The organism is Natronosalvus caseinilyticus (assembly GCF_017357105.1).
In the GTDB taxonomy this organism is placed as follows: Archaea; Halobacteriota; Halobacteria; order Halobacteriales; family Natrialbaceae; genus Natronosalvus; species Natronosalvus caseinilyticus.
In genome coordinates this window covers 2,322,064-2,379,734 of the sequence record NZ_CP071596.1, presented here as the reverse complement: position 1 = coordinate 2,379,734, position 57,671 = coordinate 2,322,064, and the positions used below count along the sequence as shown (strand labels likewise).

Sequence of the window (57,671 nt, the reverse complement as noted above, 5' to 3'; positions counted from 1 at the left end):
CTTTTCATGGGATATAAACGCATTATCCTGGTCCAAGGAGCTAAGTAGATTGAGTAGAAATTCAATTATAATGTCGCATAAATCTGCCACACGATCGGTATCCGACGATTCCAAAACTGTTTCTCGTGCAAGTAGTACCACTCGTCGCCAGCGTGAAGGGACGAAATTCACCGGTGCATTCGGCAAAAGAACCGGTGAATCTGATCTCCTCTTCCTTGAAGGGCAGTTACCAGAGAAAGATGGCGAAATTCAACAGCATCTCTCTCCAGCGGAGCAGATGGAACTGTGCTTGAACAACCTCGAAGTGAAACTGACCGACCAGGGACGAAGCCCTGATGACGTGCTTCAGATCACGATATACGTAGCCGATATGGATGCGTATGACGAGATGAACGCGGTGTACGAGCAACACTTTCAAGACGTCTATCCAGCACGAACGACGGTCGGTGTTTGTGACCTTCTCGGAGGCGCATCGGTGACGCTCGAAGCGGTAGTTGCAGTCGAATAGGATGATCATTGCCGATTACAGCGGTGAGTAGAACCGATACTCTGCGTCTTGCTACGCCTACGGGTCGGAACGAGGCTGTTGTCTGTATCTCACTTCTGTATCTTGCATGCCGTTTTTGACAACAGTTCGGTAGTTAGTCGAGGCTCTGCAAAATACAGAGCGCGAATGTGGCACGTGGTCTGGCCCGATTTGCTAAGTGGTGAACGATCAGTCCAGGAGGGACAACGAGTGGTTCAGCGTGAAGGTATAGCTATCCTGTGACAACGCTATTTAGCCGTCGGAACTGAGTGGTAGAGTGATGACAGAGAGTGGCACCCATTTGCGGAATCCAACGCTCGAGTGTATCGCGTCCCGTCACCGACGCGAGTGCCTTCTCGCCCTAAACAGGTGGGGGTCGACGCTCTCCGTGAAGCAACTCACCGCCTACCTTGCTGCCACGGAGCAGGGGAGGTCGTCGCTCGATACACCAGAGCTCGAGGCGATGCAGGTGCAACTCACCCACGTTCATCTGCCAGCACTGGAGGATGCAGGCTTCATTTCGTGGAAAGAAGATGATGACGTCGTCCAAATTGCGACGCACCCGGCGCTCGATGACCCACGGTTCGAACGGTTGCTCAAGATCAACGCCGGCGATGTGGATGCGATACTTTCAGCGCTTTCCCACGAATATCGTCGGATTACGCTGACCGTTCTCGAAGCCGAACAGACGAAGTCGCGAACCGAACTGGCACACGAAATCCGCCACCGTCTGCCAGTAACGGTTGATCATGAGTTACCGTCAGCCGAGGAGATCGGCCTCTTGTTGCACCACGTGCATCTTCCGACCCTCGACGAGGTCGACGTCATCGATTTTGACCCCGCGACTGGTGACGTCTCTTACAACGATCATCCCGTGCTCGAGCGGATCTTCGCGATCGTCTTCGAACGTGACGACTCCGCTGTTGAGAAACTGGACGGATTCTTAAATGGGCTGGCTGACTCCTACCAGCAGGCGAGTCGGGGAACGAATAGCAAGGCAGACTGGCCTCACTTCTGGAACAATCCATACTATGGATAGCACGCTGGAATTGTGGGCGTACGTCTTCAGCAACATCGGGGCAGTCGCAGTCGGGAGTCTCTTGACCGCGCTGAGTTTCCTCGCGTATCGACGAAACAGCGATCAGGCGTCGTATCGGTTTGCCACCCTGGGATTCGGCCTGATCGTCCTGGGGACGCTCGTTGACCCGGTCTACTTACTCTGGATGTCAGTCGAGTATCGCTTGACGTTCACCGAAATCTTACTCCTTCAGGTCAGTGAAGACCTCTTGTTCGCGGCTGGACTCGGGCTGCTCTTCTATGCAATTCTCCGGTTCGACACTTCGGCTGATTCGACGGCGGATAACCCTGCTCCATCCGAGGACGAGTTACTTTGGAACCAGCAGTCCCAGAACGATAACTAAGCAGCTGTATGTGCCGGTTGGTTCGGTCCTGATTGTGTGAAAAACGAAGGTACCGTGCTGCATCCATCCTCTATATCTTGCACGCCATTCCTATCAAATTTTGAGGGATCCAACAGAGCCTGACCGCACATCACCGTCAGACCACTGTCTCCGCGCTTCCGGCTCGAGTCGCCGACTTCAGGGTATAATCTGCGTGAGAATCTTCGCCTCAATCTTTCGAAGGTGGCCGCCAACCGTTCCCCCAGCACAGTCGAGTTCCTCGCCGATCGCCTCGTGGGTCGCGTTCCGCGGGACGTCGTAGTACCCCATGTCGACCGCCGTCTGAAGAATCTCCTGTTGTCGCTCCGTGAGCTGTGAGAACAGGCGGTCGGTGTTCGGTTCGTAGGTGCCCGTCTTGAGGAGTTTGAGCCGAATCCCGTCGGGAATGTCCGGAAGCGCCTTCTGAAAGCTCCCGACGTCGCCGATCACCGTCACGCGAAGGCCGCCCCGCCGCGTGTACTCGAGCGGCGTATCGAAGATGAACTCGAACGTTCGAATCACGGTCAACAGTTGCACGAGTCGCTCGTCGGCATCGACGTGGATGTACGCGTGAATCTCGTCGCCGGCGCCCGAGAGCTGGTAGTTCAGGACCTTCGACGATTCGTCCAGGATCGACTCGAGGGCGTCCCGATTACCCGAGAGTTCGTAGAGGGTCACGATGGTATCGTCGGCGAGCAGGTTGACGTTGTGCAGGAGTTCTCGTGTGACGTCGGGGTGGTCGGCGATCCGTTGATCGACCGGATGTAACCCCTCGTCGTCGGAGATAATGATGCATTTTGCGTATCTCATCTCACGAAGGTCCCCTCATTGTGGGGGTACTTCTTGATAACGATTCTCACAGTAATCGTCCGGTATCACGGTTGAAGAACCGATTACAGTCGAGTGAAACGATCGCTGCGACCGTCGTCTCGCTCACTGCTGGTGCTCCGGATATGCCACACGAATACCCGCATTATGAAGGGAGTTCGGCGGTGAAATCGCCGTGGACGGCGATTCCGCGCTCGATAATCTCGCGCTGGTGGTAGAGCGTTATCCCCTGGTCGACCGAGGACTCGTTTTTGATCCCGAGCGCCGAGGCGACTTTGAGAAGGGGCGTAACGCCGAGCGAGAGCCACCACTGGCGACGGGACGAGGGGATGATCCGGTCGTAGTGGTCGTCGAACGTGACGTCCGTGAACCCCAGTTCCTCAAGTCGCTCTCGAAACTCGCTGATGTGAGCGAGTTCCGGAACGGCCCACCCGTCGAGAACCGTTCGTAACGTCTCCACTTCGGGAGGCGTCAGTTCGGTTCGGCTCATGTATCCGTCGGCGATCATGAGCCGGCCGCCCGGTTTGAGGACGCGACGGATCTCCTCGAGAACACGGTGTTTTTGCCCGGAGTGACACACCGTTTCGATCCCCGAGACGGCATCGAAGGTGTCGTCGGGGTACGGAATCTCGTGGTAGTCGCCGACGCTGAACGTGGCGCGCTCCGAGACGCCGCGTTCGCGCGCGTTTTCTCTGGCCTCCGAGACGTGGAGCGGGCTGAGGTCGATTCCGTGGACCTCGGCGCCGTACTCGTCGGCGACGTGTACCGGGAACCCGCCGCGCCCGGTGCCGACGTCCAGGACCGTGTCCGTCTCATCGACCTCGAGTTTGTCGGCGTAGACGCTATTCGAGTTGGTCATGGCTTCCGAGTGAGTCGTGTGCTCGTCGTCGTAGAAGCCGTAGTGGAGGTTGACGTCGCTCCAGAAAAACCGGTACTCCCACGCGGTATCGTTGTAAAAGTCGACGATTTCGCCGTCGAACGAGTTCAGATGCATGCTCCCATACGCACGGTTCGATCCGATAGTCGTTCTCCCGCGTTTGCGAGCGTATTTATATTGCGTCGGGCGCTCAGTTCTATGCCGCATCTACATCTTGTGCGGTGATTCATCGGCATCAATCCATGTAAGAAAAAGTGAATATTATCGATCCGTATAAAAATATCCCGGGATACAAGGAGGAAAGATCATATGTGATAGTGTGAAGCGTGGTCTTGTGTCATGATTGATGACGCAGTCCACCAACCGAGCCAGAACCGAGGTCGTACAGCCACTCCTGCGGCAGTCGACGTGGGCGGGGAACGCATTCAGTGACGAAGAAGACGATGTACAATAAAAAACGACTACTGACGGGAACCGGAGCATCGTTTTTCGTCGTCGCGCTGGTCGGCCTCATCGTGCTTTCGTCGGGGACGGCCTACGCCGCACCGCTCGCCGGTGCCGGCGGATTCACCGTCGAAGCCGACGAGATCAGATCCGAGGAGTTCCTCCTCTATCCAGGCGTCGGCGAGAGTGACGAGGGGACAACGCCGGTCGTCGTCGTCGAGCAGCGAGGCGTCGAGATCGACGGGCTCGTGTTGACGAGAGAACAGCCGCTCGATGCGCTTCCCGGAGTCGACGGTTCGATGATGATCGAGTTCACTACCGACGATACCGTCACGGCGAACGAACAGTATCTCAAGATGACCGGACAGAGCGCGGAGTCGGCGACCTTCAACGGGCAGGTCATCAACGCCCAACAGAGCGACGATCCGAACCAGCAGTTCCAGCAGACAGCTGGTGACAACTCCGATCCCGAAGAGGGACTGCTGACCAACGTCGAAGGTGAAGGTCCCGGCATGGTCCAGGAAGACGCGGAGATCGACATGGTGTACCTGGCCTCCGATGAGATTACGCTCCCCGGACTCGACGTGAACGTCTACTACGAAGGGTAAGCATCCATGACCACCGAAACCGACTCCAGGAGCCGATGGACACGGTTCAACGAGTGGCGGGTCCAGCGTCCGTTCCTGGGCGCGATCCTGCTGTGTCTGGCCGGCATCATCATCACCTGGGTTCCGATGCAGATCCTCCCCGACATCATCTTCATCGGCGGGGAGATGGCAGGCTTTCTCTCCATCGGCGCGATGTTCGGCGTGTTCGTCTTCGTGACGGGCGTGTTCGCGCTGTATCGACCCGGGAGCTCCGACGTCATCGGCGTCGTCGGAATCGTCCTGTCGATCTTCTCGCTGTTCGGTGCGCTCGGCGGGTTGCTCGTCGGAATGTTCCTCGGAATCCTCGGCGGAAACCTCTGTCTCGCGTGGCAACCCAGGGATGAAGAGGCGCCGTCGGAGCCGAGCACCGTCGACAGAGCGGTCGGCCGATTGCGCAAGCGCACCCGTCGAGTCGTCGGCACGACGACTGCACGACTGCGCAATCACACCGACCTCCGTTCCCAGCGAGGTGTCGACGAGTGAACCGATCTGATCACGAACGACGAGCGGACCGGACCGACGTATGAGCCGAACGCGCACAGTCGTCATCGCAGCGCTGGTCGTCCTCGGCAGCGTCGCTGCCGGAGTGGGGACGATGCCAGCACTCGCTCAGGAGTCTGAGCGCGACGTCGTCACTGTCGAGTTCGGTTCGATTGAGGGCGGCACCGTCTGTGCCCAGCAGCTCACGTCCGATACCAACCAGGTGCTCGTCCAGAAGGCGAACTACGACGACATCACCATCTACCTCGACGACAACAGACGAGTCGAACTCGAGCAGACCCAACCAGACGCCTCACTGGTGTTGCACACTGACCGTCAGAACGAGGGACTCAACCGCCTCGCGGAGATGGGCGAGTGTTTCGACACCAACCAGACGAACGTCGTCGTCAACGCTGACGGCATCACGATGGAAGGACTCTCGGTTAGCGGCTACCAGGTGGAAGTCGGCCCGAATAGCGAGGTCCCCGGTGCTGGCGGCTTCGACGTCGACGAAGAGGACAGTAACGAGAGTACGACCGACGACGTCACGGACGGGGTCAACGAGACCTCCACTGATGCCGGTAACGTGACGGACAACGTCACTGAGGAGGTAGGCGACGACGAATCAGTGGACGAAACCACCGATCAAACCGAGGACACGGTCGACGAGACTACCGACAACACCGAGGACACTATCAACGAAACCACTGATCAAACTGAGGACACGGTCGACGAAACCACTGATCAAACCGAAGACACGGTCGACGAGACTACCGATCACACCGAGGACACTATCAACGACACTGTCGACCACACCGAGGACACGGTCAACGACACCGTCGACCATCTCGAGGAAACGACCGAGGAAACGGTAGAGCATACGGAAGACACCGTCGACGAAACGACAAACCACACTGAGGAGACGGTCAAAGACACTGTCGACCACACCGAAGACACCACCAGCGATCTGACCGAAACGGTGGCCGAGGAACCAGAAAACACCGACGAGCAGGTAATCGAATCCACCGAGGAAACGGTCAATCACACCGAAGAGACGGTGGACGACACCATCAACCACACCGAAGAGACGCTCGAGGAAACTGCAACCCATACCGAAGAAACCGTTGAAGAGACGAGCAACCAGACCGAAGAAACCGTCGAGGAAACCGAGGATCACGTCGCGAAAACGGCTGACGAAACTATCAACCAGACTGAAACGACCACCAACGAAACCGTCGAAAATACGACTGACGGGCTCGACGAGACTACGGAAACCCTGAACGAAACTGCTGACGACGACGGGACGAACGATACCGACGACAACGAGACGGACGATAGCGACGACACCGTCGATTTGGGCCTGTAGCACAACCTCGAACGATCGAGACGAACTTTGTTCGACCAACCAGAGACGACATGCACGAATACGAGTCACACGATTTCACCAAGACCGGGTTCTCGAGCGAGGCGCTCGAAAAGTGGATCATCATCGCGGCCGTCATTGTCGGGGCCCTCGTCAACCTCAACGCGTTGATGGTGCCGCTGCTCGGCCGGATCGGCGGCGGTACCGTCGCCGGATTCGTCGCAGCGTACGCCGTCGATCGAATCGCCTCGGGTCTCCTTCACGCGGTGCTCGCCAGCGCAATCGTGGGTGCCATCGCCGGAACGATTACGGGGCTGATGGGGGCGATGATGGGACTGTACAACGAACCGCCGCTGCTGCTGCTCAGTTCGCTCGGTCCCATCAGCCCAATGCTCACGGGCTATGGACTGCCCAGTACCATACTGATCATCCTCGCGTTCTCGCTGCTGACTGCCGTCGACGGCATCGTCGGCGGTATGATGGGGAGCGGGCTGCGATCGCTGCTTCCCTGGTGACGAGTGGAGACCCCTTCTCGGCGTTCCCTCGACCCTTGTCTCGGCGTCTCAGTTCGAATCGGTACCCACAGTGAGCCCCTCGAGCATCTCTCGTGTACCGTCGCTGCCGTTCGCGAGGTCTGGCCGACTGGGAATCGAGACCGTATCGATGAGACAGACACTCCGTGTGATGATGGGCGGCCGGGCTATCCGTCGAACCCTTTTCGTATCGACCGTCGCAGAAAGAGCGGGCTTACGGCGAGTTCGCCGGAGGCGAGCCGGATGAGGTGCGACTCGTACCGTCACGACGGGAGACGAAAACTGCGGCCAGCACCGCCACGAAAATTCCGACGGGAAGCTCGAGTATCATCGCAGTTGCGAGGCCGACAGCCTGCGTCCAGAGGACCACCGCCGCGAGTCCACCGCCAACGACGAACCCGACGATTCCCGCTACCGTCGCCCGGAGGCGGCCCACCGTCCGTGCAGTGGCTCGGCCAGTGTCGGCGACTTCTTCCCGGTACGTGACGCCCTGATACGTGAGCACGGCCAGGGCAATCCCGGCCACGAGGCCGGCAGGAAGCCCTAGCATGATGGACGGCCAGACGTAGGGACCGAGAGCCTCAGTTACGCCGATCCCGACCACGAAAAGGCCGAGAATGCCGACGAACAAACTCACCGAGACCTTGAGGAGACGGTTCATGGCTCTTATACGTCAGCTGAGAACATATCCCTCGCTGCTGACTCTCGAGCGGAGAGAACTGACTGCTACGTCCCAGCGCGTAGCCCGGAATCAGCCGTTCCCGACAGACGCTGTCGAGTCGGCATACCGAATCAGATGTCAGTCTGCCTCGCTAATCGTGTCACTAGGGCCGATGGACCTCCCTCGCCAGCGCATCCAACATGTGCGACACCGTTCAAACGCCCTGAGTCCAGGTACGCGAAACTCGAGAGTGGTGCTCCGATAGTCGTTTGATCGGCGTATCTGAAACCATTTTCAAGCTGAGAGATTAGTCGTCCTAACTTTTTGAATATATGTTTGATAGCGATAATTTCGTGGAACTTGTCTTCCAATCGGAGCGCGTGGTAGAGGGAAGGAAGACATGGAGTCACGGTCCGAGATAGACGAGAATGTCGGTATCAGAGTGGTCGTGGTTCTCGAGGAGTTCGAGTAGAAAACTCGAGATAGCAGTGTTTTTGCGTTAATCCAGTTAAAACTAAACGATTCGTCGGGTTCGAGATCGACGACTGTGTACTGCCAGGAGCGCAGATCGATGAGTAGGAACACCGTTTGATCGGGATCGACGTGTCGCCTTCGGGTCGAAGGGGCTGTCTTTTTCACCTGGGTGTAGACCGTAGATTGAACTTGCTTACTCAATTTATATCGGATCTAGAGATAGTATGTGAAATAGATACTAGCATGAGTAGAGCTGGATACTGAAGCGAAACACCTCGAGCGATGCCACCTCCTGCTCAGCAAACCCTGACGTACTATCGTGTCCGGTTCGTCGAGCAGACCGAGTTCGGCCTCCCAAAGTACGAACGCTACCGTTCGCTCCTCCCATCTTTACCTACCGCCAACTTGCGGTGGTCTCGAGACGGCCGAAGCGACGAGTTACGCGCACGGTCGCCGACGGAGCGCGGCGGCGGACAGCGTTGGTGGGTTGCGGTGACGAGTACAATTACGGGACTACGGATGTAATCGGGCGGTTCCATTACAGACATATGCGTGTAATTCACGGATCAGGGAACGCGATCCCTTCGACAGTGATGATTTCGGCTTCGACGTCCTCAAAGACGGCGCCCCAGCCACCGATCGTGTACTGTCGGCTCCCGGAATCGACGACGAGCGTCGCGTAGCCGGCGAGTTCGGTGACGGTCGGATTGCGGCGCGGGACGGTTCCGCCATCGACGGTGATAGAGGAGAGTTTACCTCTGACTTCGGTGTACTCGCCTGATTCCGGCTGCTGGCCGAGCACCCGCACATCGATCGTCGCACCGTCGTGCCACAACGGCGCGACGTCGAGAATGAATCCCTCGATACTCGCATACGTCGGGAGCCGATTCGGATCGACGTACAGCCGGTTGCTCGGCAGCCAGATGAGCGTCAAGTAGAACCAGTGGAGGACCAGCGTGAGGATGTCGTCGTTGATGACGATTCCGTAGGGTTCGCCGTGGTGGACTGCCGGCGCGAAGAACGCCCGCCGTCGGTCGACGATGGCGATGAACGGCCCAGGAAGGGCCCGCCAGCGAACCTGTAACACGCCCGCGTCCCGCGGGTCGATCGACGGCTCCTCCCCGCAGAGTGTAACCCAGGTGTTGACGCCGCGATCGTCCGCGTCCCGCAACGCTGGCTGGAGCTGTTCGAGTTGCGCTGGCGTGGCAGCCACTTCTACCGACACGGACGCGTCCTCGATCGCTTCTCGAGCGTTGTTGACGAGACTCTCGCGACGCTTGAGAACGTTCACCCGAAAGTCCTGTGCGTCGGGGCGCTCCCACCGATCCTCGACCTCGTCTGCGGCGTCGGCCAGCATCTGGCTCTTCTCGCGAAGCTGGTCGATGATCTCGACGGGTTCGCGGGCTCGAGCGTGGAGTTTGTCCCGGTCGATCGTCTCTACGAAGCCGTGGTCCTCCAGGCTGCGGATCGTCTCGTAGATCTGCGGTGCCGGAACGGACGACCGTTCCGCGATGCCGACGACGGACGACGACCCCACCTCGAGGAGCGTCAGGTAGGCGTCGACCTCGTACTCGGTGAGCCCACCTTCCTCGAGCGCCCGTCGCAGCGTGTCGGTATCCATAGGGTATCTCCCACGGCAGTTTCGGTAAAATCTTCCTATTTCGGGCAGAGCGACCACTCAGTGACGTACCACTAATAATCGAGACATGTTCAATAACGATTGTTATTCTCGAAAACCGGCAGAAGGGACCTCTCCGAGCAGACGCCAAAAAATAGTAACCGAACTACAAAAAAGACGGGTGACAGGAATCAAACGGTCGAACGGCAGGCCCGCCTGAATTCGCTGCGTCACCACATCATCACAAAACGTATCGCGGCAAAACGCCGCGAGCGTAGCGCTGCCGATCAGTACGCCGAGTCGACGTCGACAGTCGTAGACTGGTCGCCACAGAAGAGGGTGAAGGTTCCGGGTTCGACCGTCTTCCGTCCGTCGGAATCGATGACCGCGAGTGCGTCGTTTGGAATCGTCACGTCGACGGTCGTTGATTCGTCGACGTCGAGGTCGACCTTCTCGAAGGCAACGTGCTCTCGGACGGGTCGAACACGGGAAGAGACCTCGTCGCGCAGGAACACGTCGAGCGCTCGAGAACCGGCGCGGTCGCCGACGTTCTCGACGGTGACCGAGACGGAGACCGATTCGCCCGGACCGATCGACGAATCAGCCGCCTCGAGGTCGCGAATCTCGAAGTCGGTGTAGCTTAGTCCGTGGCCGAACGGGAACAGCGGGTCGTACGAATCGGGATGTTCGTCGTCGCCGATCGGCGTCGGATGGGCGAGCTGGTCGAAATGCGACGGGAGGTGGCCCGTCGACCTCGGGACCGAGATCGGGAGTCGTCCCGACGGATTGTGCTCGCCGAACAACGTTTCCGCGATCGCCGTCCCCCCTTCGCTGCCGGGGTAGTAGGACATGAGGATCGACGGAACCTCCGCGGCTGCCCACTCGACCGCGAGCGGCCGGCCGGTGATCAAGACGAGCACCGTCGGCGTTCCCGTCCCGTGGATTCGCTCGAGGAGGTCGCGCTGGACGTCCGGGAGTTCGAGTTGCGTTCGGGTGGGGAACGAGCCGGTTTCGCCGGCGACCTGCTGGGGACCGAACTCGTGGTAGTACCAGTTCTCACCGAGAGCCACGACGGCGACGTCCGCGTCGGCAGCGGCGTCGACGGCGGTGTCGATATCGTCTGGCTCGTCGATCCCCGCGCCGCGCTCGTGTCGAACGGTGGTCCGCTCGTCGACCGCGGCTTCGACGCCCTCGAGCAGGGTCGTCCCCGCGTCGGCCACCGGCTGCTGGACGCTCCAGCCGCCCAACTGGTTGCGTAGCGAATCAGCGTTCGGGCCGGTAACGAGCACCTCGTCGAGCTCGGAATCGAGCGGGAGGACGCCGTCGTTTTTGAGCAGGGTCTGGGACTCACGGGCGGCCTCGAGCGCCGCGGCGCGGTGCTCGGGTGCACCGACGGTGGCCGTCGCGGCCCCGGGCTCGACGTAGGGGTCGTCGAACAGCCCGAGGTCGACCTTGAGTTGGAGAATGCGGCGAACGGCGTTGTCGACGCGGGATTCGGGGAGTTCGCCGCTCTCGACGAGGTCGCGGACGTGCGCCGCGTACTCGGCACGTCCGATCGAGATGCTGTCGAGGCCGGCGGTAATCGCCCGCCGCGCGGAGTCGCGTCGGTCGCGTGTGACACGATGGTCCTCGTGTAAGTGATCGACGCCGCCCCAGTCGGAGACGACGGCGCCGTCGAATCCGAGGCGTTCTCGCAGGAGTTCGGTCAATATGTGGGCAGAGCCGTGAGCAGGCTCGCCGTTGACGGCGTTGTAACACGGCATCACCAGCGAAGCCCCGGCGTCGATCGCGGCTTCGAACGGCGGCAGAAACGTACGGTGGAGCGTCGCTGGATCGCACTCGACGGCGCCGGTATCCTCGCCGCCGGTCGGATCGCCGTACGCCGGGAAGTGCTTGATCGTCGCGGCCACGCGGTGGTCGCCATCTGACTCGAGGCCGCGGACGGTCGCGGCGGCGAACGCGCCACAGAGCAGCGGACTCTCTCCGAACGTCTCGAAGGTTCGCCCCCACCTGGGATCCCGGGCGACGTCGCCCGTCGGAGCGTAGTTGACGTTCGCGCCGGTCGCGCGCATCTCTTTCGCGGTGATCTGCCCCCCGGTTCGTGCGAGCGGTGTCCGGCGAGTCGCGGCCAGGCCGAGCCCGTGGGGGAAGACCGCCGCGTGATCGACGTAGGCGTGACCGTGAACCGCGTCGACGGGAATGAAGAGCGGAATCCCGTGGTCGGTCTCCTCAACGGCGGTGCGTTGCACCTCGTTTGCCACCTCAGCGACGCGTTCGGGGTCGTGAAACCACGAGACGCCGATACCGAAGGCTGCGACGGTACCGAGGTGGTGGTCTCGGATCATCGCTTTGGCGTCGTCGACCGTCACGTCCTCGCCGCCCATCGATCCGACCCACGTCCCGACGAGCTGGCCGACTTTCTCCTCCAGGGAGAGTTCGTCCAGAATTGCGTCCGGATCGGGGACTCTAGTCCCTAAGCTATCGACTCGTTGTTGAGCCATACGCCATGCAGAACCACGGAGGAAATAAAGACTGCGGTCGTCCCCGCTTCGAGCGTGCGCGGGCGTATGAAGTACTACTGCAGCCGTTCCCGAACTCGGTTTAGCAGCAGTCTTCGTGCCCGAGGCCGTCGTGAGTAGGGCGGTCGGAGGAGGTGACGAGCGAACGTTGCCACCCTTCCCGTCATCATAGTAGTAACATTTATTACGACAGCCTATGAGCAGGGTAGTGTATGTCACGCAGAGGTGACTCCAGCATCTCGCGACGCGAACTCGTGGGTGTGATGGGAGCAAGTGCGACGGCAGCGGCGCTCGCAGGGTGTGTTGGACTCGGAGACAACCCCGGCGAACAGGACGCAAGTGGCGTTCCGACCGACGCGGAGCTGTCCGACAGCCTGCAGATATGGAGCCTGGGGACGCAACCCGACGGTCTCGAGGTGGTCGCCGAACAGTACGTAGAAGAGACCGGCGACGACGTCGACATCCAGGTCGAGGAGCTCGGCTACGGCGAACTCCACGATTCTCAGCAGGCGGCGGTCGCGGCCGGCGACGGCGGTCCCGACGCCGGCGCCTACGAGGGTCGGTGGACGAACCAGCTCATCGGCACGGGCGGGCTGATCGATCTCGAGGACGAACTCGACGAAGAGACCGTAGACGGCATGGTCGACTGGACGTGGGACATGCTCTCGGACGACACCGGCGACGGTCGGTACGGCGTTCCGATCGACATCGCGCCCGTCGTTACCTTCTACAATCGGGAACTCTACGACCAGATCGGTATCTCGCCGGAGGACATCGAGACGTACGACGACGTCATCGAGTACGCAGCCGAACTGCCTGATGACGTGTCCTGGATGGGGATGGGAAGTGGCGTCCTCGAGTGGCGCTGGGAGATGCTGTTACGCCAGCAGGGCGGCGAGGTCTACAACGAGGAGGGAAATCTCATGATCAACACCGAGGAGACTCGCCGGGCAGCCGAACTCATCAAGGAGCTGTACGAGACGGACACGGCGATCGACGAGGAGGAGTTCACCGAACCGTGGGTCACGGGCCTCTCCGGGAACCAGATCGCGACAGTCACCAGTGGCGCGTGGATGGCCGGCGCGCTCATCGGTACGGTTCCCGACATGGAGGGGCAGTGGGGAATCCACCTCCCGCCTGCCGTCACCGAGGGCGGCGGCCGGGCGACGAATCACGGCGGCTCGAACATGGTCATTCCCAACCACAAGGAACCGGAGACCATCGCCCGCGCCTGGGACTTCCTCGACTTCGCGCTGACGAACGAAGAGCAGGTGATGACCATCGCCAAGGAAGCGGGCATCTTCCCGCCGCTCGAGTCCACCTACGACGACGACTGGTGGGAACAGGGACAGGAGTTCTTCGGCGGGGATACGTACGAACCGATCGTCGACGTCGCCACCGACATCCCGACGATGCGGCTGACCGCCGATCACCGCGAGGTGTACGATCGGATGGGCGACTTCCTCGCGGATTACGTCGTCGACAACTACGACTCTGCCGAAGCGATGGCCGAAGACGCCGAACAAACGCTGGCCAACGACCTCGGTCGGGAGATTGCCTGATACATGTCGCTACGGGACAAACGGCGGGTGCAGTCGGTAAAAACGAGGCTCCGTACCACGCGCAACGGCGTCCGCGACTCGCTCCCGAGCTTTCCGGGCGTTCCGTACCTGTACATCCTCCCGTTTTACGTGCTCTTCGCGCTGTTCATGGCGTTTCCGGTCGCGTACACGTTCTACCTGTCGTTCTTCCGGTATCACGGGCGCGGATCGGGATACATCCTTGAGATCGATCTGTTCGTCGTCGAAGCAGGCGTGCCCCGACTGTCGAACCTCGAGTTCGTCGGACTGGCCAACTACCAGCGGCTGTTTGGCGACGCGCTGTTCCTTCAATCGGTGGAGAACACGATCGTCGTCATGCTGTTGCAGATGCCGTTGATGGTGCTGGTATCGCTGCTCGTCGCGTTGATGCTGAACGCGAAATTCATGCAGTACTCGGGGTACTTCCGAACGGCGATTGCGCTGCCGGTCACCGCGAACTACGTCGCGTACTCGGCGATCTTCCTCGTGATGTTCGCCGAAAACTTCGGGTTCATCAACTACATGCTCGGCGCTGCGGGGTTGCCGACCGTTCCGTGGCGCTCCGACGGGTTCTGGGCCAAAGCCTCGCTGGCGGTCGCGCTGGACTGGCGATGGATGGGCTACAATATGCTTATCCTCTTCGCCGGTCTGCAGGGAATCGACCGGCGGCTCTACGAGGCTGCGGAAATCGACGGCGCGAACCGATGGGAAAAGTTTCGGTACGTCACGCTCCCCCAACTCAGACCGATCATGTTGTTCGTGATTATCCTCTCGACCATCGGTTCGCTGCAGTTGTTCGCGGAACCGATGGTCATCACCGACGGTGGCCCAGCCAATCAGTCGATAACGGTCGTGATGTACATGTACCAGGAGGCGTTCAGCCGGTTCAATCTGGGGTACGCGAGCGCGATTACCTACGCGCTCGTCGTATTCGTCACTATCCTGGCGTACGTCCAGCTGAAGATCGGAGGTGAGTGATCATGTCGACAACTCAATCGAAGGATCCGCTTCCCGTCCGATTCGCCGTCTACATCGGACTGCTCGTCATCGTCGCGATCACGTTCGTTCCGCTCTACTGGATGATCGTCGCCGCGTCGCTTCCCCAGGAGGAGTTCTTCACCCTCCCGCCGCGGCTCCTCCCGGGAACGCACTTCGTCGAGAACGTGCAGGCTCTCGAAGCGCGGTTCCCCTACCTGCGCAGCGTCTGGAACAGCGTCTTCGTCGCGACAGTTTACACGATCATCTCGCTGTTTCTGTGTGCGCTCGCGGGCTTCGCGTTCGCGAAGTACGAGTTTGCGTACCGGGAGCCGCTGTTTTATTTCATCCTGGCGACGCTCGTGTTGCCGGTTCAGATCATGGTCATTCCGATGTACCTGCTCATGGCCCAGCTCGGGTTACTCGACACCCACCTCGCGTTGATACTGCCGTTCCTCGCGAATCCCGTCGGGATCTTCCTCATGCGCCAGAGCATGCTCTCGATCCCCGACTCGTGGCTCGACGCCGCGCGAATCGACGGCGCTTCGGAGTTCCAGATCTTCTATCGCATCGCACTGCCGGCGATGAAGCCGATGTTAGCCGCCCTCGCGGTTATACTCTTCATCTCCCAGTGGAACATGTTCCTCTACCCGCTGGTGATCTTAGAGAGCGAGGAACTGTTCACGATCCCGCTGGCGATCGAACGGCTGACTGGTCACCACCGAATCTACTTCGACCAGATCATGGCCGCGGCGACGATCGCGATCATCCCGATGATCGTCCTGTTCCTGTGGCTACAGGATCACTTCGTCCGCGGGTTCACGAACTCGATGTAATCGGTTCGTGCCTCTCACCGTTCTCGGTTCACCCGTTGCCCATACCCGGCACATTAATACTGATGGAGTGATAGCATACACGCGAATGACGTCGATCGAATTAGCGAGCGTTGACAAAATTTACGACCCCGACGGACAGGCCGTCCAGGCGGTCGACGATCTGAACATCTCGATCCGAGACGGCGAATTCCTCGTCTTCGTCGGCCCCAGTGGCTGTGGCAAGACGACGACGCTGCGAATGATAGCCGGCCTCGAGTCGGTTACGTCGGGATCGATCGTCTTCGGCGACGAGAACGTTACCGACGTACGGCCGCGCGAGCGGGGCGTGGCGATGGTGTTCCAGGACTACGCGCTGTATCCACACATGACCGTCCGGAAGAACATCGGGTTCGGGCTGCGGCTGTCATCGGATCACTCGGAGCGAGAGATCGAACAGCACGTCGAGGAGACGGCCGAGATGCTCGGCATCGAGGAGCTCCTCGAGGATCAACCTGGCGAGCTCTCGGGCGGCCAGCAACAGCGCGTGGCCCTCGGGCGAGCGATCGTCCGCGATCCGACCGTCTTCCTGCTCGACGAACCGCTGTCGAACCTCGACGCGAAGCTTCGCGACGTCATGCGCAAGGAAATCCTGCGACTCCAGCGAGAACTCGAGGTGACGGCGGTCTACGTCACGCACGACCAGACCGAGGCGATGGCGATGGGTGACCGTGTCGCCGTGATGAACGAGGGTGAACTGCAACAGGTCGGGCCGCCGGAAGAGGTCTACCTGAGTCCGGCAAACGAGTTCGTCGCGGGATTCCTGGGCAGCCCGAGCATGAACTTCGTGACAGCGACGGTCGACGCGGTCGACGGGAGGGTGCAGTTCGACGGTCCGGGGACGTTCACCTATACGGTTTCGGACGATTCGCTCGCCTCGAGTATCGAGAGGTACGATCGGCTGACCGTCGGCGTCCGACCGGAAGACCTCTCGATCGTCGACGATGGCGGCTTCTCCGCCGAGGTCACTGTCGTCGAGGCGATGGGCGACGAAAACGTCGTCTACCTCGAGGTCGGCGACGTGGAGCTAACCGCCCGTATCGACTCGCACATCCGATTCTCGCGGGGCGATCAGGTCAGACTCGACTTCTCCGACGACGACCTGTACCTGTTCGATCCCGACACCGGCGAGGCACTCGAGACGAAGAAAGCGCGGACGGTTGACTACGCCGATATGCAGCAGGCGGATGCGACCCACCTCGGATAATGGACACCAAGCAGACGCGGACGAGAGCACTGCAGTACCACGTACGGGACGACGTACGACGGTGACACTGTCGGCCGATCAAACGAGATTGTGATCGGCGTAGACCAGTCCTCGAGCGCCTCGAGACTGCGTCGCGAGTGCTGCGAGCCTCGCCCGACATTGGTTAGATGTACCTGCCGCCCAATGGTCAGTGTTCAGATGCGGAGGATCGAGTAAGATATGTAGATCTATATCTGTTTTCCAACAGTTGTTGAACCAGTGTAATCGAAACAGTTCCTAAACGAGTGAATCTGTATTTTTATCCATCTATTTATACATTCGGCGGCGTTTCGAGCTCGTGGCGGTCGTATTGAACTCGAAGCCCACGGCAGGAAAGTGCTGCGTGTACACAATGTGAAGAATCAACCAGAATCGCGGTGGTGGAGACGGTGTTTGTCAACGGATCCGGCAAGAAAGCTCAAGGTGATAGCGGTATTCCCGTTGGAAACAGCCACGCGAGCAGGCAGTCGTTGATTTACAGGCCGGCGGCGGCAGGCAGCCACTCCATTGTCGGTGAGCCGGATGATTGTTTCGTCGATGGTAGTGCAACTTAGCGAGTTCCCATCTGGAGACTGTCGCTCTGCTTTTTGGACCCAGTTGTGGTCAGGGAATCGAGCCTGCTCGATACCAAACCTCTCGAATACGAATACAGTATTTAAAATCGAGTACTAGTGGGAATCAGGAGTCGGAACACGCACGAGATGCTCATATTTCCCAGTTTTCCGACTATTTTCACGGTGCATTGAATCCACAGGAACGCCGTCGAAACGAGGCCAGTCCAGAAACGACCCCGAGAATATAATGAGGGAGGCTGGTGACGATCGAGTATGTACCGGACGATTCTGCTGCCGACTGACGGAAGCGACGCCGCAAACAGTGCCGTGGGACAGGCCTACGAGGTAGCCGATCGCTTTGGCGCGACCGTTCACGTACTCTACGTGATCGACGTCGAGCAAAACTACTCCTTCGAAGCGTCCGAAGAGGAGTTGGCCCAAAGGTTTAGAGAAGAGGGTGAGACCGTAACGGAGGAAGCGGCCCGCCGGGCGCCGGAAGGCGTCGACGTCGTCACGGCCATCGAGGAAGGGTCACCGCACCAGTGCATTCTCGAGTACGCCGACGAACACGGTGCGGACCTGATCGCGATGGGGACACACGATCGACGCGGTCTCGATCGGTTCCTGATCGGGAGCGTCACGGAGCGCGTCCTGCGTGGGGCAGACGCGTCGATGCTAGTGACGCGAACGGCGGCAGAGGCCGGCGTCGAAACCGCCGAACGCGCGATCGAAATCGCTCGAGACGTGCTCGTCCAGGAAGGCCACGAAGACGCGACCGTGCTCGAGGAACCGTACGAACAGGGCGGGTACTGGATCGTTCGGACGGAAGCAGATAACGAGCAGTACAACGTGCACATCGAGCGCTCGAGCGGTGACGCCCGGGTTGCTCGGATCGAGAGACGGTGACGGTGACCGATAACTGGTAACTGATGAGTGGTGATAGGCAACTGACGCCTGCCCCGTCGAACTCGAGTCGTCGAGGCACGTTATTCTCCGTCTCGGAGAGCTGACTGAACGTGGCAGGAACCCGGCCACCTGCACTGAACGACGCTGGTGTTTTGATGCAGACGGCGTCGTCGACGAGCTTTCGCAGTCGCTCGGCAGTCGCTGGCGGCCAACTTACGACGAAGAGGCGTAGAACCGGAATTCGCGTGGCTGGAAGGCAGAACTCGAGATATCCGGTTGCTACGATAATCCCTCTGAACTGGCGACGGGGAGGAAGGTACCCGTCACCAATCCCAGGTCAGGGTCTACTAGGTGGGTACTGATCGGGTCGATACTGTCGCGCACGGTAGATAGCGCGACAGATTGTCGTAGTGGTGCGATTACTATCAATCTCGTCGCGATTCCCACTCACTTGTAATCGGCCCACGCGGTCAAAACGCAACGTTCGCTGATCCCGTCTAGCGGGGGCTCAGTTTGCGTAGCGGGATAGGATTGGAAGTGCAAACGATCCGAAATGGTGGACTGTGCCGATTCGACTCGACCCACAGATTAGCGACGCAGCTGTTCACACGCCGGAAATTTTCGGCGAACAGAGCAGTTACGCCGAGTATCACGTCGCCGACGAATCGGTCGTCACCCGAAAGCCCAAGTCGCTCACTCACGGAGAGGCGGCAGCGCTCCCCCTCACGGGCGCGACCGCGTGGGAGGTGAGTCGTCGACCGTGGTGACGTGACCGCCGGCGAGACGGTGCTGATCCACGGCGCCGACGCCGACGCGTGGACTATCGATGGGGAGGTGTACCCGGACGCCGACCCGCTCGTAGCGAGAGCGATCACGTCCGCGTCCGGATGGTGAACCGCAGCCTGACGATTCACCCGTGCACCTCCACGGTCACTTTTTCAGGTCGGCGACGCTGTCAAGGACACTGTCCTCGTCGTGCCCCACGGCGATCAGGTGACGTTCGACTTCCGCGCAACCAATCCGGGCGACTGGCTGTTCCACTGTCACAACGTCTACCACCTCGAGCGGGGGGATGGCTCGCGTGTTCGTATACGAGTGAGGAATACCTGGTAAACCACACCCTGGATTGATTGGGACTGCCGTAGAGGAGACCACTATGGTCAGCGCCCTCGAGTACCACGAGCGCACCAAACATTCCCCGCGGAGCGTCCGGGAGAGCGGCCATCGGCTCGATTTCGACAACAAGCCTCGCCCCTTCAAGCGCTACGAGAACCTCCCGCGACAGGCGCTATCGGAGCGTGTTCGCGTGACCGGCATTCCTGCGCTGTCGGCGATCACGTCCACCCACGCCGATTTCTCGCACGAGCGAGCCGTCGACCTGGATGCGCTCACGGCGCTGTCGTACTTCTCGACCGGAATCACGAAGCAACTCACCCGCCAGGGCCGCGAACTACTCTTTCGCGCCGCGGCCTGCACCGGGGCGCTGTACCACGTCGATCTGTACGCGGTCTGTGGCGACCTCATGGATCTGAAAGCCGGCGTCTACCACCTCGAGCCCCGGTCGCTGTCGCTCGACGTGCTTCGCGAGGGGGATTACCGGGGTGTGCTCGCGGCCGCCAGCGATCACGACGGCGTCGCGACTGCACCGGTCACGTTCGTCGCGACGTCGACCTGGTGGCGAAACGCCTGGAAGTACCGCGACCGGACGTACCGTCACGCGTTCTGGGATTCGGGAACGGTTCTCGCGAACCTGCTGGCGACCGCGGAATCGCTTTCCCTCCCCGCAGAGGTTGTCCTCGGGTTCGCTGACGAGCGCGTCGTCGAACTGCTGGGTGTCAACCCACGACGGGAAGCGCCGCTCGAACTCGTCCCCGTCGGCGCCGGTAATCGTGCGCCCGACGCACCCACCGTCGAATCAATCGATCCGGCGACTGCGGCGCTGTCACCCGAAGAGAAGGAGTTCCCGCTCGTCCACGACGCCTGGCGGGCGAGTACGCTCGAGAGCGGAGACACCGCTCGTGAGTGGCGCTCTTCTGCACGAGCGCAATCGGTCGGACGACGAGAAGGCGGTGATGGAGACCGGATCGAACTCGACCCGGTCGATTACGAGACGGAGTCGAAGCGGCCGCTACACGCGACGATCCGTCGCCGGGGCTCCTGTCGCGCCTACGAGCGCGAACCGGTTAGCTTTCGGAAATTTTCGACGGTGCTCGATCGTGCCACACGAGGCGTTCCGCTCGACGGTCGCGAATCCGACGCCTCGCCGCTCCAGTTCGTCGACGCGTACGTGCTCGTCAATGGCGTCGCCGACGTTCCGCCCGGCGTATACCACTACCACCCCGAGGCGGGCGAACTTGAGCGCCTGGTCGACGGCGAGTGTCGCGAGGAGGCAGCCCACCTCGCGCTCGACCAGCGCCTCGGCGGGGAAGCCGCGGCCTGCGTGTACTTCCTGACGGACCTCGAGGCGGTCGTCGATCGACTCGGGAACCGAGGGTACCGACTGGCACAGCTCGAGGCGGCGGTGACCGCCGGTCGTTGCTATCTGGCGACCTACGCACATCGTGATCTTGGCGGAACCGGGCTCACGTTCTACGACGACCGCGTGACGTCGTTTCTGTCCCCGCGTGCCGACGGACAGACGCCTATGTTCCTCTACACGTTCGGCAAACCGGAGGAGACGTGAACCGTGTGATCGCATAGATAGCATCTATCGATGTGCATCCATCGCTGAGCCGACTTGCGGGTCGATTGCACCAACCTGCTCTCGCAACCACCGACCATATTGATATAGCATTTAGTGGTTTATGGGCGGGTTTCAGCGAGCATCCGTGATTACTCGATGATTCGGGACGAGCGTACTCTCTCGTGTCGTCAGCTATTCTGATTCCGACGGACGGAAGCGATGGCGCAGACGAAGCGATTGAAGTGAGCCACGCACTGGTGAATCAGTTCGCCTCGACTATTCATGCGCTGCTGTCGTCAACGAACGGTTCGTCGCTACTGACTACGACGTGGCCGACGAGGAAGCCGATTGCAAAGCCGAACGAGCAGTGGATAGGCGAGCAAGCGAGAAACGTAATCGCGATTGACGTCAAAAACCCCACAGGACTGGGATTCCGCATAGAGAGATTCTTCGAGTCATCGACGAGTACGAAGGTTTTTCGTGACAGTGGGTACACACGGACGGAACGGTCTCGACCATTTCTTCAGGCCGAGAGCGTTACCGATCGTGGAATTCGTCGGCTTTGGTACTCGTTCGTACAGTTTTCAAACCAGGCTTCAGAAAAGGGGACTCTCGAGCAAGTGACGTTCACCTGGGAGCAGCTAATCGACGACGTATGTCATGTAGCAGAAATGGGCGCGAACACAGTACAGAGCAAGTCAAGATTCGACTGACTAGGTCAGTCAGAACGACCGTAAGGGGCGCACACTTGCGTCCAGAAAGAGGAACACCTCGTTCACGTGAGTCCCGGATGGCAGGCAGGCGGAAAGAGTGTGCGTGCCTGCAGCTCGATGCTACCGTATTACCGACGCAGCATTCTGATGAACAACTCGACGTACTCTAAGAACGAGACAGTCGGTGTTCCGGGTAGATATACTGGGGGTTCGGACTGATCGAGCGGGTCGTTGAATTTGGCCGAGTTCATACACCAGTTACAGTCCAGAGGTATTTATGTATTCGTAAATATAATACAGGAATTGAAAACTAATGTTCGTGATTGTTGGGTGCTGGCGTGGTGATGAGAATCACTGGTCGCCAGTCGCGGCAATCCACTGACCTGCAGGTACAGAGTATTTAGCTGAAAAACGGGTATGGGCTGAACGCAATTTCGTGTGAGGTCGAGGTATGAAAAGATCCGTCGGATCGATCAGATACTGCTGTATCCCTGGCCTGAACATGGCTCAACAACCAAGTGAATCGAAAAAACGATGGGGCCCCAGTAGCCCGAGTTATGCGGTTTGCAGTGTCGTGACCCCCAACTGTCGGAGCATCCCGAGTACGTCGGGCCTGACTCGACGCTCCGCTATCTTTCCGTCCTCGAGGCGCAGAAACGCCATTGCCCCGATTTCGAACGCATTCCCGGTCGGCTCGTATCCCATGAACACTCCCTCGTGTGTTCCCCGCTGTGTCATCCGGACAACGACCGTGTCTTTTTCCGCGACGGTCTCTTCCGGAGTGACGACGAAGTCGGGAAACGCCTTCCGTAGTTCCTCCGTGGTTTCCACGACCGCCTCACGGCCCGTTGTTTCGCCCAGTGAAGTGGAATCGACGATATCCGCGTCCAGAAACTCTCTGGCTGTGTCGTAGTTGCTCTCGTTGACGAACTCGTTCGCGAATCGACGAACGATCTCTTTGTTTGTCCTGGTTTCCGATACTGATGCCATAGTCTCCCTCGCACAATCGTACGCTTGACTCGGACCCTCGCGCGCCTCGGTGGCTGAAATCTAAACGAAAAGCAGCGCGAGTTCCCTGCCCCATCGTGGGCGGGGGTGAAGCGCGTCCGCTCGGCTGCGTCCCCGTTTTTAAGTATCGGAACGCCGTACTGTTGATTGGAACCCACGTTATCGGCCTCGCAAAACCCGCGCACCCATTTCGGGGTAAGACGCGGTGCGCCGGGCCTGTGTCGCGCCCTCGTGAAGGGGCGGACGCCCACGGACACACCCGCCACGGCAGCAACAGACGACCTCTGTTGCGGTGGCACTCCCAGTGTGTTCGGGTGTTACTGGTTCTACGCGAGTCTCGCCAGAGACGAGCGCGGGCGGAATTAAATTCGCCACCGGTCGTTCCGCTGGCCTCGTGCCAGAGACCATGGCGAAGCCACGGGCCACCGCGCCCGTGGTACTTCACTGCAAGTGTACGTTACGCCGCAAACCGCGTCAACGGTTTTCTCAGTATTTCCGGAGTCTTCTGCCGAGAGGCCTTCTTCGAAGTCAGATTCGGTCAAGCCGTTGGTCGATAGCACTGCTCTGGTGTGGTATCGGGCTGAATGCCAATTCTGGACCTTGCACGTCATTGTCGAGATACGTACGTGAATGACTGTGTGCGTATCATCGCACGGCATCTGGTCCTCTTCTGCACTCGAGATTAATAGCTGGTAGAACCACGCGAAATCGTTCCTCGAGAAATCAGGGATAACCGTGATGAATGTTGGATACTGAACACTACCTTCTGAGCTGAACGGATCGGCAGACCGACTCAAAATTACCCATGGATAAATCATCTTACCTCACTAAGCCGTTCAATAGGGGTCAAACAGTACGTAATTTGCCGGTAAATTAGGGGTTTCTGAACGGATTAGGCGCATAAGCCGTCCTTAACCATCACTATTAAGTGACTGTCACGAGTCCTGAGTAGTGAGACGATGCAGGACAAGCGATCCCTCAATGTCGACGTCCCCGAGTACCAGCTCGAGATTTACGACGAGGAGGCCGAACAGATGGGGTTCGGCTCTCGAGCGGCGTACATTCGCGCGATGATCAACGCTGGACGGCGGGATTTCGGCCTCGACCCCCAGGGTACAGGGGGCGAAGACACCACTTTAGACGATTTGATCGAACAGCGTATCCTCACCCACCTGGGCCAGACTGGTTCTCTCCCAACCGACGAAATCGTCGATGGGCTGACCGACGAGGTCGAGCAATCCACGACGGCCGCACTCGAGCGACTGAACGACGCCGGTGACATCGATTACTCCGTCCAGGATGGCGGATTCGTCCTGAACCGGTGACCGAGATGGGAGGAAAAGACCTCACGCGAGCATCGACCGACGCTACGACGGACCCAATCGCGACGTTCATCGAGGAGATGGAGCTGTACGGGCGGTCAGAAACGACGGTCAACGACTACGAGACGACGCTTCGGCAGTTCGACGACCACCTCGAGCAAGAAACGCTCGACAGCGCTGATCGCCTCGACTGCTTGCGATGGATCCAGGGATTGCGCGACGACGGCTACGCCCCTGGTTCGATCCGGACGAAGGCTGTCCACCTCAACCGGTTCTACGGGTACATGGCCCAGGTCGGCACGTTCGACGCCAACCCCATGGTGGTCGTCATGGAAGAGATGAGCGAGAAAGGCGACTCCTCGCCGACGCGCCGCCACGTAACCGTCGAACAGATGGGCGAGTTCGTCAATGGTGTCGAACATCCTCTCAGACGGGCCCTCGTGACGTTGCTGGTGAAGACCGGAATGCGGGCCGGCGAAGCGTGCAACCTCGATATGCGTGACGTCCACCTCGATCACGCTGCCGTTCGAGACCATCGTTCGAAGCCGGAGCGAGCGGCGATCCGCGATCACCCGGACACGCTATTCGTGAGCAGTAACATCGGCGTTGGAAGCGTCGCGAACGGGGAGACGCGTGTCGACGGGAACAAACGCCACCGGGACACCCGCATCCCAATCGACGAGGAGCTGCGAGACGCCCTCGTGCGTTGGCTGGCCGTCCGCCCCGACCCGATCTCGGACGCCGACCCGCTGTTCGTGAGCCTCTCGAGGGATTACGGCGAACGGTTGACGAGCGACGCCGTGCGAGCTCACGTCCGCTCGGTAGCCGAAGGGTGGGGATGGTACACCGAAGGTGCGGGGCCGGAGGAGAACGTCACGCCGCACTATTTTCGTCACTTCTTCACCACGGAAATGCGCAACCGGCTGGGAGATGCGTACGTCGTCAAGTACGTCAGAGGCGACGTTGGCGACGTGATGGACAGGTACACGCACAACTGGGAAGAGCTCGTCGAAGCACCCTATCGAAACAACATCTTTCGGTTACGGGAATGACTGGTTTGGGCTGAATAAACAACATATTGCTATATGGAATGTCAGCCGTCGTTGGCTAATCCCAAGATCCAGATCGTTGGATAATTGCGAGCGGTAGTGATTCACGAATACTTCAAGCCATGCGTTCCGCTCGTCTGCCTGTTCATCCGAGGCCGATGGAGGCGGATACTCCAATACGAGAAACCGTTCGTAATGACGGTAAGTCGTTACCGAAGACGAGAACGCAGCGATCGCCTCGAGTATGACGGTCGCGATCAGTGGGCCATCGGTGAGATCCAGGAGAGTGGGTGGCGCTTCGACGACGGAGCCCATCGGGGAGTCCGTCCTCTATCGCGTCGTTACGCATCCGACCGTGTGAGACGGTCCGACACGTCGGCTCTGTAGACGAATTCCCCACCCACGATCGTCGCCAGGACGTCGATATCGGCGATCTCCTGAGGGTGTTCGTACGGATCTCGGTCGAGGATCACCGCGTCGGCAAGCATCCCTGGCTCGAGCGTTCCCTTCCGATCTTCCTCGAACTCGGCGTAGGCCCCACCACGGGTGTACGCACGGATGGCGTCGTCGACGGAGAGTCGCTGAGCTGGGTGGGGTGCGTTCACCGCGCAGTGAATGCCGTACAGCGGCCCGAACGGCATCTTGTCGCTGCCGAACGCGAGCGAGACGCCAGCATCCTGGATCGACCGGAAGCGATTGTTCCCGCGCGACCAGCGTTCGCCGAGGCGCGCCTCGTAGAGTCCGTCCGACTCGGACCACTGCAGGAAGTTCGGTTGCATACTCGCGACGATGTCGAGGTCGGCCATCCGCTCGATCTGTTCGTCGGTCGCGAGTTCGACGTGCTCGATCCGCAACCGTGGGTTCGGGACATCGTAGTCGGCGAGAACCGTCTCGTAAGCGTCGAGGACGACGTCGATCGCTTCGTCGCCGATTGCGTGGGTCGCGATCTGTTGGTTGGCTCGAGCGGCGGTTGCGAAAGCCGATTCGAGGCGGTCTGGGTCGATCACGAACTGACCGTCGTTGCCGGGGTCGTCGGCGAACTCGCCCGTCAGTTTCGCCGTTCGAGAGCCGATCGAACCGTCCGCGAACACCTTCAGACCGAGTATACGGAGTCGGTCGTCACCGAACCCACTGGCGAGTTCCAGCGTCGAAAGTTCGTCGACGTGGTCGACGTGGACGTAGTAGCCCAGTCGGATCGGGAGGTCGTTCTCGCGCCACGCCTCGTGGAAGGCGGCGTGAATCGAATCGCCTGCGCCAGGTGGCGTCGTCATCCCGACCATGTCCTGGATCGACGTCAGTCCGAGTTCGTTGGCCCGTCGAACACCGAGGTCGAGGATCGTTCGTGCCTTCTCGCGGTCCGGGTACGTCGCCTCCTGGACTCGGATCACCGCGTCTTCGACGACGACGCCGGTCAGGTCGTCGTCGGCGTCCCGTCGGAGGTCGCCCTCGACGCCGTCGAAGTCGACGCGTTCCAGCCCCGCCGTGTTGAGCGTAATCGTGTGGCCGTCCACTCGTTGAGCGGCGATCGGGTGGTCGTCGCTGACGGCATCGAGCTCTGCTCGGGTGAGGTACTCGCGGTCGCCGACCGGCCAGGTGCTCTCGTCGTACCCGAAGCCGAGTACCCAGTCGCCGGGGTCGGTGTTCGCGGCGTTTTCCGCCAGGCGGTCGAGCGCGTCCGACCGACGTTCGACCGCTTCGAGATCCGTCTCGTGTAGCGTCATACCGACCGACGGAATGTGGGTGTGTGCGTCGTTGAACCCGGGGAGAACGACACACCCGTCGAGGTCGACGAAGTCCGCGTCCGAACCCGAAACGTCTCGAGCCTCGGCTCCGAGGGCGTCGACCCGGCCGTTTCGAAACCTGATTGCGTTCGACGTCGTCCGATCATCGTCGAGAGTGTGGACGGTCCCACCGTCTAACAGCAGCGACTCGACGGTCATATCTGGGACTCGAACCGAGGACAGTAATACGTATCGTTAGGGCCAGATTCGACGCCCGCGGGAGACGAGTGGCAGCCCACCCGCATCGGTTCAGGACAGGAGTCCATCACGATCGAGGTCCTCGAGGAACGACTCGACGCGGCCGCGGTCCTCGGCCGAGAGTTCGACGAGCGGTTCGCGGATGGTACCGCCGTGCATTCCCTGCAAATCCGTGCCGTACTTGACGACGGGAACGTTCTTCGCGGATCCGAAAGCGGGGCCGCCGCCATCCTCCTCGCGCAAGTCCTCGTAGGAGCGCAGGGCGTCACGGATCTCCTTCGCGCGCATCCAGTCGCGGGCGGCGAGTGCGTCCGACAGCTCGAGGACGGGCCGCGGGATGAAGTTGCCGATCCCCGTCGTGAAGCCGGTCGCACCCTCGACCGCGTAGGCGAGCGCGTAGCGCTCGGCGACGCCGTTGAGCCACTCCACGTCACCTGAGACGGTCTCAACCAGGCGTGAGAACTCCTTGACGTCGTAGACGGCGTACTTCACGGCGACGACGTTCTCGATGGTCGAGAGTTCCTCGAGCACCGGCTCGTCGAGCAACGAACCACGCTTGTAGACGACGAGTCCGAGATCGGTCGCGTCCGCGAGCGTGCGGTAGTACTCGATCAGTCCCTCCCGGTGAACGTAGGTGTGACGCGGATACATGATCATCGCAGCGTCGGCACCCGCCTCGGCGTAGTTCTCGAGGAGTTCGGTCGCGTTCTTCGTGCTGCCGCCGGCCCCGCCGACGACCGTGGCGTCGTCGGGTAGCGCCTCGACCGTCGCCCTGACGACGTCGATTCGTTCGGCCTGTGACAGCGAGTAGTACTCGCCCGTGTTCCCGCAGGGGATGAAGACCCGAGCGCCCTCGTCGTACAGCGTTCGTACGTTCTCGGCGATCCGTGTCTCGAGGACGTCCTCACCGTCCTCGCTGAACGGCGTCGGTATCGTGAAGGCGACTGATCGAAGGTTCTCCCGCAATGGGTCGTAATCCATGATCGCTGTCGGTACCATTCGGGTGTTGGACCATTATATTTCCGGTCACCCCTCTCTTGCGTCCAAAGCGCGTTCTCGAGTGCGGGGAAACGTATAAACCACACTGCGTGAGTGAGTACCATAGAATGGAAATGAGAGACGAGATCTCACTTTCGCGCGGGCTCCTCGGACACTGGTCGGGGGAGCGATCGCCCGACGGTATCGTTCGAGACCGCTCGCTCGAGGGCAACCACGGTAACTACGGGATCGACGCCCGCTGGATCTGGTTTACGAATCCGCGGGCGGTTAGACACGTCGGTGATCGGGAGCGAACGTACGTCTGCTACCTCGGCGGCCCGACCGGACGGGATATCGTCGCCGGGGCCTACGACCACGAGACGCGGTCGTTTTCGACGACCGTCGTCGACGAATCGTTCTCCGACGACGACCACACGAACCCGTCGCTCCTCCTCCGTAACGACGGGCGGATTCTGCTGTTCTGGGCGGGCCACAACGGCGACGCGCTGCACTACACCGTCTCCTGTGATCCCGAGAGCGTGTCGGCGTTCGGTCCGACCCGGCGTATCGAACAGGAGAGCGTCACGTACCCGAACCCGGTCCGGTCGCCCGACGATCCGGAGACGCTGTACCTGTTCTACCGGGATCGAACCTACACGCGCGACGCGACGAACGACAAGTACGGCTACATGGGCGACGGCAACCTCTACTACCGGGTTTCCGAAGACGACGGGCTGACCTGGAGCGACCAGACGCGAATCGCCGTCCCCCCGGAGGGCCACTACTCCATGTACTTCGTTCCCGCTCGCGGAGACGACGCGATACACTTCTTCTTCACCGACGCCGAGCGCGGTGGCGATGCCCCCAAATGGAACGTTATGTACGCCCAGTTTCGCAACGAACACTTCTACGCCGCTGACGGGTCGCTCATCGCTGGCCCTGACGACCTGCCGATGACGAAGTCGGACCTCGAGGTCGTCTACGACTCCACCGCTGCAGGGAACCACTACGCCTGGGTCTGGGACAGTGCGGTCGACGACGACGGTAACCCGGTCGTTGCGTACGCGACGTTTCCGTCGACGCTCGCCCACGAATACCGGTACGCGCGGTGGGACGGCGACCAGTGGTGCGATTACCACCTCGCGGATGCGGGCCGCTACGTCGCCAGACGGCCAATCGAGTTGCACTACTCCGGCGGACTCTCGATCGACCGCGACGACCCGAACGTCGTCTACGGCTGCGTCTCTCGAGGCGACCAGTGCGAACTCCGGCGGTTCGAGACCGCGACCGGCGGCGAGACGTGGGCGGAGATGACGGTGACGAAACGGTCGACCGGGTGCGACCTCAGGCCGGTCGTCCCGCGAAACGCCGGCGAGGACGTGCCCGTCCTCTGGACGACGGGCTCGTACAAGCACATGGACACGGTACAGACCGTCCTCCGCGGGCTGCCCGCCGACCAGCTCGCCGGCTCGAAACTCGAGGGCGACGGATCACACGGCGTCGACCTCGGGTTCGACCGCTACGACGCCACCACGTTCGCCGGCGGTATCTCCGTCGCCGCGCGTATCGAACCGCGAGACGTAACGAGGCCCCAGGTCCTCGCGAACTTCGGCGGTGCGGTCACGCTCGGGGTCGGTCTCACGGGGAAATCGGGAATCGGATTCTCGCTGCGCGGCCCGGACGATGAGCGTACGGTCGCGTGGGCGGACATGGCGGCGAACGAGTCCCATCACGTAGCGGGCGTCTGGGACGGGCGAGACCACCTCGCACTCGCCGTTGACGGCGAGGTGATCGACGAGGCTCGCTTCGACGGACCACTCGAGTTCGAGACCGACTGGGCCAGCTGGACGCTACTGAAGGGCGAGTACCTCTTCGGTCGTGGTTACGACGGGACCGCGACGGACGTCCGACTCTACAATCGGCCACTCTCGACGGCGGAATTGCGGGCGCTCGCGGAGTAGCCACTGTTGCGGCCACCTCGAGAACTGTCGCTCTCGTCCGGTCCGGATGTCGAACTCACGGCCCCGGCGCGCCGAATCCTGTCAACATGGGCACTGATATCGAAGCCTACAAGAGGATTACCTCGGTGTACGACGTATGGACGTAGGATTCATTGGAGCTGGCAAGATGGCCAGCACACTGATGGAGAAAGTCGACGCCAGTAGTGACGCGAGCATCACGGCAATCTGTGACATCGACGAGGACGCCGCACGAGAAGCTGCAGAGCCTCGCAACGCGTCGGTGTACACCGAGCACGAAACCCTCTACGAGGAGGAGTCCCTCGATGCGGTGTTCATCGCAATCCCCCCGTTTGCGTACGACGATCAGGTGACCCTCGCCGCCGAACGCGGAATCGCCGTTTTCGTCGAGAAGCCGGTCGCCCTGAAACCCGAGCAGGGCCGAGAGACGCAGGCGACGATCGAGGACGCCGGGATCGTCACCGGAACCGGCTACGTCTTCAGGTACGACGAGATCACGGAGAAGGCCCTCGAGTTGCTCGAAGGCCGGGAGATCGCGATGCTCACCGGCCGCTACTGGAGCAGCCTGCTCGCGAGTCCGTGGGGGAACGAACTCGATCTCTCCGGCGGCGAAATCGTCACCCGGACGACCCACATCTACGACCTGGTTCGGTATCTCGGCGGCGACGTCGAGCGCGTGACGGCTGCAAGTACGGATCGGATCGGAACCCCGGAGATCGACTACCCCGACGCGACGACGGCGACGTTGGAACACGAAAACGGCGTCATCAGCACCGTCTCCTCGGCGGTGACGTCACCGGAGTGGACGGCCGAGTTGAATATCGTCGGCGAGGACGTTCATTTACACCTGGATTACACGACACAGGAGATCACCGGTACGGTCGGCGAGGAGTCGGTCCACTTCGAACTCCCGACCGACCGATACGGACGGGAGGTGACCAACTTCCTCGAGGCCGTCGATCGAAACGACCCCGCACACGTCCGCTCAGATTACGCGGACGCTGTTCGGACGCTGTCACTCAACTGGACCGTCATCGACGCCGCCGAGTCGGGCGAACCGGCCATCGTCGGTGAGACGCCTCGGTCCTGAGCGAAGCGAGACGGGTCCGTCGACGGATCGGCTTGTTTCGTTTTTACATTGGCTTGTGGCGGATTCTAATCGGCGACCACTATCGAACGCGAGCGGGTGATCGGTTTCGAACGCGGCGAAGACGGATCGAAGAGTCGATGACTCGAGTGCTCGCCGACCACTCATATCGTCTCGGTCTGCCAGAAGTAGTACTCCAGGGGGAGGACCGCCTGCAGGAACGGCCGCGAGCGCCTGATCGACCAGCACGCGTCGGGCGAGCCGAACAGGAGGCGGGTCATCGTCCGCCGGTCCAGGACGACGTCCGGTTCTCGCGCCGTTCGCTCGACGTGAACGCCGGTCGCGTCATAGGTGACCGTTACGGCGTCTGTCGTCTCGGATCCGTCGATGGCCAGCGTCACCGTCCCAGACGGGCGCCCGAAGTCGTCGACGACGGTCGACCATCGCTCCGCGAGCAACGGTTCGTACGCCTCGAGCGTCGCGGGGAGGTCGAGGATATTCAGTTTTCGATGCGGGCGCGTCTCCCAGTCGATTGCCAGGTCACAGAACGACGGGACGAGCGGGTGGTGGGGATGGGTGAACACCTCCAGTTCGGCCGCCGTTTCGAGGACCGTCCCGAGCAGTGTCGTGACGCCCTCGCGCGAGCCGCCGAATTCGAGGACGGACGCGGGGTCGGCCCCCCGGTAAGCGAGGTACGCTGGGCGGTCCCTGTCGAAGACGAGTGTCTCGAGGTCGCGTTGCTCGAGCAATCGCTCGTACCGCCGGTCGGTGCGGGTGATTCGGTACCGTTCGCGGTCGTGGATTTCCGTGATCAGTTCGAAATCCGTCCGGCTTCGATACTGACGGACGTCGGCGAAACCGGCGGGATCGGCGGTGAACGATCGTCGCGTGATCCGGAATCGTTGCTCCCGGCCGGCGTTCTCCCACCCGAACCGTCCGTAGCCGAGCCGGTCGCCCTCGAGTTCCGCGAGGGGAACGTCCTGTGAATCGAGGCGGTCGAGCCAGAACTCGAGGAGCTGGGTCATGTACCCGTTTCCGCGGTGGTCGGGATCCGTCGCGACGCCGGCGATACCGTGGCACTCGACGGTCGCGGCCCCCGCACGAAGTTCTGCCGGAACACAGGCCACGTGGCTCACGACGTCGCCGTCGCAGGTGACGACCGCGTGTCGGTTCGGTCGCGTCTGATCGAAGCAGTGGGGCATCCGCCGTTCGAGACCACCGCGTTCGAAGCCGAAACACCGCTCCGTGAGCGTCATCGTCTCCCGAAACTCGCCCGGCCGAATGAGCCGCGGCCCCTCGATAGCTGAGGTCACGGTGGCACGTACTCACCACGAGTACAACACGATTTCGGTGGTGGCTATCCGGAAACGGCACCCGACAGAAATGGATTCGTATCGTTTCGGGTGAGCAAACGGCGAGCGATGGAGGCGACGGTCGCATTGGGATTGGCTGTGACGGCGTGTCCTCGAGAGCGAGAATCGTTCGGAGCGATCCATAAGTGGGTGTGGGAATCTCTGACAGGGGGCCGGGTGGTTCTCTGGTGGCTCGAGTCCGGCAGAGGACAGCAATCGAACCCAGGAGGAGTGTCGTACGGTAGTCGTCGAATCGAATCACCCCTCGGCCAGCCAGAGGGCCAGAATGGCTAGTTGCGACCGTACAGTCTCGACCGAGTGAGCCATGACGTTCGATTCTTGTCTACTCTCGTCGTTCGATACACCGGTCGTACTGCTGGTGATCACCACGGAACGATTACTCGTCGTCACCGAAACCGATCGTTCCACCGAGAGAGCCTCGACCAGGGATCGAGACGGTGCACAGGAACCCTCGCGCACGGCGGCTCGTTTGGATAGGTCAAACGAACGCCCGAGATCGAACTGCCACAGCGATAGCTGACGGTCGACCGGCTCGCTGACGGACGAGCGGTCGATCCACGGGGATGCCCAATTAAATCCACTACAGGCCTTACAACACTATGTATGTCACACGCAGGGAACGGATGTAGTTGGTAGTCTGATGATTAAATAAAAGAAAATCGAATTAGAACTACATCGTCCATATGTTTGATTATTCAAAACAAATATATTCGGCATGGACCTCCATTGTCGAGCAAACGGTTCTAAACGGGCGCACATTCGCCGAAGATGCCGACTACAGTGTTCGTTTTCCGATTCCAAACGATTGTCGACACCGCCGTCATTCGAAGTACCCACACGAACCAGGCGATCTGGTTCGGTGGAAACCACCCCTTCGACTACCCCCACGAAGCCGGGTCGGAGTAGCAACCGAGTGCTCGCCGCTTTCGATTCGATTGACTTCGAGGCGTACAGCGTATCATCACGGAAAGACAACCACCCATAATTTCAATCCACAAAGAGCATAGGTTTTACGTGAACATTATATGGCATTGCAATACACTATCATGTGAGTATCCCTCATGAACAGACGATCGTATCTTTCGTCCATTGGTATCGCAAGCGGCGTCCTGTTGGCCGGTTCGACGACCGGCGATGCGGACTCGTTCACCGCCAGTAGCCAGACCCCATCCGACTCGTCCAATCGGATTCGAACGGCAGGCGATCTCGTTCGCCTCTCGGCCGACGAGATCCTCGCACTCGACGGCGAAACCGTCCGTCGCCCGTTCAATCCGGAACTCGGCGGTGGTGAAGCGTACGATCCCGACGGGCTCGACGGTGCTGAGGAGTATCCCCACGGCGGTGCGGTCACTCGAGAACTGGCCACGTACGTCGTTTCCGATGCGGACGAACTCGAGACGGCGGCCGGGGATGCGACTGCCGGAGAGATCATCTGGGTCGAGGGGGACGCCGAGGTCGATATGACCGGTGTCTCCATCACGCTCGCCGGCGGCGTGACGCTCGCGTCCGACCGTGGGCGAGACGGATCGGACGGGGCGCTCCTCTCCCAGGACGAGAACGGGTTCAACGCGTTCATCAGTACGGGCGGTGACGACGTCCGACTCACCGGACTTCGACTGTCCGGGCCCGAACACGAGTACTGGGACTACGAGGACAAAGGGATCGACAGTATCTACGACGTCGGAATCACCTACGGACTCCTGATCGACGACACTGACGACGTCGAGGTGGACAACTGCCAGTTCTCCGGGTTCACGTACGCCGGCATCCGGGTCGGAATGTGGGGTGCGTACGAGTGTGAAGGGGTCTACATCCACCACAACGAGTTCGTCGACAATCCATCGCCGGCACTCGGGTACGGCATCAACGTCTACGGCGGCGATCCGCTTATCGAGTACAACTACCTCGACAACAACCGTCGTTCCATTGCCGGCGTGGGCGGTGACGTGCCGATGAACTACACGGTCCGGAACAACCTCTTTGGCCCTCGGACACGGCTGGCACCGATCGACGCCCACGGAGGTGAGGTCGACGATATGGACGAACCACAGGCGGGCGTGCGCATGGACATCGAGAACAACGTCGTTCTGTCGGAGAAGGCCGCCGTCTCCGGCGCGCCACAACCGGCGATCGTCATCCGTGGCGTGCCGCGAGAGCGAGCCACGATCCGGAACAACTGGTTCTTCACCGACCGCGCCCCACCGTTCAGTGCGGACGAAGGAACCGGTGACGATGGCGGGGCGATCCGCCAGTGGACCGACCAGTATACCTCGATCACCGCGTCCAACAACGTCTATGGAAAGTTCGTTCTCACGGAGGAACTCGGGACGGCCGGAACAACGTGGGGACCCCAACAGGCGCACGGAAACCGAGATTCCAACTGACGGTCACCGAAACGTGATTTCGGCGCGTTCTTTCGGCTGCACTCGAGCGTGATCGATCACGTTGTGGAGACCATCGAGTGCTTGGGCGGACAACGACTGCAGTAATCACGCTGTCTTCCCTCTACGATACGCTCGGTGACTGTTCGACTGCCGGTGTGATTGAACGCGACGTCTGAACGGAAGACTCTCGAAATATGGACTGCTGGGACGTCCGTGATTCACTGGCCGCGACGTAACACGGCCAAAATCACGTAGATACCCACCGAAACGAGAATGACCGTCGCGCCGTAGATACCGAGCATTCCCGCAACGGCACCGTCTCCTCGAACCGCTCCGATCAGGAGCAAGCCGAAGCCAAACAGCAAACTCAGTGCCAGTGGCTGCTCGAGCAACGATTTGACCGACTGGTCGATCCGGGACGACACGCCCTGTGAGTCTTCGGACACTTTCGTGGACATTGTGCGTTACTCTGACCTTCGGACGACAAGTGCATAAACGTTCACCTCCCCAGGGTGCGCTCGAGGGTATCCCGGCGACCGGATCGGGGGACTCGTCTTTGAATCAGTGACCAGGGTTGGGACCTGAAAGTGAAAACGAAGGCAGAGACGAAGACGAAGACAAGACGAAGAGGATAGCGACCGATCAGTTTCGATTCGTGACGTCCTCGCTATCGTCGACTGTCTTGGAGTGGCGAGCCCTGAGTCGTGGATTGAACACCTTGTCGAGTCCCTGCGAGAGCAACACCAGTGCGAACGAGAGCAGGATAAGCGCGGCCATCGGCGGATACAACCAGTGTGCGGCCCGTTCGGGATTCGAGAGGGCGCCTCCGGTCGCGTACGCGTCGTTCATCATCGTCCCCCAGTTCGTCTCCGAGTACGGGAGGAATCCGAGGAAGTACAGCGCGACGGATGCGAAGATCACGCCTCGAGCGGCCTGTGCGGAGTTGATCAGTACGTACGGCATGAGCTGTGGGATAATGTCGTTTCGGAGAATCGAGCGCGTCGAGACGCCCATCGAGCGGACGGCTTCGACGTACGACGCCTCGCGAAGCGTCAGAACCTGCGACCGAATCGTCCGTGCTAATCCGGGCCAACTGTCGATCGCGAGGATCACGCCGACGGCGAATGGATCCCGCGGCTGGTAGATGGCCGCCAGGACGACGACCAGCGGAAGCCCGGGGATGACCATGAGGATGTCGGAGATGAGCATCAGGACGTAATCGACGATTCCACCTTTGTACCCCGCAACCGTCCCGACGACGACCGCAACGCCTGCGGCGAAAATCGCCCCTGCGAGCCCCATTTTGAGCACAGCAGGCGTGGCGTGGACGAGCTGTTTGTGGATCGGCCGACCCATATTGTCGGTACCGAGGGGGTATTCCACCGACTGGAACCAGGTCATGTACGTCTCCGCCTCGTTGATCGACGGTTCTGGGACGAGGTGGACGCCCACCGTTCCAGTGAAGATGAACAGTCCCAGCACGACGATTCCAAATCGGGTTCGCCAGTCGGTCCAGGCGATTCGGGCCTGGGTCAGGAAGTAGCGATCGATCGTCCGTGAGTACCGTTCGCGTTTCGACATCGTCGACGTCGACGACTGGGACATGTTCGTCAGGAAGTCCGGCGTCGACCCGCCGTCGGTCCTCGCTTCGTTCGCCCCGTCGTCAGCCGTCCGTTCGTTGTGTTCCATCTTGAAATCAGCTCAGTATGACTCTTTGTCGTTCGTTCCGGCCCGTGGATCGATCAGCCCGTACGTCAGGTCGGCGATCATGATTCCGGTGATGGTGATCGTCGAGAAGAATATGAGCAGTCCCATCAAAAGTGGATAATCTCGCTGAGAGAGCGCCTCGTAAGTGTACCATCCGATTCCGGGATACGTGTAGATCTGTTCCATGATGATCGAACTGCTGAAGATCGCTGCGATGCCAATCATGAAGCTCGTGTACAGGGGGAGTATTGCATTTCTGCCGACGTAGCGGATCGCGATCCGATTGTCACTCAGGCCACGGAGTCGGGCTACTCGGAGGTAGTTCTCCCCCATGACGCGGATACAGTTCCCCCGCATCGCCAGTGCTGACCCGCCGAATCCGACGATGATACTCGAGGCGATGGGGAGTGCAGAGTGATGCAACACGCTCAGCATGAAGGGGATGTTGAACCCCGCCGTCGTGGAGGGATCGTATCGACCTCTGGTCGGGAACCAGCCGAACTTGAAGCCGAGAAACGAGAGCATCAGGATCGCCCCAACGTAGTACGGAACCGAGTTGAGGAACGTCGCACCGATCGAGGCGACGTTGTCGAACCGGGACCCCTCTTTGTAGGCCATGAGCGCGCCCAGGACGATGTTCGCGCTAAATCCGATCAAGAGCCCGTAGATACTCACGAAGATCGACCACGGCATTGCTCGAAAGAGAATATCGAAAACTGGCTCGCCACGCCAGAGGGATTCGCCGAAGTCCTGGTAGACGACGATGTTAACCATGTACTCGGCGTAGGCTTCGAGAATCGGCTGTTCCGGGTCGATGTTCGTTCGCAATTCGATCATTCGGTTGATCTGTTCGATGTTTACGTCCTGGCCCTGTTGAAGAGCATCCTGTATCATCCGATCTCGCATGACCTCGATCGGCCCACCCGGCATAAGACGATAGAGAATAAAGGTTATCGTTATGACAGAGAATAGCGTAATAATTGCTTGCCCTACTCTCCTGGCATAGTAGTTCATACTGGCTCATTTCGCTAGTCGATATTAAACTTTGCGTCAGGTGTTATCATGCCAAGCAGACGCCCTCGACAGGGGATATTGTTTTCAATCGAACTGACTTCACCGACACCCGAACAGTTATAAGGGAATCGACGGTGACACTCTACGTAATGGGGCGATCGTTCACCGCGGAACTTGGCAAGCAAGTCTGTACGTACAAACTCTATCTGATCTTCGGCGTCTCACTGGCCCTGGTCCTGATCGCGTTCTCGCTAGTTTCGCTCACCGTCGTCGAACCAGCGAGCGCGACGTACGTCATCGTCGTCCTGAACCTCGCAACGCTCGCTGCCCTCACTGTCGTCATGTCGGTCGCGATCGTCATCTGTACGAGACGCGACTACTAGTGCTCCGTCGAGCGTCGATCGATGAGTCGAACCGGCCTCGAGTCCGGTTCGGTTCATCGCTATAACCTCTGAACGCCCTCAGTGCGTTTCCAAACCTGAACTGAGGGGGTAAACCGATGGCGTCCACCTGCTTTCACTCACCAGTCGACGCTCGGGAGCGTACGAGTCCTCTTCTCGTCGACTGTTTCCGGAATCGAGCATCGTCAGTTACCCCATCGAAGAAGACGAGAGCAAGCAATGGGCGTCTACGGCCAGTTCGTCGTCGCGATTCACTCCGGAAGCGGTTCGCTGTTCCAGTACTCGTGGTTCCGCTCAGACCGGAAGCACGCGACGTCCGAACGGCCGCTTTCGTCGGCTGGCGTCAACTGTGGAACCTGGGTCGTACACACCTCTCGAGCCTTCGGACACCGGGTGTGGAACCGGCACCCGCTCGGCGGGTGCTTCGGATCCGGAATGTCGATCTTTCGCATTGGAAGTTCTTTCGTCCCTTCTCTCGCCGCGTCCGGATCCATGACCGGCGTCGCCCACCGAAGAATCTTCGTGTAGGGGTGCTTCGGATTCCGGATGATCTCCTCGGCGTCGCCGATCTCGACTAGGTTCCCGAGGTACATAATCCCGATACGGCCGCCGACCTTCTCCGCGAAGTAGTACGCGTTCGCGAGGTCGTGGGAAATGAAGAGGTAGGACGTGTTGACCTCTCGTTGCAGGTCGTGCATGAGGTCCATCATCTCTATCCGCAGCGAGACGTCGAGGGCACTGACGGCCTCGTCAGCCAAAATTACGTCCGGGTTCATCAGGAGTGCACGGCCCAGGGCGACCCGTTGTTGTTCACCACCGCTTAGCTGATGTGGATACCGCGACGCGTACGACGACGCCGGTTTCATCCCGACGTAATCGAGCAGTTTGTAGATACGCTCCTCTCGATCGTCGACGCTCAAGTTTGGATACCACTTCTTCAGCGGCACCGACAGACTGCTGAGGATAGTTCGGTTGGGGTTCAGTGAACTCCCCGGATCCTGATGGATGATCTGGAGCGATCGACGGATGTCCGCGAACGGGATGTCCACGTCACCCCTTCCGTCTTTGGCGTCCCAGATGTCCTGTCCGCGGTACCGTACCGAACCGTCGGAGGGTCGCTGCAGGCCGACGGCCGTCTTCCCCAGCGTGGTCTTTCCGCACCCGCTCTCACCGACGAGAACGATCACCTCGTTCTCGTGAATGTCGAGGGAAACCCCATCGACCGCCCTGACGACCTCCGCCTCCTTCCGTCGAAGGGTCTGCATCAGCGACGTACTCGAGAACTCGACACCGACGTCGTCCAGCGTGACGACCGGTTCGGAACTACGGCTCATCGAACGTCACCTCCTGTTTCTGGTCGCTCAGGGTATAGGTGATCTGCTCTCGAGCGTCCTCCCAGTGGAAACAGGCGACCTCGTGGTCGCCGCTCACCGGTTCGAGTTCCGGATCGACCGCCACACACTGCTCGTCTGCGAGCGGACAGCGAATGTGATAGGAACACCCCTTCGGCACGTTGACCGGGTCGGGACTGTCACCCTCGATCGGCTGCATATCTTCCAGGGCTGACGACAGGTTTGGAACGGCCTTCAACAGCGCTCGAGTGTAGGGGTGGGCGGCGTCTTTCAGGATGTCGTAACACGGACCCACTTCCACGAACTGGAACGCGTACATCACGGCGAGGCGATCGGCCAGATCCGCGACGAGCGGCAAATCGTGCGTGATGAAGATCATCGTGATCTCGTACTCGTCGTGGATTTTCGCCAGCAGGTTCGTGATCGAACGCTGCATGAGTAAGTCGAGTGCCGCAGTCGGTTCGTCCATCACGAGGACGCTCGGCTCGAGCAACAGACTGAGCGCAATCAGTGCCCGCTGTTGCATGCCGCCGCTGAGTTCGTGGGGGTATGAGTCGAGAACGCGATCGGGATCGAGATACAGGTCCGTGAGCAGCTCCCGGCCGTAGGCCATTCCCTCCTCGACGTTACGGTTGTGGGCCCGAAGCGTCTCCGTGAAGTGGCCGCCGATCGACATCGTGGGGTTGAACGAGTCCATCGCCCCCTGAAACACCATCGAGACCTCCTCCCACCGGAACTTTCGGAGTTCCTCTTCGTCGAGGTCACGGACGTCGAACGGATCGCCGTCTGGAGGGTGGTAGATTACCTCGCCGGTCAACCGGCCAGGGTTGACGACTGCATCCAGGAGCGCCGACGCGAACATGGATTTGCCGCTGCCACTCTCGCCCACGATCCCCAGGATTTCGTTCCGGTGGATATCCATCGTCACGTCGTCCATCACTTTCGACGTCCCCCGCTCCATGTCGAACGTGACGGATGCGTTGCGGACTTCGATCAGCGTCTCCCTCCCCCAGGAGTTTGACGAGGTTGTCACTCCGTCACGGACGGTCACAGAGAGTCACCTGTACGGGAGCAGTAGACGTTACAGTGGCGGTCGATTCGTCACGTACCGAGAACTCGATCATCAGCCGTTCCATACCCAAATGAGGGGAGTTTTCTCACATAAGCTTTTAGGAACCTGTTTGTCGACGGATAGCTTCTCGTGGGACAGAAGCCGTGAGAGAAGAGGGAGAAAGAGAGGAAGAGGACGGTGCGAATTCCGCTCACCGAGCGGCTGTACGGGTTTCGTTATGGGTACCCGACGGTGCCGTTCTTGATGAGGGGGTACAGCGCGTTGTTGGTTTCGAGACGCCACTTCTCGTCGACCGACCAGTCGAAGTCGCGCGTGTTAGCCCAGCGACCGGACTGACGGTAGAGCAGGTCGATTTCTGGCATGTGGAAGTTCCACATCCAGCACAGCTTTTTGATCTGTTCGTTGGTCCACTCGACGTCGTCCGTAACCATAATCTCGTTGACCGTTTCGACCAGATTGATCTCCTCGGTGTCGCCGGAGAGGTCGAGTTGACCGATTTCGGTTGGGATCTCCCAGACGAGCGGCTTCCCGTTGTACGGCGAGTGCGTGCGGCCGTCGTCGAGCCACTGCTGGATCGTATCGTTCGCAGCGCTGGTTCCACCGGTTGCGATCTGTGACACGAGACGAAGGCCGAACGAGTGGTTGTACCGGAAGAACCCGACCGGGTGCTGGTAGTCCGCTGCGTAGTGGCTGTACGGCGTGAGCCCCCAGTCCATCGTCTGGTTGAACCGCTCGGACACCTGGTTCTGCTCCTGGCCCTCGAACACGACGGGGAAGCCGTACTCCTCGAGCTGGGCGTGGACGGTCTGTCCTGGGACGTTGAAGAAGTAATCCGTCCCGATGGGCATCAGGATCGGGTCGAGCTCTTCGCCGTCCGGATTGTAAACCGTCCCGTCTTCGCGCGAGTAGCCGCCGGCCTCGAGGAACTGGTCTGCGAGTTCGTGGTCGGAGTCCTGGGGTGCGTAGTCGATGAAGTTGTCCAGGTCGTCGCCGAGGTACGTATTGTTCCACTCCTGTTCGATGCCCGTGTGGACGTCGATCGGCAGTCCGGTCTCGAAGTTCGTGACGACGTCTTGCGTATTGATGACTGCCGTTATCGCGCGGCGAACGGCACGGTCCTGGAGTGCCTCGGTGTGGTTCCAGTTGATCGTCATCGAGTACATGAACTTCGAGGCGTACTTCGCGAGGTCCTGGTAGTGGTCGGGGAGTACTTCCCGATACTTCTGTTCCATCGCGACGGACGCGAAGTCGACCTTTTCGTTCGATATTAACTCGTCCTGGGCGGCACCCCCAGCGACGAGTTCCTCGTACTGTTCGATCTGGATGTCTTCGGACCAGCGGTGGTGGTCGACGGGTTCGAGCGTGACACCCTGGGTGGACCAGTCGACGAGTTCGAACGACCCCGTGCCGAGCCCTTCGTTCATGTACTGGTCGATATCGATTTTCTTGTCGAGAACCTCAGCAGAGGCCGCATCACGTTCCTCGTCCGTCGACGCGTCCTGCAGTGCCTCGAGGTGAGGTTGCCACGTCTCCGCAGTCAGGGAGTCCAGGTTTCCACTCACGCCACCCAGGTCGGTCGTCTCGATGAGCGCAGGATTCTTGGGCTCCTTGTAAGTGTACTCGATCGTCAGGTCGTCGACCAGTTCGATGTTCTCGTACTGGCTTCCGTCGGGTGACATCAACCGATTCACTTCTTCCCAGGTGTACAGGTCCTCTGCAGTGTACTGGTCGCCGTTCCAGAAGACGAGGTCGTCGCGGAGCGTCTTCGTCAGTACCAGACTATCGAGGTCCCAGTTCCAGGACTCGAGTGCGGGCGTCTCGACGTTCCCGTTGTTGTAGACGATCGTTTGCCGATCGTTGGTGAAATCGGCTAACCGGGAGGGGAACTGCTCACCGAGCGGGTTGAAGTTGTACTCGTCGGGAAGCGTCGTGCCGCCAATTCGAGTTAGCGTCCGATTGTCGCCGTTGCCCCCATTTCCTCCATTACCACCGTTCCCGCCATTACCACCGTTCCCGCCGTTACCACCGTTCCCGCCGTCGCCGCCCGTACAACCGGCGAGACCGGCCGTCGCGCCCGCTGTCAGGGCGAGGACGTACCGCCGACTGGTCAGATTCCTGCTGCTACGCTTGCCCATTGTAGGTTTGTCACCATCTGGCATAGGAACCACACTCTCCCCAGACGCGATAAATCTTTCCCCGCGGAGTAAGCGTCTCCCCACGGAAAATTTCCGGATTCTAGAATTTACTGTCCATTTCTCTTTACTTATCTCGATAGTGATGGAACTATCTCTTAGACGTTCCAATCGCCAGGTGCGGCGAATCCAGACGACTGGTAGAGCCGAATGGTGGTCGACCAGGGCCCGATCACAGAAGAACGCGGGATGGCGAACAGACGCGGTCAGAGAGGCATCCTGGTTCAATCCGCTGTTTGCGATCGACGATGGATACGCTCGACTCGAGTTGATAATCTGTCCCGACGTACAACTGCGTTCGCTCGAGACCAACACTCCTCGATTAAACGGTTGAAAATGCCGAACGGTACAGACCACCCAATCGGTCGGGCCCGAGAATAGAAATCGGAACGACGGTATCAGGTCTCGAGGGAACTGCTATCCAACAACGACGAGACGCTCCGAAGACAAATTGGCGAAGACTATAACTCGTGCCGGACGAGCAACGTGAGTATGGATAGCGATCAGCACGACGAGCAACGAGCGGAGAAAAATGGCTCACGGTGGCCTATTGGACGTCGGGGGTTCGTGGTCAGTGCCGCGGCCGGGGTACTCGGACTCGGGGCGACGAAACTCGCACTCGATACCCAACGGGACGACCCGACCGCCGATCTCGACGACACGACTGCCGACTGGTATGGAGAAGAAGATAGCGAGGGCGGGCGGGAACGCCGTCGAGAATACCTGGAGAAGCTGATTCCGCTCCTCCACCTCGACGCCGATGACGATCCAATCTCCGATCCACGACTCTCGAGGGAACATCCTAACTGGCGGGCGTGGCTCGACGATACCGGGGAATTGCCGCCGGACTACGAACGGCTTCCCGCGACTGCTGGTCTTCCCGACCCACTTCGTCGAGGCGAAGGCGGATACGCTGACCTGATCGACACCATCGACGGCTGGGAACGCCAGCGCGAGCGCATCGGCGATGCGATTCAACACTGGTTCTACGGGAGCATGCCTCCTGCTCCGGACGACATGCAGGTGACCGAGCTCCGCACGCTGACCGTGGCCGACGGGACGGCGACCCAACAGGGGGTCCGTCTGGAGTTCGGCCCCGACGACGAGGCGACGATGACCGTCCAGGTCATGGTACCGGAGGAGAGGGAAGGGCCGTTCCCGGTATTCATGACGCAGTGGAACCACCGCGAGTGGGCATACCGTGCGCTCGAACGCGGCTACATCGGCGTCGTCTACGCGGGCGCCGACGCGAGGGACGACACTGGCGATTACGGAGCGCACTATCCGGACCACGACTTTCAGGTTCTGGCGCGTCGGGCGTGGGGAGCCCAGCGAGTCGTCGATTATCTCCTCACGCTCGAGGACGTCGACGAGGATCGAATCGGACTCACGGGCTTCTCTCGAAACGGAAAACAGGCGCTGATCGCGGCCGCGTTTGACGATCGGATAAGCGCGGTCGCGCCCGCCGGATCCGGAACCGGCGGCGCCCTGCCAGCCCGGTTCGATCGAGATAACTACTTCTCGGGGCACATGGGCTACCACGCCTGCGTCCGACGAAGCTGGTTCCATCCGCGCTGGCGATTCTTCATCGGGCGGGAAAATCGTCTCCCGGTCGACGCGAACTCGCTCGTGTCGATGGTCGCCCCGCGAGCGTGCATGATCGACGTCTCGATGAAGGACCTCAACTCCAACGCGTGGGCCATAGAACGAGTGTACAAATCTGCACTCCCCGTTTACGAACTCTACGACGCCGAAGACGCCCTCGCGGTCCATTACCGCCAGACCGGTCACGAAATGCCACTCGCCGACGTCGAAGCGATCGTCGACTTCTTCGACTACGCGTTCGATCGGGAAGAAGACGACCAGACCGTCGACGACTACGTGAATCCATCGCGGTTCAACCACGAGTTCTCGTTCGACGAGTGGTCGAAGACGTCCGCGGCGGGAATCGATCTCGAATCGTTCCCCGAGCGGGGAATCGACGATTTGCTCGTCGACGAGAACGGAACGACGATCACGACGACGGTGGACTGGGAGGCGAAGAAGCCCGCCCTTCGCGAGACGATCCGGTGGAGTTTCGGCGACCAACCGCCGCGAGACGGAGCGGTCGTCGGTCGACCCGACGAGACGGACACCATCGGCAAAGTGGAACAGTCGCCATCCGACGTCGACGGTCCGCACGTCCAGAGCGACCTCTTCTATCCGCGGAGCCAGGCGGAAGAAGATGACGACGCGAGTGAGACGGATGCCAATACGTTCGCCGAGAAGGAACTGCCCGCGATCGTCTGGCTCCACCCCTACTCCTACGGTGGCGGGTACGGGACGGGCGGAGGGTTCCGAGAACCACTCGAGTTCGCGACCGATCGCGGCTTCGCGTTCGCTTCGTTAGATCAGATCGGATTCGGGACGCGGACGATTGACGGCCAGGACTTCTACGATCGATACCCGGACTGGTCAACGATGGGGAAGATGGTAGCGGATACGCAGGTCGTCGTCGACCGGTTGATCGAACACGACTCGATCGACTCGGATCAGATCTACCTCGTCGGCTACTCGCTGGGCGCCACCGTCGGGTTGTACACAGCCGCTCTCGACGAACGGATCCGGGGCGTCGCCTCGGTCTGCGGGTTCTCCCCGTTCCGACTGAGCGATCCGGAGAAAGAGCGGGCCAACGCAGTGATCGGTCGCCACTCCCACATCCACGGCCACCACCCGCGACTCGGGCTGTTCCGAGACGAGCCCAACAGAATGCCGTTCGACTTCCACGAGGTCCTGGGTCTCGTCGCCCCTCGACCGCTGTTGGCGTGGGCACCGGAACTCGACTGGGATCACCCTCAAGAGGACGTCGTCCGATGCGTGGAGGAGGCGCGAGCCGTGTACGACCTGTACGGGGCCGTCGACGCACTCGAGCTACGTACGCCCTACGACATCAACAGCTTCGACTATCACGAGGCCCGGCTCCGTGCGGCCGGCCACAGCAATCCGCCGCCACGGGCCCGTCGAGAGACGGTCTTCGACTGGGTCGCCGAGGACCTCCCGTAGGTCTAGGGACCGGTGACCTGAGGCGTGAACTCGGCTGTCGAGGACCCCACAGTCGGTGACCTCCTCGAGGTCAACGCCACCAACACGCTTTTGCCCCCTCCGAGACCTTCTTCAGCGGACTATGGCCAGTGATCGTCGCTTCGATCCCGCGTGGAAACTCGCGGAACGCATCCGCAACGGAACCGTCAGTCCAACGGCGACCGTCGACGCTCACCTCGAGCGAATCGACGCGCGCAACGACGACGTCAACGCCTTCATCACCGTCGCAGCGGACCACGCCCGCGAGCAGGCACGAGCGGCCGAACGAGCGCTCGAGGCCGGCGAGTCGGTCGGTCCGCTCCACGGGGTACCCGTCGCACTCAAGGACCTCACGGGCTTTCGCGAGGGAATCCGACACACGTTCGGCTGTCGAGCCTTCGCCGACAACGTCGCGACCCACACCGCCGATTTCGTTCGGCGACTCGAGGACGCCGGCGCGATCGTGATCGGCAAGACCAACACGCCCGAGTTCGGCCACAAACCGGTCACCGACAATCTGCTCGTCGGACCGACCGCGACCCCGTTCGACCTCGGTCGAAACGCCGGCGGCTCCTCGGGCGGGAGCGCCGCGGCGGTCGCCGATGGGCAAACCGCGTTCGCCCAGGGCGGCGACGCGGCGGGTTCCGTTCGAATTCCGGCGGCGTGGTGTGGCGTCTACGGGCTGAAACCGTCCTTCGGACGGATCCCAGAATCCGCGCGCCCGAACGCGTTCCAGTACCACTCGCCATTTATCTGCAAGGGCCTTCTGACGCGATCGGTCAAGGACGCGGCGATCGCCCTCGAGGCCGTGGCGGGGCCGAACGCTCAGGATCCGTTCTCCTTGCCCGCTGACGACGCCGACTACGTCGCTGCTCTCGACCGACCGATCGACGAGTGGTCGATCGCCTACAGCCCCGATCTCGGGGTGTTCCCCGTCTCGCAGTCGGTCCGGACCTGTCTCGAAGACGCGCTCTCCGCGTTCGAGCGAGCAGGCGCGACCGTCGACCAGATCGACGTCGACATGGGCCACTCCCTCGAGACGCTCCGGAATCGCACACGTTTCGGACTGATGCAGGCGTTCACCGCGAAGATCGCCGACTCGATCGAGGATCGTACCGGCATCGACTTCCTCGGCGAGCACGCCGACGACGTTCCCGAGGAGTTCCGCGATCGGATTCGGGCGGGTCGGCAGTTCTCTCCCGTCGATATCGGTCGGATGAACCAGGTGCGGACGGCGATGTTCGACGGCGTGCAGACCGTCTTCGAAGACGAGGGCTACGATCTTCTCGTGACGCCGACGTTGTCCGTTCCACCGATCCGAAACGATTCGCTCGACGACGTTCGCGTCGACGGCGAACCCGTCGATTCACGGGCGGACTGGCTATTGACGTGGCCGTTCAACATGACCGGTCACCCCGCCGCGTCGATTCCGGCAGGACGAGTGGACGGGCTCCCGGTCGGGATGCAACTCGTCGGCCCGCGTTTCGGCGACGAAACCGTGGTCACGGCGAGCGCGGCGTTCGAACGCCACCGGCCCTGGATGGACTGGTACGCGACGGTGGAAGCGTAGGGGTTCGACGAAGCGGAAATGACGATCACGACGGCCCTCAAGCGACCAATAGCACGGCCGCCACCACTCTCGCGGACGAGCCTCTTTTTTCGATCCGCGTCGTCACGTGGCGACACCCACCGCAACCGGACCGTTTTTGCCCCCGGTCGAACAGAGTAGTGCCATGAGCACGACGGACGACGATCACGAGTGGCGTGCAGGAACCGCAAGCGAGGTCATCACGCCCGAAGAGTCGATGCGAATGGCCGGTTTCGGTGCCCGCGAGGAGCCCTCCGAGGGAACGCTACAGGACCTCCACGCGAAGGCAATCGCCCTCGAGGACGAGAACGGCACGCGGTTCGTCGCCGTCGGAGTCGAGATTCTGGCGATCTCGCGGCCCCTGCACGCGGCGGTCACCGACGCCTGTGAGGACCGGTACGATCTCCCGGCGTCGAACCTCCTGTTGAACGCTTCTCACACGCACTGCGGCCCGGTCTACCGGGAGCGCAAGACCGAGGTCTTCTCGTTGAACGACGAGGAGCGAGCGCAAGCGCGAGCCTACGCCGCGTACCTGGAGGAAACGCTAATCGACCTCGTTGGCGAGGCGCTCGCGACCCTCTCCCCCGCCTCGGTCACGTACAGTCACGCCCGCTGTGGCATCGCGATGAACCGGCGCATTCCGCTCGAGCAGGGGATCGGCTTCCAGCCGTATCCGGACGGACCGGTCGACCACGACGTGCCGGTGCTGGCGATCGAGTCGCCGGACGACGAGATGCTCCGGGGGATCCTCTTCGGCTACGCCTGCCACCCGACGAGCCTGTTCATCCGGGAGTGGGCCGGCGATTGGGCCGGTTACGCCATGGAACACCTCGAGGAGGAGTACCCCGACGCTACCGCCGTCTTCGTCCAGGGATGCGGCGGCGACCAGAAGGCCTACCCCCAGCGCGACCTCGAGTTGACGAAACACTACGGCAAGTCCCTCGCGACGGCCGTCCGCGGCGCGCTCGTCGCGAAGCGCCGGGAGGTTCACGGACCGCTTCGGTGTGTGAAAGAGGAGGTCGACCTCGAGTTCGAAGAACCGCCGTCCAGGGAGGAACTGGAGGCACAACTCGAGTCCGAGGAGCGATACGAGCGCCGCCACGCCGAGCACCTCCTCGCGGAACTCGACGAGCACGGCGAGTTGCCCCGCACCCATCCCTACCCGATCCAGGCCATCGGGTTCGGCGGGGATCTCACGATGGTGGCGCTGACGGGCGAGGTCCTGGTCGGGTACTCGCTGAAGCTCAAAGAGCGGCTACCCGGCTCGCTGTGGGTTGCGGGGTACTCGAACAACTACATGACGTACATTCCGACGGTCGACGACCTCTTCGCCGGCGGCTACGAGGCGGATCGATTCGTTCACCTGACGGAACTGCCCGCGAAGTTCGACCACAGCGTCGAGGATCGCGTGCTCTCGACGGCGACGGCGCTCGCCCGACGCGTCGGGCCGCCGGACGAGCGCTAACGAGAAGAACGGTAACGGGCAGGGACGTCGAGTGGAACGGACCGTCCCTCGCCGCTCCAACCGATTCGTCGTCGGCCGCGGTACCGGACGGAAGCCGACGCGAGAGGTGCATCAGACTCGCGCGACCAGGCTCGAGAACAGTGGATCTCGACCATCAGGGCATCCCGAAAGTTCACGGACACCCCTCGAGCAAGCACGGTCTGGAGCGTATTTCGCCTGACTCGCTCGTCACCACCAGTCGTTCTGGTGCGTTTCCAGGTCCGTGAGATCACCGTCGTCGAGGGCGTCCTCGTCCACGCCGTGGAACTCCGTCAGTCGTATCCGAACGCCGTCAACCTCACCCTGGATGACCGAGTCCGTGTTCCAGATCTTACAGCCGTGGATTCGAACGTTCGAGAGTTCGCCTACGGAGTCGACCACCCAGTCGTCGTCGCGAGTGTGCTCGATGAACGCCCTCGGTTCGTCGCCGTCACCCACGTCGAACGCGCAGTTGCTGAAGTCGATGTGGCGGACGACGGACGTCTCGTCGAGAATCCGACACTCGACGAATTTGTCGAGGTCTCGCGCGGTGCAGTTGCTGAAACTGACGTTTTCGATGAGGTCGTTCGCCCACGTCCAGAGGACGACCGCCGCCGGAATCTGGGCGTCGTGGTCGGCGTATCGGGGTGCCATCGTACAGGAGTCGACGCGGCCGTTTCGGATTTCGCCGGTGAACGCCGAGAACGCGATGGTGTCGACGTCACAGTCGGAGATTCGGAACCCGTCGACCTCCTGGATGATACCGATTCGGCGGACCGAACAGCCCTGTATGGCGACGTCCGTGATGCCGCCGCGCACGCCGTGGATCGCCAGGTGTTCGTCCATTCGACAGTCGGTGAAGGTGAGGTGGTGGCCGCCGGTTCCGCCCTCGCCGATGCTCGGGGCCGCCTGGATGCCCGGCCCGTTCACGTTGTCGTAGGTCGAACAGCGGACGACGTCGACGTGTTCGCAGGTCCCGCGGAGGGTGATACCGTCGTAGCCAGTGTTGCGAGCGAGGCAGTCGACGATCTTCGAGCGCGTGCAGTCGGTGAAGACGATGCCGTAGCGCCAGTCGACGTTCTCGACGGTGATCGAGTCGAACAGCGCGTTGTCGACGGTGTGGAGCCAGACCGGGCCCCAGCGGATGCCGTCCTGGTCGGAATCGACACCCTCGAAGTCGATATGCCCACCGCGGACCGTGATGTCGTGGTTGCCGTTCTCGTGATCGTCGTTCGTGATGAGTGCGGCACCTCCGTGGAACACCTCCGTGTCGCTTTCGTCCATCGTGGACGTGATGGTGACGCCGTCGAGAATCTCGAGGGTGAACTCGCTGGGGAGGTAGACCGTTCGATTCCACTCGCCCTCGTCGCCGTAGACGACGACCTTGTTGTGACCATCGGTGTCGGCCGTGTCGACGGCCTCCTGGACCGCATCGGCTCCCTCCGCGACGTCGACGTAGCGGACGTTGTTGAGCAGGTCCCTGTCGTTCGTTGCACGCAACACACCGCTCTCGATGGAGAGGTCCTCGCCTGCGAAGTCGGTGATAGGTTCGGACCCGGCCATCTCGAGGGCGCCGAGGTCGTTCAGGGTATGTCCCTGTGCATCGACGTCCTGCTTCCACCGACGTGATTGAGAGGCGTCGGTGCCGCCAGCGGTTCCGACCCCGGCCAGAAGACCCGCGCCGGTGGCCCCTGCTACCGCCATCGCCGCTCGCCGGGTGACCGTCGTTTCGCCAGAAGAGTCCGTCGTCGTCTCGGTCGCATCTCTCGATTCCTCGGCCGATCGTGTCGAATCGGAGTCGATAGACTCCTCCGAGTCGCTGTCTCGAGTAGTGATAACCATACCCACGGTCACCAACACTCATAGCATTTATAAAGTATGATAACCAGGACAATAAGTCTGGAAGGAGAAGTTATAAATATACGAATGAGTGGATGAATATCATCTTTGCATACGTGCAATCCCCACTGGTGATCACAATGTTTGCATTCCGCTCTCAATCTCGCTAGGCTTCGCGTGATGGAACGTATAGCAGTTACTTCAGTCGGCCATGAAGCACAGCTACACCGGACCTCACGGATAGCGACGTGTGTTTCGTCCTGTGATGCGATAGCGAGGACGTGCCGGTACTGGCCGTTACGCCGTCGAACGAGCAGTACCGGTCGACTCGAGTCAGTACCTATATCGGTGGCCGCTACGACTCGATCCGGTTCGGATCGAATTCCGATTTCGCGGCGTTCGGTAGTCGTCCCGTCCGCGATGTCGTCACCACCAGTCGTTCTGGTGGGTTTCCAGATCCGTAACGTCGCCATCGTGGAGATCGCCGACCTCGTGGAGTTCCGTGCCGCGGACTCGAAGGCCGTCGACAGCACCTTCGATGGCGTAGTCGACGTTCCAGATCTTGCAGTTCTGAATGCGGACGTTCGAGAGTTCGCCGACAGATTCTTGGTAACCGGCCTCTCCATCGGGCGTGTGTTGAACGAATTGCGAGACCTCCGCTCCGTCGCTATCGAACGCACAGTTCGTGTAGTCGACGTACCGGGCCGTCGCCTCTTCGGACAGCAATCGGGTTTCGACGAACCGCTCGATGTGGCCGTCAGTGTGGGCAGTGCAGTTACTGAAGCTAACGTTCTCGATGAGTCCTTCCCACGCCCAGAGGATCGTCGCCGCCTGTGAAAACGGGTCGACGACGCGTTCGCCCATCGTCACGGAGTCGATCCGACCGTTTCTGATCGTTTCGTCCAGTGCCGAGAGGGCGACTGCGTCGACGTCGCAGTCCGAGATCCGGAAGTCTCTGACCTCGCCGATGATTCCAAGCCGACGAGCAGTACACCCCTGAATGGCGATGTTCCTCGCACCGCCCGCGACCTCGTAGCCGTGGACGGCGATCATCTCGTCGGTGCGACAGTTAGTGAACGTGATGCCTCGGGGAGCGCCGGCTCCCCGGCCAAACGTCGCCGCTTGTATACCGGGGCCACCACACTCGGATGCCTTACACCGGACGACGTCACACCCTCGACAGTCGAGAGTGAGGGCAATCCCGTCGTAACCGATGTTCCGGGCGGTGCAATCGATCATCATTGAGTTCCGACAGTCAGAAAACATCACCCCGCCTCTGCCGGACGCGTTCTCGACTCGGATCGAGTCGAACAGACTGTCCTCACAGTCGTGTAACCAGACGGGTGCCCAGACTGCTCCCCCGGTGGACGCGCCGGAGAAGTCGACGTGCCCGCCACGGACGACGACGTTGTCGTTGCCGTTCTCGTGGTCCGCGTTCGTGATCAGGGCAGCAGCCGTAGTGCCGTCGCCGACTTCGAACGTTTCTGCGTCGCTTGCGTCCATCGTGGACGTGATAGTGACGCCGTCGAGGATCTCGAGGGTGAACTCGCTCGGTAAGTGCACCGTCCTATTCCACTCGCCCTCGTCGCCGTAGACGACGACTTTGTTGTGGCCCTCGGCATCGGCATCGTCGACGGCCTCTTGGACGGCCGTGGCCCCTTCCGTGACGTCGACGTAGCGGACGTTGTTGACCAGATCACTGTCACCTGCAATACTCAATACGCCATCCTCGATGGAGAGATCCTCACCTGCGAAGTCGGTGATGGGTTCGGACCCGGCCATCTCGAGGGCGCCGAGATCGCTCAGGGTGTGTCCCTGTGCATCGACGTCCTGTTCCCACCGACGAGGTCGCGGGTTGCTGGTAGCACCGACCTGCCCGACAGCGCCACCTAGCAGACCCGCACCGGTGACGCCCGCCAGCGCCATCGCCGCCCGTCGAGTGACTGTTCCGTCGTCTCGCTCGCCCGCTGGTACTCGATCCGCCGTTTCGCCTGTCGAGTCGGTCGACTCCAACGAGTCGCTATCTTGTCTATTGGTAGCCATTCGCACTGGTGGCAACACCCATGAGGGTTATAAATGGATTTCCTTCGGAGGATGTGTCTTATAGGAAAAGAAATAAATAGGTTAATTAGAAGCAATCGGATGCGTTACGCACTGTGAGCGCGCTCGAGTTCCGGTCGATTCGAGCGCTCTCGCCTCAAATGGATGTACAGAGACGAGCACAGAGGCGACGATGCGAGACCGCAACCCGCGGCAGCGATTGACACAATACTTATCGTGCCCCTCCCTGTACGCCTCGAGTGATGGTACGGATCGGAATTCTGGGCCGCGGCTTCATGGCGACGGTCCATGCGCTGCGGTACGCCGAGCTGGATGGAGTCGACGTCGTGGCCGTCGCGTCGCCGAGCGGCCCGAACGAGTTCGTCGTCGAGTACACCGACGGCGCGACACCCTACGACGACGCCGTCGAGATGTACGACGCGGAATCCCTCGACGCGATCGACGTCTGCACGCCGACGCACACCCACCGTGAGCTGGTCGTCCCTGCGGTCGACCGCGGCCTGGACGTCCTCTGTGAGAAGCCACTCGAGCGAACGATAGCCGACGCGACGGCGATGGTGGACGCGGCCGGCGAGGCGGGCGTGACGTTCATGCCGGGCCACACGCTCCGGTTCTTCCCCGAGTACGCGAAAGCACGAGAGCGGATCCAGGAAGGCGACATCGGCACCCCTGGAAACGCCCGTCTGTTCCGCCAGTCTCCGTTCGCGGAGAAGAACGACTGGTTCGTGGACGACGAGAAGAGCGGCGGGGTCCTCCTGGATCTGGCGATCCACGACTTCGACTTCCTCCGGTGGACACTCGGCCCGGTCGAACGCGTCTTCGCTCGACGCAAGCAGTGGGACGACCACGAGTACGCACTCGCCACGCTCCGCTTCGAAAGCGGCGCGGTCGGTCACGTCGACGCACGCTGGCCCAATCGGCCCGACCTCCCGTTCGTCACCCGATTCGAGCTCTCCGGCGACGAGGGCCTGCTCGAGTACGACAGCGAGGAAGTGTCGCCGATCGACGTCTACAGCACGACCGACGCCGGTGAACCGCAGCGGGATCCGATCGACGAACCGCTCGAGAAGGACCCCTATCGACTCGAGCTAGAGGCGTTCGTCGACTGCGTGCGCTCGGGTTCGGAGCCGCCGATTACGGGCCGCGATGGACTGGAAGCGCTCCGAATCGCGCTCGCGGCGATCGAGTCTGCCAACACTGGACGGCGCGTCGCGCCCGACGAGGTGACGGCATGACGCTCCGTATGGGTATCCTGTCGACCGCGCACGTCCACACGAACGGATTCGGGTCTCGACTGAACGCCCGGGCGGACGTCGAGTTCGTCGGGGTGACCGACGACGACGTCGAACGCGGTCGCGAGGCGGCGGGTCGATTCGACGTCGAGTTCCTCGAGCCTGCAGCGTTGCTCTCGTCGGTGGACGCGGCCATCGTCTGTTCGACGAACGTGACCCGGCGTCAGTGGGTCGAACGGGCGGCCGCCGCCGGCGTCCACGTCCTCTGTGAGAAGCCCCTCGCGACGACTCTCGAGGACGCGCGCGCAGTCGTCGACGCCTGCGACGACGCGGGCGTCCGCCTGGGCGTCTGTATGCCATTGCCGTTCAGCGTTCCCGCGAAGCGGGCGAAGGAAGCCTACGAAGCGGGCGAGATCGGTGACCTTCGGGTCGCGGTCGGCACGAACCGAGCGTGGCTGCGCGACCGCCACCTGACGGGGTGGTCGGCCAGTCCCAAACACGCTGGCGGCGGCGCGGCGATGGACCACACCGTCCACATCGTCGACCTCGTGCGCTGGATCACCGGCGAGGAGGTCGTCGAGGTCAACGCGGAGTTTTCGACGATGCACGACGGCGTCGAAGTCGAGGACATCAACGTGCTCTCGATGGCGCTCTCGGACGGGAGCATCTTCACCCTCGACGGATCCTGGGACCGGCCCGACGACTGGGACTACTGGGGCGATGCGACGCTGAACCTGATCGGCACCGACGGCGAACTCGCGATCGACGTCTTCGACCAGACGCTCAAGCGCACCCGCGAGGGCGAAGGCATCGACGGCGTCTACTGGGGTTCGATCCCGGACGACGGGTTGCTTCAGGACTTCGTCGACGCGGTGGAGAACGATCGACCGCCCCTAGTCACCGCCGAGGACGGACTTCGCGAAACCGCGGTCGTGCTCGCAGCCTACGAGTCAGACGAGCGCGGCGAGCCAGTGGCAATCGAGTACCGAGACTGACGCGGACCGAGCGGGCACATTTTTATACCGGCCGCGTGATGGATTCGACGATGACTGAAGACAGGTCAGTCCGCGTCGGCATCGTCGGACTGGGAACCATCGGGCGAATTCACGCGACGCGAATCGACGACCTCGGCGCCGAACTCGTCGGCGCGGACCTAGACGAGGACGCGCGAGCGTCGTTCACGGACGAATTCGACGCCCCGGCCTACCGCGATCACCACGAACTGCTCGAGTCCGGCGTTGACGCGGTGATCGTCGGCGTTCCAAACCGCATCCACGAGGAGATCGCCGTCGATGCGCTCGAGGCGGGCGTAGATGTCCTCCTCGAGAAGCCACTGGCGCACTCCGTCGAGAGCGCCGAACGGATCGCAGCGGCCGCCCGAGCGGCCGACGGGTTCTGTACGGTCGGGTTCACGATGCGGTTCTCGAGCCTGACGCAACGAGCGATCGAGCTTCGGGACGAGGGATCGTTCGGCTCGCTCTCGCACGTGAGTGTCGATTACCTCCGGCGGGGCGGCGTTCCCGGCGGCGGTCGGGGCTGGTTCACCGACGAGGGGCTGGCCGGTGGCGGCGTGTTGATGGATCTGGGCGTTCACATCATCGACCTCGCGCTGTACCTGCTCGACTACCCGACCGTCGTCGAGGTGAGCGGACGGGCGCGCTCCGAGTTCGGCGAGTACGACGTCGACGACTCCGCGACCGCCTTGCTCCGGTGTGCCGACGGACAGACGATTTCCGTCGAAACGTCCTGGCACGGCACGGCCGCCCCCTCGCGGTCGTGCGTCGTGCGAGGGAGCGAGGGAGGCGCGTCGTTCAAGGTGAGCGAGTCCGATCTCGCGTTCGTGAGCGCCGATGCCGACGCCGACGTCGATACCCTCGCCGTCGAGGCCAACGACATGCACCTCGCGGAGGATCGGGCGTTCCTCGAGGCCGTCGCCGGCACCCGCGAGCCGCCTGCGGAGACGGTCGAGGAAGCGCTCGTCGTCCAGCGCGTGATCGACGCGATCTACCGGTCCAGCGAGAGCGGTCGGGCGGTGCGTCTCACCGAGTGATCGAACCGTCCGCAGGCGCTTCCTCTTCGAACGGGCGGTGACTCGACTAGCGGTCGGAAAACGCCCCGATGGCGATTTCTTGCGAGTGCTTGACCGAGGAACGGTGAACCAGAACAGGGAACACGAGAAGAATGGGGAACGCGATACCGAAGCCTCACCGTTATATTGACGCTCGTACATTGGCGACCATGGACGTGCTGATCACCGGGGCGAACGGAATCGTCGGGACCGCGATCGTCGAGGCACTCGGCGATCGCGACGAGTATTCGTTCACGGAACTCGACATCGAGTCGCATCCGAATCGGGAGACCGTCGTCGCGGACGTCGCCGACTACGAGCAGATTCGACCCGCCTTCGACGGCATCGATGCCGTCGTTCACATGGCCGTCTACGCACCCGGATTCGTCGACGAGTCCTGGGAGGACATCCTCCGAGTCAACGTCCGCGGGACGAGAAACGTCCTCCGGGCGGCAGCCGACGCCGAGGTCGAATCGGTGATCTTCGGCTCGACGAACCACGTCGTCGGACTGTACGAGCGGGAGTTCTCACCGGACCTCTACGAACCCGAATTCGACCTTACCGTCGATCACCGGTCTCCCGTTCGCCCGGACTCGACCTACGGCGTTTCGAAGCTCTTCGGCGAGCACGACGCGCGGTTTTTCGTCGAGACGAAGACGTACCCGAAGCGGTGTTACGCGCTTCGGATAGCTAGCGTCAGGCCGGCCGGGGAGGACCACCCCTACGCCTCAGCGGAGCGTGGCGTCGACGACGGACGCTGGGAACGCGACAGCGAGGCGTACGATCGACAGGTCGCCCGCCTCAAGGCAACGTGGTTCTCCCGCCGGGACTGCGGGCACATGATCGATCGAATGCTCCAGGACGACCACGTCGAATTCGACGTCTTCTACGGCGTCAGCGACAACGATCGACGCTGGTTCGACATCGACCACGCCCGCGAGGTGCTCAAGTACGCGCCTCGAGACAACGGGGAAGAGTGGGACGGCCCACCGAGCGCGTGACGGAGGACGGGCAGAATCACGGCCTCGAGATCGGGGATTACCTGAATCCCGCGACGGATTCGGGGGTCAGTCGAACGCGACCTCGATCGGCTCGCCCGTCTCGGCTGATTCGTAGGCCGCTTCGACGACAGCGACGGCCAGCAGGCCCTCGTCCGGGGTAATCTCCGGCTCTCGATCTGCCCGAACGCTGCTCACGAAGTCCTCGATGAGGCCCGCGTTCGCGTTCGTGCCGTAGAACGCCGTGTGAACGCCCGCGTCCGAACCGGACTCGACGGTGTGGACGAGCGATTGATCTGTGTAGTCGAGGCCGACCGTGGCGTCGGTGCCGGTCAGTTCGAGGGTCGCGTCGCCCCACGTGTGCCAGGCGTCAGGCTTGCTCCACGACCCGTCGAGGAAGAACGGCGTTCCGTCCGCCAGCTCCATCGAGAGGACGTTGACGTCGTCGACCGGGATGTCGTGAAACCGCGTGTCGACCTCGGCGTACACCTCTGCGACTGCCTGGCC

47 protein-coding genes (1 of these 47 running past the window's edge) are annotated in these 57,671 nt (G+C 61.3%); 29 read left to right on the top strand and 18 right to left on the bottom strand.

Features of this window, described 5'->3' with window-relative positions:
• Positions 1 to 70 precede the first annotated feature (70 nt).
• From J1N60_RS11435 to J1N60_RS11425, 3 genes are all read left to right on the top strand, one after another.
• On the top strand, positions 71 to 508 hold the full coding sequence (locus J1N60_RS11435) for a RidA family protein (RefSeq protein ID WP_312907535.1): 438 nt from the start codon (positions 71 to 73) through the stop codon (positions 506 to 508).
• A 298-nt stretch (positions 509 to 806) separates the two neighbouring features.
• Positions 807 to 1,565 (top strand): DUF7344 domain-containing protein, encoded by a 759-nt coding sequence (locus J1N60_RS11430; RefSeq protein WP_425499286.1) that lies wholly within the window; start codon positions 807 to 809, stop codon positions 1,563 to 1,565.
• Positions 1,558 to 1,947, top strand: coding sequence for a DUF7521 family protein (locus tag J1N60_RS11425; protein ID WP_312907533.1), 390 nt, complete (start codon positions 1,558 to 1,560; stop codon positions 1,945 to 1,947). The genes J1N60_RS11430 and J1N60_RS11425 overlap by 8 nt, the downstream gene beginning before the upstream one ends.
• Before the next feature lie 177 nt (positions 1,948 to 2,124).
• On the opposite strand, the gene J1N60_RS11420 is transcribed toward J1N60_RS11425, so the two are convergent.
• Together J1N60_RS11420 and J1N60_RS11415 are read right to left on the bottom strand one after the other, a co-directional pair.
• The gene (locus J1N60_RS11420; protein WP_312907532.1) at positions 2,125 to 2,775 is read right to left on the bottom strand and encodes a helix-turn-helix domain-containing protein; all 651 of its coding nucleotides are present in this window, start codon (positions 2,773 to 2,775) and stop codon (positions 2,125 to 2,127) included.
• 163 nt (positions 2,776 to 2,938) lie between these two features.
• Entirely contained in the window at positions 2,939 to 3,787 is an 849-nt protein-coding gene (locus J1N60_RS11415) for an SAM-dependent methyltransferase (protein ID WP_312907531.1), read from the bottom strand.
• Between the two features lie 326 nt (positions 3,788 to 4,113).
• Between J1N60_RS11415 and J1N60_RS11410 the strand changes: the two genes are divergently transcribed.
• The 4 genes from J1N60_RS11410 to J1N60_RS11395 are packed head-to-tail and all read left to right on the top strand — an operon-like array spanning position 4,114 to position 7,119.
• On the top strand, positions 4,114 to 4,722 hold the full coding sequence (locus J1N60_RS11410; RefSeq protein WP_312907530.1) for a DUF6230 family protein: 609 nt from the start codon (positions 4,114 to 4,116) through the stop codon (positions 4,720 to 4,722).
• Positions 4,723 to 4,728: 6 nt separating this feature from the next.
• Positions 4,729 to 5,244, top strand: a complete 516-nt coding sequence (locus J1N60_RS11405) for a DUF6114 domain-containing protein (RefSeq protein WP_312907528.1) — start codon at positions 4,729 to 4,731, stop codon at positions 5,242 to 5,244.
• A gap of 40 nt (positions 5,245 to 5,284) precedes the next feature.
• Positions 5,285 to 6,607 (top strand): hypothetical protein, encoded by a 1,323-nt coding sequence (locus J1N60_RS11400; RefSeq protein WP_312907527.1) that lies wholly within the window; start codon positions 5,285 to 5,287, stop codon positions 6,605 to 6,607.
• 50 nt (positions 6,608 to 6,657) lie between these two features.
• Positions 6,658 to 7,119, top strand: a complete 462-nt coding sequence (locus tag J1N60_RS11395) for a hypothetical protein (protein WP_312907526.1) — start codon at positions 6,658 to 6,660, stop codon at positions 7,117 to 7,119.
• A gap of 232 nt (positions 7,120 to 7,351) precedes the next feature.
• On the opposite strand, the gene J1N60_RS11390 is transcribed toward J1N60_RS11395, so the two are convergent.
• The 3 genes from J1N60_RS11390 to J1N60_RS11380 all read right to left on the bottom strand — a co-directional run bounded on the left by J1N60_RS11390 (position 7,352) and on the right by J1N60_RS11380 (position 12,391).
• Positions 7,352 to 7,798, bottom strand: a complete 447-nt coding sequence (locus J1N60_RS11390) for a DUF8147 domain-containing protein (protein WP_312907525.1) — start codon at positions 7,796 to 7,798, stop codon at positions 7,352 to 7,354.
• Between the two features lie 1,033 nt (positions 7,799 to 8,831).
• Positions 8,832 to 9,893: a TrmB family transcriptional regulator gene (locus J1N60_RS11385; RefSeq protein WP_312907524.1), complete on the bottom strand. Its 1,062-nt coding sequence runs from the start codon at positions 9,891 to 9,893 to the stop codon at positions 8,832 to 8,834.
• Positions 9,894 to 10,177: 284 nt separating this feature from the next.
• Positions 10,178 to 12,391, bottom strand: coding sequence for a glycoside hydrolase family 3 N-terminal domain-containing protein (locus J1N60_RS11380; RefSeq protein ID WP_312907522.1), 2,214 nt, complete (start codon positions 12,389 to 12,391; stop codon positions 10,178 to 10,180).
• A 230-nt stretch (positions 12,392 to 12,621) separates the two neighbouring features.
• On the opposite strand from J1N60_RS11380, the gene J1N60_RS11375 reads away from it, so the two are divergent.
• The 9 genes from J1N60_RS11375 to J1N60_RS11335 all read left to right on the top strand — a co-directional run bounded on the left by J1N60_RS11375 (position 12,622) and on the right by J1N60_RS11335 (position 21,225).
• A complete protein-coding gene (locus J1N60_RS11375; protein ID WP_312907520.1) occupies positions 12,622 to 13,971 on the top strand; it encodes an extracellular solute-binding protein in 1,350 nt (449 codons plus the stop codon).
• Positions 13,972 to 13,974: 3 nt separating this feature from the next.
• A complete protein-coding gene (locus tag J1N60_RS11370) occupies positions 13,975 to 14,967 on the top strand; it encodes a carbohydrate ABC transporter permease (RefSeq protein ID WP_312907518.1) in 993 nt (330 codons plus the stop codon).
• A 2-nt stretch (positions 14,968 to 14,969) separates the two neighbouring features.
• Positions 14,970 to 15,800, top strand: coding sequence for a carbohydrate ABC transporter permease (locus J1N60_RS11365; RefSeq protein ID WP_312907516.1), 831 nt, complete (start codon positions 14,970 to 14,972; stop codon positions 15,798 to 15,800).
• A gap of 85 nt (positions 15,801 to 15,885) precedes the next feature.
• A complete protein-coding gene (locus J1N60_RS11360) occupies positions 15,886 to 17,043 on the top strand; it encodes an ABC transporter ATP-binding protein (protein WP_312907514.1) in 1,158 nt (385 codons plus the stop codon).
• A gap of 866 nt (positions 17,044 to 17,909) precedes the next feature.
• Positions 17,910 to 18,542, top strand: a complete 633-nt coding sequence (locus tag J1N60_RS11355) for a universal stress protein (RefSeq protein WP_312907513.1) — start codon at positions 17,910 to 17,912, stop codon at positions 18,540 to 18,542.
• 563 nt (positions 18,543 to 19,105) lie between these two features.
• Positions 19,106 to 19,309 (top strand): hypothetical protein, encoded by a 204-nt coding sequence (locus J1N60_RS11350; protein ID WP_312907512.1) that lies wholly within the window; start codon positions 19,106 to 19,108, stop codon positions 19,307 to 19,309.
• A 1-nt stretch (position 19,310) separates the two neighbouring features.
• On the top strand, positions 19,311 to 19,436 hold the full coding sequence (locus tag J1N60_RS11345; protein ID WP_312907510.1) for a hypothetical protein: 126 nt from the start codon (positions 19,311 to 19,313) through the stop codon (positions 19,434 to 19,436).
• A gap of 81 nt (positions 19,437 to 19,517) precedes the next feature.
• A complete protein-coding gene (locus J1N60_RS11340) occupies positions 19,518 to 19,655 on the top strand; it encodes a multicopper oxidase domain-containing protein (RefSeq protein WP_312907509.1) in 138 nt (45 codons plus the stop codon).
• Between the two features lie 43 nt (positions 19,656 to 19,698).
• Entirely contained in the window at positions 19,699 to 21,225 is a 1,527-nt protein-coding gene (locus J1N60_RS11335) for a SagB/ThcOx family dehydrogenase (protein WP_312907508.1), read from the top strand.
• A gap of 1,268 nt (positions 21,226 to 22,493) precedes the next feature.
• Here J1N60_RS11335 and J1N60_RS11330 read toward each other — a convergent pair.
• Complete coding sequence (locus J1N60_RS11330; protein WP_312907506.1) at positions 22,494 to 22,928, bottom strand: ester cyclase; 435 nt, start codon at positions 22,926 to 22,928, stop codon at positions 22,494 to 22,496.
• A gap of 977 nt (positions 22,929 to 23,905) precedes the next feature.
• On the opposite strand from J1N60_RS11330, the gene J1N60_RS11325 reads away from it, so the two are divergent.
• Entirely contained in the window at positions 23,906 to 24,271 is a 366-nt protein-coding gene (locus J1N60_RS11325; protein ID WP_312907505.1) for a DUF5805 domain-containing protein, read from the top strand.
• Positions 24,272 to 24,276: 5 nt separating this feature from the next.
• Positions 24,277 to 25,320 carry a tyrosine-type recombinase/integrase gene (locus tag J1N60_RS11320; RefSeq protein ID WP_312907503.1) on the top strand — a complete coding sequence of 348 codons (1,044 nt, stop codon included), beginning with the start codon at positions 24,277 to 24,279 and terminating at the stop codon, positions 25,318 to 25,320.
• A 338-nt stretch (positions 25,321 to 25,658) separates the two neighbouring features.
• On the opposite strand, the gene J1N60_RS11315 is transcribed toward J1N60_RS11320, so the two are convergent.
• Together J1N60_RS11315 and J1N60_RS11310 are read right to left on the bottom strand one after the other, a co-directional pair.
• Positions 25,659 to 27,257 (bottom strand): amidohydrolase, encoded by a 1,599-nt coding sequence (locus J1N60_RS11315; RefSeq protein ID WP_312907501.1) that lies wholly within the window; start codon positions 27,255 to 27,257, stop codon positions 25,659 to 25,661.
• Positions 27,258 to 27,347: 90 nt separating this feature from the next.
• Positions 27,348 to 28,277 (bottom strand): dihydrodipicolinate synthase family protein, encoded by a 930-nt coding sequence (locus J1N60_RS11310; RefSeq protein ID WP_312907499.1) that lies wholly within the window; start codon positions 28,275 to 28,277, stop codon positions 27,348 to 27,350.
• A gap of 125 nt (positions 28,278 to 28,402) precedes the next feature.
• Here J1N60_RS11310 and J1N60_RS11305 point away from each other — a divergent pair, with 125 nt between their 5' ends.
• Complete coding sequence (locus J1N60_RS11305) at positions 28,403 to 30,235, top strand: BNR-4 repeat-containing protein (RefSeq protein WP_312907497.1); 1,833 nt, start codon at positions 28,403 to 28,405, stop codon at positions 30,233 to 30,235.
• A 136-nt stretch (positions 30,236 to 30,371) separates the two neighbouring features.
• Complete coding sequence (locus tag J1N60_RS11300) at positions 30,372 to 31,343, top strand: Gfo/Idh/MocA family protein (protein ID WP_312907495.1); 972 nt, start codon at positions 30,372 to 30,374, stop codon at positions 31,341 to 31,343.
• Between the two features lie 161 nt (positions 31,344 to 31,504).
• Here the strand turns inward: J1N60_RS11300 and J1N60_RS11295 are convergent, their stop codons facing one another.
• A complete protein-coding gene (locus J1N60_RS11295; protein ID WP_312907493.1) occupies positions 31,505 to 32,653 on the bottom strand; it encodes a GNAT family N-acetyltransferase in 1,149 nt (382 codons plus the stop codon).
• Between the two features lie 1,121 nt (positions 32,654 to 33,774).
• Here J1N60_RS11295 and J1N60_RS11290 point away from each other — a divergent pair.
• On the top strand, positions 33,775 to 35,097 hold the full coding sequence (locus J1N60_RS11290) for a right-handed parallel beta-helix repeat-containing protein (protein ID WP_312907492.1): 1,323 nt from the start codon (positions 33,775 to 33,777) through the stop codon (positions 35,095 to 35,097).
• A gap of 218 nt (positions 35,098 to 35,315) precedes the next feature.
• Here J1N60_RS11290 and J1N60_RS11285 read toward each other — a convergent pair whose 3' ends face one another.
• The 3 genes from J1N60_RS11285 to J1N60_RS11275 all read right to left on the bottom strand — a co-directional run bounded on the left by J1N60_RS11285 (position 35,316) and on the right by J1N60_RS11275 (position 37,818).
• Positions 35,316 to 35,555, bottom strand: a complete 240-nt coding sequence (locus J1N60_RS11285; RefSeq protein ID WP_312907490.1) for a hypothetical protein — start codon at positions 35,553 to 35,555, stop codon at positions 35,316 to 35,318.
• A gap of 184 nt (positions 35,556 to 35,739) precedes the next feature.
• Complete coding sequence (locus J1N60_RS11280) at positions 35,740 to 36,786, bottom strand: ABC transporter permease (RefSeq protein WP_312907488.1); 1,047 nt, start codon at positions 36,784 to 36,786, stop codon at positions 35,740 to 35,742.
• A 12-nt stretch (positions 36,787 to 36,798) separates the two neighbouring features.
• On the bottom strand, positions 36,799 to 37,818 hold the full coding sequence (locus J1N60_RS11275) for an ABC transporter permease (RefSeq protein WP_484551595.1): 1,020 nt from the start codon (positions 37,816 to 37,818) through the stop codon (positions 36,799 to 36,801).
• A gap of 149 nt (positions 37,819 to 37,967) precedes the next feature.
• Between J1N60_RS11275 and J1N60_RS11270 the strand changes: the two genes are divergently transcribed.
• On the top strand, positions 37,968 to 38,201 hold the full coding sequence (locus J1N60_RS11270) for a hypothetical protein (RefSeq protein ID WP_312907486.1): 234 nt from the start codon (positions 37,968 to 37,970) through the stop codon (positions 38,199 to 38,201).
• A gap of 269 nt (positions 38,202 to 38,470) precedes the next feature.
• Here the strand turns inward: J1N60_RS11270 and J1N60_RS11265 are convergent, their stop codons facing one another.
• The 3 genes from J1N60_RS11265 to J1N60_RS11255 form a co-directional block, all read right to left on the bottom strand.
• The gene (locus tag J1N60_RS11265) at positions 38,471 to 39,553 is read right to left on the bottom strand and encodes an ABC transporter ATP-binding protein (RefSeq protein WP_312907485.1); all 1,083 of its coding nucleotides are present in this window, start codon (positions 39,551 to 39,553) and stop codon (positions 38,471 to 38,473) included.
• The gene (locus J1N60_RS11260; RefSeq protein ID WP_312907484.1) at positions 39,543 to 40,604 is read right to left on the bottom strand and encodes an ABC transporter ATP-binding protein; all 1,062 of its coding nucleotides are present in this window, start codon (positions 40,602 to 40,604) and stop codon (positions 39,543 to 39,545) included. Before J1N60_RS11260 ends, J1N60_RS11265 begins: the two co-directional genes overlap by 11 nt.
• 254 nt (positions 40,605 to 40,858) lie before the next feature.
• Complete coding sequence (locus J1N60_RS11255; RefSeq protein WP_312907483.1) at positions 40,859 to 42,778, bottom strand: ABC transporter substrate-binding protein; 1,920 nt, start codon at positions 42,776 to 42,778, stop codon at positions 40,859 to 40,861.
• Between the two features lie 549 nt (positions 42,779 to 43,327).
• On the opposite strand from J1N60_RS11255, the gene J1N60_RS11250 reads away from it, so the two are divergent.
• The 3 genes from J1N60_RS11250 (at position 43,328) to J1N60_RS11240 (ending at position 48,948) form a co-directional block, all read left to right on the top strand.
• Positions 43,328 to 45,877, top strand: coding sequence for an alpha/beta fold hydrolase (locus J1N60_RS11250; RefSeq protein WP_312907481.1), 2,550 nt, complete (start codon positions 43,328 to 43,330; stop codon positions 45,875 to 45,877).
• Positions 45,878 to 45,998: 121 nt separating this feature from the next.
• Entirely contained in the window at positions 45,999 to 47,465 is a 1,467-nt protein-coding gene (locus tag J1N60_RS11245) for an amidase (protein WP_312907479.1), read from the top strand.
• A 163-nt stretch (positions 47,466 to 47,628) separates the two neighbouring features.
• A complete protein-coding gene (locus tag J1N60_RS11240; RefSeq protein ID WP_312907478.1) occupies positions 47,629 to 48,948 on the top strand; it encodes a neutral/alkaline non-lysosomal ceramidase N-terminal domain-containing protein in 1,320 nt (439 codons plus the stop codon).
• A gap of 228 nt (positions 48,949 to 49,176) precedes the next feature.
• Here J1N60_RS11240 and J1N60_RS11235 read toward each other — a convergent pair whose 3' ends face one another.
• Both J1N60_RS11235 and J1N60_RS11230 read right to left on the bottom strand, forming a co-directional pair.
• Positions 49,177 to 50,808: a right-handed parallel beta-helix repeat-containing protein gene (locus J1N60_RS11235; protein ID WP_312907476.1), complete on the bottom strand. Its 1,632-nt coding sequence runs from the start codon at positions 50,806 to 50,808 to the stop codon at positions 49,177 to 49,179.
• 423 nt (positions 50,809 to 51,231) lie between these two features.
• A complete protein-coding gene (locus J1N60_RS11230) occupies positions 51,232 to 52,848 on the bottom strand; it encodes a right-handed parallel beta-helix repeat-containing protein (RefSeq protein WP_312907474.1) in 1,617 nt (538 codons plus the stop codon).
• Between the two features lie 260 nt (positions 52,849 to 53,108).
• Here J1N60_RS11230 and J1N60_RS11225 point away from each other — a divergent pair, with 260 nt between their 5' ends.
• The 4 genes from J1N60_RS11225 (at position 53,109) to J1N60_RS11210 (ending at position 57,167) form a co-directional block, all read left to right on the top strand.
• Positions 53,109 to 54,101, top strand: coding sequence for a Gfo/Idh/MocA family protein (locus J1N60_RS11225; protein WP_312907473.1), 993 nt, complete (start codon positions 53,109 to 53,111; stop codon positions 54,099 to 54,101).
• Entirely contained in the window at positions 54,098 to 55,093 is a 996-nt protein-coding gene (locus J1N60_RS11220) for a Gfo/Idh/MocA family protein (protein WP_312907471.1), read from the top strand. The genes J1N60_RS11225 and J1N60_RS11220 overlap by 4 nt, the downstream gene beginning before the upstream one ends.
• A gap of 50 nt (positions 55,094 to 55,143) precedes the next feature.
• Entirely contained in the window at positions 55,144 to 56,148 is a 1,005-nt protein-coding gene (locus tag J1N60_RS11215; RefSeq protein WP_312907470.1) for a Gfo/Idh/MocA family protein, read from the top strand.
• 188 nt (positions 56,149 to 56,336) lie between these two features.
• Positions 56,337 to 57,167 (top strand): NAD-dependent epimerase/dehydratase family protein, encoded by an 831-nt coding sequence (locus J1N60_RS11210; RefSeq protein ID WP_312907468.1) that lies wholly within the window; start codon positions 56,337 to 56,339, stop codon positions 57,165 to 57,167.
• Between the two features lie 66 nt (positions 57,168 to 57,233).
• On the opposite strand, the gene J1N60_RS11205 is transcribed toward J1N60_RS11210, so the two are convergent.
• Positions 57,234 to 57,671 carry the 3' end of a Gfo/Idh/MocA family protein gene (locus J1N60_RS11205; protein WP_312907467.1) on the bottom strand. It continues 561 nt past the right edge of the window, so the window shows 438 of its 999 coding nt (coding positions 562-999); the start codon falls outside the window, past its right edge; its stop codon occupies positions 57,234 to 57,236.

Excerpts from the sequence above, each read along its gene's own strand:
- J1N60_RS11435 (WP_312907535.1), top strand. The coding sequence starts at position 71 with ATGTCGCATAAATCTGCCACACGATCGGTATCCGACGATTCCAAAACT.
- J1N60_RS11430 (WP_425499286.1), top strand. The coding sequence starts at position 807 with ATGACAGAGAGTGGCACCCATTTGCGGAATCCAACGCTCGAGTGTATC.
- J1N60_RS11425 (WP_312907533.1), top strand. The coding sequence starts at position 1,558 with ATGGATAGCACGCTGGAATTGTGGGCGTACGTCTTCAGCAACATCGGG.
- J1N60_RS11420 (WP_312907532.1), bottom strand. The coding sequence starts at position 2,775 with ATGAGATACGCAAAATGCATCATTATCTCCGACGACGAGGGGTTACAT.
- J1N60_RS11415 (WP_312907531.1), bottom strand. The coding sequence starts at position 3,787 with ATGCATCTGAACTCGTTCGACGGCGAAATCGTCGACTTTTACAACGAT.
- J1N60_RS11410 (WP_312907530.1), top strand. The coding sequence starts at position 4,114 with ATGTACAATAAAAAACGACTACTGACGGGAACCGGAGCATCGTTTTTC.
- J1N60_RS11405 (WP_312907528.1), top strand. The coding sequence starts at position 4,729 with ATGACCACCGAAACCGACTCCAGGAGCCGATGGACACGGTTCAACGAG.
- J1N60_RS11400 (WP_312907527.1), top strand. The coding sequence starts at position 5,285 with ATGAGCCGAACGCGCACAGTCGTCATCGCAGCGCTGGTCGTCCTCGGC.
- J1N60_RS11395 (WP_312907526.1), top strand. The coding sequence starts at position 6,658 with ATGCACGAATACGAGTCACACGATTTCACCAAGACCGGGTTCTCGAGC.
- J1N60_RS11390 (WP_312907525.1), bottom strand. The coding sequence starts at position 7,798 with ATGAACCGTCTCCTCAAGGTCTCGGTGAGTTTGTTCGTCGGCATTCTC.
- J1N60_RS11385 (WP_312907524.1), bottom strand. The coding sequence starts at position 9,893 with ATGGATACCGACACGCTGCGACGGGCGCTCGAGGAAGGTGGGCTCACC.
- J1N60_RS11380 (WP_312907522.1), bottom strand. The coding sequence starts at position 12,391 with ATGGCTCAACAACGAGTCGATAGCTTAGGGACTAGAGTCCCCGATCCG.
- J1N60_RS11375 (WP_312907520.1), top strand. The coding sequence starts at position 12,622 with ATGTCACGCAGAGGTGACTCCAGCATCTCGCGACGCGAACTCGTGGGT.
- J1N60_RS11370 (WP_312907518.1), top strand. The coding sequence starts at position 13,975 with ATGTCGCTACGGGACAAACGGCGGGTGCAGTCGGTAAAAACGAGGCTC.
- J1N60_RS11365 (WP_312907516.1), top strand. The coding sequence starts at position 14,970 with ATGTCGACAACTCAATCGAAGGATCCGCTTCCCGTCCGATTCGCCGTC.
- J1N60_RS11360 (WP_312907514.1), top strand. The coding sequence starts at position 15,886 with ATGACGTCGATCGAATTAGCGAGCGTTGACAAAATTTACGACCCCGAC.
- J1N60_RS11355 (WP_312907513.1), top strand. The coding sequence starts at position 17,910 with ATGTACCGGACGATTCTGCTGCCGACTGACGGAAGCGACGCCGCAAAC.
- J1N60_RS11335 (WP_312907508.1), top strand. The coding sequence starts at position 19,699 with ATGGTCAGCGCCCTCGAGTACCACGAGCGCACCAAACATTCCCCGCGG.
- J1N60_RS11330 (WP_312907506.1), bottom strand. The coding sequence starts at position 22,928 with ATGGCATCAGTATCGGAAACCAGGACAAACAAAGAGATCGTTCGTCGA.
- J1N60_RS11325 (WP_312907505.1), top strand. The coding sequence starts at position 23,906 with ATGCAGGACAAGCGATCCCTCAATGTCGACGTCCCCGAGTACCAGCTC.
- J1N60_RS11320 (WP_312907503.1), top strand. The coding sequence starts at position 24,277 with ATGGGAGGAAAAGACCTCACGCGAGCATCGACCGACGCTACGACGGAC.
- J1N60_RS11315 (WP_312907501.1), bottom strand. The coding sequence starts at position 27,257 with ATGACCGTCGAGTCGCTGCTGTTAGACGGTGGGACCGTCCACACTCTC.
- J1N60_RS11310 (WP_312907499.1), bottom strand. The coding sequence starts at position 28,277 with ATGGATTACGACCCATTGCGGGAGAACCTTCGATCAGTCGCCTTCACG.
- J1N60_RS11305 (WP_312907497.1), top strand. The coding sequence starts at position 28,403 with ATGGAAATGAGAGACGAGATCTCACTTTCGCGCGGGCTCCTCGGACAC.
- J1N60_RS11300 (WP_312907495.1), top strand. The coding sequence starts at position 30,372 with ATGGACGTAGGATTCATTGGAGCTGGCAAGATGGCCAGCACACTGATG.
- J1N60_RS11290 (WP_312907492.1), top strand. The coding sequence starts at position 33,775 with ATGAACAGACGATCGTATCTTTCGTCCATTGGTATCGCAAGCGGCGTC.
- J1N60_RS11285 (WP_312907490.1), bottom strand. The coding sequence starts at position 35,555 with ATGTCCACGAAAGTGTCCGAAGACTCACAGGGCGTGTCGTCCCGGATC.
- J1N60_RS11280 (WP_312907488.1), bottom strand. The coding sequence starts at position 36,786 with ATGGAACACAACGAACGGACGGCTGACGACGGGGCGAACGAAGCGAGG.
- J1N60_RS11275 (WP_484551595.1), bottom strand. The coding sequence starts at position 37,818 with ATGAACTACTATGCCAGGAGAGTAGGGCAAGCAATTATTACGCTATTC.
- J1N60_RS11270 (WP_312907486.1), top strand. The coding sequence starts at position 37,968 with ATGGGGCGATCGTTCACCGCGGAACTTGGCAAGCAAGTCTGTACGTAC.
- J1N60_RS11265 (WP_312907485.1), bottom strand. The coding sequence starts at position 39,553 with ATGAGCCGTAGTTCCGAACCGGTCGTCACGCTGGACGACGTCGGTGTC.
- J1N60_RS11255 (WP_312907483.1), bottom strand. The coding sequence starts at position 42,778 with ATGGGCAAGCGTAGCAGCAGGAATCTGACCAGTCGGCGGTACGTCCTC.
- J1N60_RS11250 (WP_312907481.1), top strand. The coding sequence starts at position 43,328 with ATGGATAGCGATCAGCACGACGAGCAACGAGCGGAGAAAAATGGCTCA.
- J1N60_RS11245 (WP_312907479.1), top strand. The coding sequence starts at position 45,999 with ATGGCCAGTGATCGTCGCTTCGATCCCGCGTGGAAACTCGCGGAACGC.
- J1N60_RS11240 (WP_312907478.1), top strand. The coding sequence starts at position 47,629 with ATGAGCACGACGGACGACGATCACGAGTGGCGTGCAGGAACCGCAAGC.
- J1N60_RS11235 (WP_312907476.1), bottom strand. The coding sequence starts at position 50,808 with ATGGTTATCACTACTCGAGACAGCGACTCGGAGGAGTCTATCGACTCC.
- J1N60_RS11230 (WP_312907474.1), bottom strand. The coding sequence starts at position 52,848 with ATGGCTACCAATAGACAAGATAGCGACTCGTTGGAGTCGACCGACTCG.
- J1N60_RS11225 (WP_312907473.1), top strand. The coding sequence starts at position 53,109 with ATGGTACGGATCGGAATTCTGGGCCGCGGCTTCATGGCGACGGTCCAT.
- J1N60_RS11220 (WP_312907471.1), top strand. The coding sequence starts at position 54,098 with ATGACGCTCCGTATGGGTATCCTGTCGACCGCGCACGTCCACACGAAC.
- J1N60_RS11215 (WP_312907470.1), top strand. The coding sequence starts at position 55,144 with ATGACTGAAGACAGGTCAGTCCGCGTCGGCATCGTCGGACTGGGAACC.
- J1N60_RS11210 (WP_312907468.1), top strand. The coding sequence starts at position 56,337 with ATGGACGTGCTGATCACCGGGGCGAACGGAATCGTCGGGACCGCGATC.